This is a genomic window from Sinosporangium siamense, from assembly GCF_016863435.1.
GTDB lineage: Bacteria > Actinomycetota > Actinomycetes > Streptosporangiales > Streptosporangiaceae > Sinosporangium > Sinosporangium siamense.
Genome location: NZ_BOOW01000026.1, coordinates 1 through 57,671 on the forward strand (window position 1 = coordinate 1; position 57,671 = coordinate 57,671).

42 protein-coding genes and 1 pseudogene are annotated in these 57,671 nt (G+C 70.3%); 22 read left to right on the top strand and 21 right to left on the bottom strand.

Going from position 1 to position 57,671, the window contains the following annotated elements; translation table 11 throughout:
* Positions 1–114 precede the first annotated feature (114 nt).
* The 4 genes from Ssi02_RS19160 to Ssi02_RS38790 all read left to right on the top strand — a co-directional run bounded on the left by Ssi02_RS19160 (position 115) and on the right by Ssi02_RS38790 (position 4,267).
* Positions 115–999, top strand: a complete 885-nt coding sequence (locus Ssi02_RS19160; protein ID WP_204027297.1) for an alpha/beta hydrolase — start codon at positions 115–117, stop codon at positions 997–999.
* Between the two features lie 662 nt (positions 1,000–1,661).
* Positions 1,662–2,567: a hypothetical protein gene (locus tag Ssi02_RS19165; protein ID WP_204027299.1), complete on the top strand. Its 906-nt coding sequence runs from the start codon at positions 1,662–1,664 to the stop codon at positions 2,565–2,567.
* On the top strand, positions 2,539–3,087 hold the full coding sequence (locus Ssi02_RS19170; RefSeq protein ID WP_204027302.1) for a hypothetical protein: 549 nt from the start codon (positions 2,539–2,541) through the stop codon (positions 3,085–3,087). Before Ssi02_RS19165 ends, Ssi02_RS19170 begins: the two co-directional genes overlap by 29 nt.
* A 364-nt stretch (positions 3,088–3,451) precedes the next feature.
* Positions 3,452–4,267: a transposase gene (locus tag Ssi02_RS38790; protein WP_239129071.1), complete on the top strand. Its 816-nt coding sequence runs from the start codon at positions 3,452–3,454 to the stop codon at positions 4,265–4,267.
* On the opposite strand, the gene Ssi02_RS19180 is transcribed toward Ssi02_RS38790, so the two are convergent.
* The 4 genes from Ssi02_RS19180 to Ssi02_RS19195 form a co-directional block, all read right to left on the bottom strand.
* A complete protein-coding gene (locus Ssi02_RS19180) occupies positions 4,246–8,610 on the bottom strand; it encodes a non-ribosomal peptide synthetase family protein (protein ID WP_204027304.1) in 4,365 nt (1,454 codons plus the stop codon). The two genes, Ssi02_RS38790 and Ssi02_RS19180, sit on opposite strands and share 22 nt — an antisense overlap.
* Before the next feature lie 298 nt (positions 8,611–8,908).
* The gene (locus tag Ssi02_RS19185; RefSeq protein ID WP_204027306.1) at positions 8,909–9,313 is read right to left on the bottom strand and encodes an RNHCP domain-containing protein; all 405 of its coding nucleotides are present in this window, start codon (positions 9,311–9,313) and stop codon (positions 8,909–8,911) included.
* A gap of 429 nt (positions 9,314–9,742) precedes the next feature.
* On the bottom strand, positions 9,743–10,714 hold the full coding sequence (locus Ssi02_RS19190) for a magnesium transporter CorA family protein (RefSeq protein WP_204027308.1): 972 nt from the start codon (positions 10,712–10,714) through the stop codon (positions 9,743–9,745).
* Between the two features lie 162 nt (positions 10,715–10,876).
* Positions 10,877–11,350, bottom strand: a complete 474-nt coding sequence (locus Ssi02_RS19195) for an adenylyltransferase/cytidyltransferase family protein (RefSeq protein WP_204027309.1) — start codon at positions 11,348–11,350, stop codon at positions 10,877–10,879.
* A 334-nt stretch (positions 11,351–11,684) separates the two neighbouring features.
* Between Ssi02_RS19195 and Ssi02_RS19200 the strand changes: the two genes are divergently transcribed.
* Positions 11,685–12,146 (top strand): ATP-binding protein, encoded by a 462-nt coding sequence (locus tag Ssi02_RS19200; protein WP_239129072.1) that lies wholly within the window; start codon positions 11,685–11,687, stop codon positions 12,144–12,146.
* Between the two features lie 43 nt (positions 12,147–12,189).
* Here the strand turns inward: Ssi02_RS19200 and Ssi02_RS19205 are convergent, their stop codons facing one another.
* Positions 12,190–13,362 carry a DUF5925 domain-containing protein gene (locus Ssi02_RS19205; protein ID WP_239129073.1) on the bottom strand — a complete coding sequence of 391 codons (1,173 nt, stop codon included), beginning with the start codon at positions 13,360–13,362 and terminating at the stop codon, positions 12,190–12,192.
* A gap of 211 nt (positions 13,363–13,573) precedes the next feature.
* Between Ssi02_RS19205 and Ssi02_RS19210 the strand changes: the two genes are divergently transcribed.
* From Ssi02_RS19210 to Ssi02_RS19240, 7 genes are all read left to right on the top strand, one after another.
* Positions 13,574–14,338 (top strand): peptidoglycan recognition protein family protein, encoded by a 765-nt coding sequence (locus tag Ssi02_RS19210; RefSeq protein WP_239129074.1) that lies wholly within the window; start codon positions 13,574–13,576, stop codon positions 14,336–14,338.
* A gap of 496 nt (positions 14,339–14,834) precedes the next feature.
* A complete protein-coding gene (locus tag Ssi02_RS19215; protein WP_204027315.1) occupies positions 14,835–16,649 on the top strand; it encodes a methylmalonyl-CoA mutase subunit beta in 1,815 nt (604 codons plus the stop codon).
* Positions 16,646–18,844, top strand: coding sequence for a methylmalonyl-CoA mutase (gene scpA / locus Ssi02_RS19220; protein WP_239129080.1), 2,199 nt, complete (start codon positions 16,646–16,648; stop codon positions 18,842–18,844). The genes Ssi02_RS19215 and scpA overlap by 4 nt, the downstream gene beginning before the upstream one ends.
* Entirely contained in the window at positions 18,834–19,835 is a 1,002-nt protein-coding gene (gene meaB, locus Ssi02_RS19225; protein WP_204027316.1) for a methylmalonyl Co-A mutase-associated GTPase MeaB, read from the top strand. Before scpA ends, meaB begins: the two co-directional genes overlap by 11 nt.
* Positions 19,836–19,936: 101 nt before the next feature.
* Entirely contained in the window at positions 19,937–21,940 is a 2,004-nt protein-coding gene (locus tag Ssi02_RS19230) for a CehA/McbA family metallohydrolase (protein WP_204027317.1), read from the top strand.
* Positions 21,941–22,292: 352 nt separating this feature from the next.
* On the top strand, positions 22,293–24,032 hold the full coding sequence (locus tag Ssi02_RS19235; RefSeq protein WP_204027318.1) for an ABC-F family ATP-binding cassette domain-containing protein: 1,740 nt from the start codon (positions 22,293–22,295) through the stop codon (positions 24,030–24,032).
* Positions 24,033–24,069: 37 nt separating this feature from the next.
* Positions 24,070–25,053 carry a hypothetical protein gene (locus tag Ssi02_RS19240; protein WP_204027319.1) on the top strand — a complete coding sequence of 328 codons (984 nt, stop codon included), beginning with the start codon at positions 24,070–24,072 and terminating at the stop codon, positions 25,051–25,053.
* Positions 25,054–25,387: 334 nt separating this feature from the next.
* Here the strand turns inward: Ssi02_RS19240 and Ssi02_RS19245 are convergent, their stop codons facing one another.
* Together Ssi02_RS19245 and Ssi02_RS19250 are read right to left on the bottom strand one after the other, a co-directional pair.
* Positions 25,388–25,660 carry a TFIIB-type zinc ribbon-containing protein gene (locus tag Ssi02_RS19245; protein WP_204027320.1) on the bottom strand — a complete coding sequence of 91 codons (273 nt, stop codon included), beginning with the start codon at positions 25,658–25,660 and terminating at the stop codon, positions 25,388–25,390.
* Between the two features lie 59 nt (positions 25,661–25,719).
* Positions 25,720–26,796 carry a phosphotransferase family protein gene (locus Ssi02_RS19250; RefSeq protein ID WP_239129083.1) on the bottom strand — a complete coding sequence of 359 codons (1,077 nt, stop codon included), beginning with the start codon at positions 26,794–26,796 and terminating at the stop codon, positions 25,720–25,722.
* Between the two features lie 97 nt (positions 26,797–26,893).
* Here Ssi02_RS19250 and Ssi02_RS19255 point away from each other — a divergent pair, with 97 nt between their 5' ends.
* Together Ssi02_RS19255 and Ssi02_RS19260 are read left to right on the top strand one after the other, a co-directional pair.
* Positions 26,894–27,802 carry a TIGR03619 family F420-dependent LLM class oxidoreductase gene (locus tag Ssi02_RS19255; RefSeq protein ID WP_204027321.1) on the top strand — a complete coding sequence of 303 codons (909 nt, stop codon included), beginning with the start codon at positions 26,894–26,896 and terminating at the stop codon, positions 27,800–27,802.
* Between the two features lie 310 nt (positions 27,803–28,112).
* A complete protein-coding gene (locus Ssi02_RS19260) occupies positions 28,113–28,649 on the top strand; it encodes a DUF6328 family protein (RefSeq protein WP_204027323.1) in 537 nt (178 codons plus the stop codon).
* A 301-nt stretch (positions 28,650–28,950) separates the two neighbouring features.
* Here the strand turns inward: Ssi02_RS19260 and Ssi02_RS19265 are convergent, their stop codons facing one another.
* Together Ssi02_RS19265 and Ssi02_RS19270 are read right to left on the bottom strand one after the other, a co-directional pair.
* Positions 28,951–29,718, bottom strand: a complete 768-nt coding sequence (locus tag Ssi02_RS19265) for an aminotransferase class IV (RefSeq protein ID WP_204027325.1) — start codon at positions 29,716–29,718, stop codon at positions 28,951–28,953.
* Positions 29,719–29,970: 252 nt separating this feature from the next.
* On the bottom strand, positions 29,971–31,134 hold the full coding sequence (locus Ssi02_RS19270; RefSeq protein ID WP_373870174.1) for a M20 metallopeptidase family protein: 1,164 nt from the start codon (positions 31,132–31,134) through the stop codon (positions 29,971–29,973).
* A gap of 208 nt (positions 31,135–31,342) precedes the next feature.
* On the opposite strand from Ssi02_RS19270, the pseudogene Ssi02_RS19275 reads away from it, so the two are divergent.
* Positions 31,343–32,127: pseudogene (locus Ssi02_RS19275) on the top strand (HAD-IIA family hydrolase).
* Here the strand turns inward: Ssi02_RS19275 and Ssi02_RS19280 are convergent.
* Together Ssi02_RS19280 and arfB are read right to left on the bottom strand one after the other, a co-directional pair.
* Entirely contained in the window at positions 32,117–32,602 is a 486-nt protein-coding gene (locus tag Ssi02_RS19280) for an NUDIX hydrolase (protein ID WP_204027329.1), read from the bottom strand. The pseudogene Ssi02_RS19275 and the gene Ssi02_RS19280 sit on opposite strands and share 11 nt — an antisense overlap.
* 125 nt (positions 32,603–32,727) lie before the next feature.
* The gene (gene arfB / locus Ssi02_RS19285) at positions 32,728–33,150 is read right to left on the bottom strand and encodes an alternative ribosome rescue aminoacyl-tRNA hydrolase ArfB (RefSeq protein ID WP_204027332.1); all 423 of its coding nucleotides are present in this window, start codon (positions 33,148–33,150) and stop codon (positions 32,728–32,730) included.
* Between the two features lie 211 nt (positions 33,151–33,361).
* On the opposite strand from arfB, the gene Ssi02_RS19290 reads away from it, so the two are divergent.
* Together Ssi02_RS19290 and Ssi02_RS19295 are read left to right on the top strand one after the other, a co-directional pair.
* Positions 33,362–34,231, top strand: a complete 870-nt coding sequence (locus Ssi02_RS19290; protein WP_204027334.1) for a hypothetical protein — start codon at positions 33,362–33,364, stop codon at positions 34,229–34,231.
* A 51-nt stretch (positions 34,232–34,282) separates the two neighbouring features.
* A complete protein-coding gene (locus Ssi02_RS19295; RefSeq protein ID WP_204027336.1) occupies positions 34,283–35,530 on the top strand; it encodes a cytochrome P450 in 1,248 nt (415 codons plus the stop codon).
* 28 nt (positions 35,531–35,558) lie between these two features.
* Here Ssi02_RS19295 and Ssi02_RS19300 read toward each other — a convergent pair whose 3' ends face one another.
* From Ssi02_RS19300 to Ssi02_RS19330, 7 genes are all read right to left on the bottom strand, one after another.
* On the bottom strand, positions 35,559–37,127 hold the full coding sequence (locus Ssi02_RS19300) for an MFS transporter (protein WP_204027338.1): 1,569 nt from the start codon (positions 37,125–37,127) through the stop codon (positions 35,559–35,561).
* Positions 37,128–37,182: 55 nt separating this feature from the next.
* Positions 37,183–37,788, bottom strand: a complete 606-nt coding sequence (locus tag Ssi02_RS19305; protein WP_204027340.1) for a TetR/AcrR family transcriptional regulator — start codon at positions 37,786–37,788, stop codon at positions 37,183–37,185.
* A gap of 51 nt (positions 37,789–37,839) precedes the next feature.
* A complete protein-coding gene (locus Ssi02_RS19310; protein WP_204027342.1) occupies positions 37,840–38,490 on the bottom strand; it encodes a biliverdin-producing heme oxygenase in 651 nt (216 codons plus the stop codon).
* 121 nt (positions 38,491–38,611) lie between these two features.
* Positions 38,612–39,841, bottom strand: a complete 1,230-nt coding sequence (locus tag Ssi02_RS19315; RefSeq protein ID WP_204027344.1) for an acyltransferase family protein — start codon at positions 39,839–39,841, stop codon at positions 38,612–38,614.
* Positions 39,831–40,586 carry an alpha/beta hydrolase gene (locus Ssi02_RS19320; protein ID WP_204027346.1) on the bottom strand — a complete coding sequence of 252 codons (756 nt, stop codon included), beginning with the start codon at positions 40,584–40,586 and terminating at the stop codon, positions 39,831–39,833. Before Ssi02_RS19320 ends, Ssi02_RS19315 begins: the two co-directional genes overlap by 11 nt.
* 128 nt (positions 40,587–40,714) lie before the next feature.
* Positions 40,715–41,377: a response regulator gene (locus Ssi02_RS19325; protein ID WP_204027348.1), complete on the bottom strand. Its 663-nt coding sequence runs from the start codon at positions 41,375–41,377 to the stop codon at positions 40,715–40,717.
* Positions 41,374–42,687, bottom strand: a complete 1,314-nt coding sequence (locus tag Ssi02_RS19330) for a sensor histidine kinase (protein WP_204027350.1) — start codon at positions 42,685–42,687, stop codon at positions 41,374–41,376. Before Ssi02_RS19330 ends, Ssi02_RS19325 begins: the two co-directional genes overlap by 4 nt.
* Positions 42,688–42,891: 204 nt before the next feature.
* On the opposite strand from Ssi02_RS19330, the gene Ssi02_RS19335 reads away from it, so the two are divergent.
* Complete coding sequence (locus Ssi02_RS19335) at positions 42,892–45,996, top strand: gamma-glutamyltransferase (RefSeq protein ID WP_204027351.1); 3,105 nt, start codon at positions 42,892–42,894, stop codon at positions 45,994–45,996.
* Between the two features lie 129 nt (positions 45,997–46,125).
* Here Ssi02_RS19335 and Ssi02_RS19340 read toward each other — a convergent pair whose 3' ends face one another.
* Positions 46,126–47,106 (bottom strand): NAD(P)H-dependent amine dehydrogenase family protein, encoded by a 981-nt coding sequence (locus Ssi02_RS19340; RefSeq protein WP_204027352.1) that lies wholly within the window; start codon positions 47,104–47,106, stop codon positions 46,126–46,128.
* A gap of 235 nt (positions 47,107–47,341) precedes the next feature.
* Here Ssi02_RS19340 and lon point away from each other — a divergent pair, with 235 nt between their 5' ends.
* The 4 genes from lon to Ssi02_RS19360 all read left to right on the top strand — a co-directional run bounded on the left by lon (position 47,342) and on the right by Ssi02_RS19360 (position 54,010).
* Positions 47,342–49,714, top strand: coding sequence for an endopeptidase La (gene lon, locus Ssi02_RS19345; protein WP_204027353.1), 2,373 nt, complete (start codon positions 47,342–47,344; stop codon positions 49,712–49,714).
* Between the two features lie 184 nt (positions 49,715–49,898).
* On the top strand, positions 49,899–51,077 hold the full coding sequence (locus Ssi02_RS19350; RefSeq protein WP_204027354.1) for a Fic family protein: 1,179 nt from the start codon (positions 49,899–49,901) through the stop codon (positions 51,075–51,077).
* Between the two features lie 87 nt (positions 51,078–51,164).
* Positions 51,165–52,382, top strand: a complete 1,218-nt coding sequence (locus Ssi02_RS19355; protein ID WP_204027485.1) for a C39 family peptidase — start codon at positions 51,165–51,167, stop codon at positions 52,380–52,382.
* Between the two features lie 200 nt (positions 52,383–52,582).
* The gene (locus Ssi02_RS19360) at positions 52,583–54,010 is read left to right on the top strand and encodes a S1C family serine protease (protein ID WP_204027355.1); all 1,428 of its coding nucleotides are present in this window, start codon (positions 52,583–52,585) and stop codon (positions 54,008–54,010) included.
* Positions 54,011–54,294: 284 nt separating this feature from the next.
* On the opposite strand, the gene cydC is transcribed toward Ssi02_RS19360, so the two are convergent.
* Together cydC and cydD are read right to left on the bottom strand one after the other, a co-directional pair.
* A complete protein-coding gene (gene cydC / locus Ssi02_RS19365; protein WP_239129091.1) occupies positions 54,295–56,013 on the bottom strand; it encodes a thiol reductant ABC exporter subunit CydC in 1,719 nt (572 codons plus the stop codon).
* A complete protein-coding gene (gene cydD, locus Ssi02_RS19370) occupies positions 56,010–57,650 on the bottom strand; it encodes a thiol reductant ABC exporter subunit CydD (protein ID WP_204027356.1) in 1,641 nt (546 codons plus the stop codon). The genes cydC and cydD overlap by 4 nt, the downstream gene beginning before the upstream one ends.
* Positions 57,651–57,671 lie beyond the last annotated feature (21 nt).

The window sequence follows — 57,671 nt, forward strand, 5'->3', positions numbered from 1 at the left end:
ATGCCAAGAGTCTCCTGTGGCACTTACCTTGGGTCAAATACTTGGCTAGTCTACTTACCGGTAGTCAGTTACGAACCGCCCAGGGGTTACCTCAGCATGTTTGAACGCAGGAAAGTGTCTTATCAGTCATCCGGCATCCCGTGCGCGGGATATCTCTACCTGCCGGCCGAACGCCAGGCACGTGTCCCGTGCGTCGTGCTCTGCCACGGGTTCAGCGGCACGATGGACCGCCTGTTCGCCTACGCCGAGCGCTTCGCCGCCGCCGGCCTCGCGGCGCTGGTGTTCGACTACCGCAACTTCGGGGAAAGCGGCGGCACCCCCCGGCAACTCGTCGACATCCCCGGCCAGCAGGACGACCTTCGCGCCGCCGTCGCCTTCGCCCGCGGCCACGAGCAGATCGACCCCGGCCGGATCCTGCTATGGGGCAACTCCCTCGGCGGCGCCCACGTGATCTCCGTGGCGGCGGACGACCCCGCGATCGTGGCCGTGGTCGCGCAGATCCCCTACAACGGCTTCCCCAAACGCGTCGAAGGCCGGACCACCGGCCAGACCCTCCGCCTCCTGGCCGCCATCCTCTGGGACACGGTCCGCGGCAAACTGGGCCTCCGGCCGTACTACATCCCCATGGTGGGCCGCCCCGGCGAACTCGCCGTCACCGCCACCCCCGAGGCCGACCAGCACATCCGCACCCTCACCGGCGAGGACGGGCAGACTTTGTGGCGCAACAGCGTCGCCCCCCGCGCCTTCCTCCCCATGATGCGCTACCGCCCCGCCGACGCCGCCGCCCGCCTGACCCAGCCACTCCTCGTCTGCATCGCGGCCCACGACCGGGAAACCCCCGCAGAAACCACCCGCGCTCTGGCGGACCTCGCCCCCAAAGGCGAGCTGCGCGAGTATCCCGGCACCCACTTCAGCTTCTACACCGACCCGGCCATCAAAGACCAAGTCACCACCGACCAGACAGCCTTCTTCCACCGCCATCTCCCACCCGCGCGGTGAGCCGGCAGCAAGGGGCGGGCACGGGCCGACATGTCAGGCTTGTGCCGTACCGGCCTGAGGCCGTCGGGGAGGCGATTCACAGGTATCGGAGGCAGGCGGGCCAGACGGCTGCGGCCAGGAGGGGCGTGGTAGGCGGATCCACGCCGGTTACCGGCGGCAGGTGCGGGCGCCGGGGCAGGGGTGCTCCGGCGGTGTGCCGGTGGGCGCGGGGAATCCACCGATGCCTCCCAGCCGGTACCGCTGACCGCCTCCGACCAACCGGTGCCAGGCCCGGGGTGGGAGAGGTTCGAGGCAGGCCAGCCGGCGTTCGTCAGATCTCCACAATCCATACATCGATCGTGACCACGCTGATGCCTGACGTCAGCACACCTAAGAAACGGATTTCAATCCTTTCCGTCGGCAATAGTCGAAGGGGTGGGACCTCGATCGGTACTTCACTCAGATTGGAGGGCGGGAGCAGTAAGATCACCCGATTGCTTTACATGCCTTGTGGGTGATTTGTAGAGAGCACGGGAATCGCCTAGCATCTCCGCTTAGAGTCGCATGACCAGGCGCAGGTGAGAATGTCTCGATATGGTTACGTAGTTTACTCGTTTCGTGTTCATCGTCGAGGCGAGAAGGTGGATTCTCTTCCTCTTGGGCAGCTGTCGGATGGTGTGGACGTGCTGCCCCTTTTGTATGGGCTCCTGCGCGGTCTGGAGGATCAATCCTTCACGGTAAAGGATAAATACCTTCGAGTTGATAAAGTCGCACCTTTGGGGCGAACGGTTCAATTCGAGGCTGTGGTGGGGCGAAGTGGTCAGACTTCGGAGATTATAGATCCAGACCACGATGAGGCCGTGGTCTTCACTCGAACCGGACGTCATATCGAAACGGGTCGTCGGCGCGGGATGATTGTCGCGCCTTCTCATTCACGCGTAGGTCTACTTATTCTTGAAGTCTACGGGCGTTCCGGTGCAAAGACACTGCTGTCTCTCGCTCTGAAGAGAGGCTTGCTGAAGCACTCCAACCACGTGTTAGACGTCGAAGCGGTGGTTGACGAGTCGGCCCTAGAAGAGTATATCAAGCAAGCGAACGTTCGCGCAGTCACTCTGCGTCGCGTCGGACTACCTACAGATATCGCCGAGGCGGTAAGTGTGGGGCAGGTAGACGCTGGTAAGGGACAGCTTGAACTCCGGATAACACCGGGCCGTATTAAGCAATTTCAGCGAAATCTGATCTCGCGGTTGCGTGGCGACGATGGTGCTCGACGGAGACTATTGCAAGTGGGAGGGCTTGAGTTCAGTGAGTTGAGCATGAGTATGGACATCGGCGACCGTAAGACGACTCTTATGGTCACAGCAGATCGCATCCCAAGCTTCATCTATGATCTCGGTGGCACACGTCTAAGTGATGAGAAGTTCTTCGGTGAGGTCAAGAGTGGGGCGGTGGAGATCGGTGCAGCCCTCGGCATGATTGTCGGTGCTGGATGGGATGCTGGGGAGTGGTCAGTGGAGAGTCTGTCTGAGCTCCTGCTACTTCCCGTGGAGGTAACTCCGGATGATGATGGAGAACTCGTCGCAGAGTAAGTTCTCGGTAGTCGGCCTTATCGTTGATCACTACGGGACTTTCCGTAACTATCAAAGCGGTAAACTTAGTCCAGTTGACTATATGGTCTATCTGGGGATCCCGGCGGCTATGTCGGTGGGCGCATGGGTTATGAGACTTAAGGCGGGCAATGTACAGGAACTGCTCGCGGCTGTGGCTATTCTAACTGGACTGATTTTTGGCGTTTTCGTTCTGATTTTCGATTTGTCCATGAGGGCCGCCGGTGCGACGGATTCTTTGCAGCGAATCCGGGTGAGTAGGCTCGTGGAAGAGTTGAGGGCGAACGTCTCCTATGCGGTTCTGCTTGGGGTGCTGTTGACTGCTACTCTCTCTGGAATAATTATGTTTGGAGTTGAAGCAGGGCGGCCTGTAAATCGGGAGCTGACCGCATTGGTTATATTTCTGGGCAGTCAGTTACTGCTGACCATTTTGATGATATTGAAGCGTGTGCGTGCTACATTTAGAAGCTTTTATGTGCAATATGAGGAGAAGATTCCATAGATTATGGAATCGCTGTCGCGCGCATATGCAGCAATGTGTGGCAGACATTCGCTGAGGTGAGCTGGTTGCAGGGGATTGCTGGCAACACCTGGGGATGCGCGGGGGAGTCCTTTCTAGTGCTGCACACTGCCCCTAGTTGGGGCAGGTGCTCAACAAGGCCACTTAGGCAAGGAAGTATCTCATCCTCGATGGAGGCCTAGTGTCGCGCGTCTGAAAGTCATCGTCCTGGCGATGCGCTCGAAGATCGTGCTGGGGTGCGCGGACGGCAAGAACAACATCGAGATTGCCGAGGAGTTGCGCATTCATCGGAACACGGTCTCCGAGGGCTGTACCACAACCCGTCCTGAGCGGACGGTGGTGTTGTGTGGACGAGAAGTCCCAGATCCAAACGCTGGACTGCTCGCAACCGGTGCTGCCGATGATTCCGGGCATGCCCGAGCGCCGGACCCACGACTATGTGCGCAACGGCATCACCAGCCTGTTCGCTGCGTTTAACGTCGTCGGTGGGACCGTCATCGGCGACCTGTACTGTCGAGCCGCGGAGATCAGAACGCTCCTGATCGCCATCGACAAGACCGTTCCGGCAGATCTGGACATCCGTCTGATCTGTGACGACTACGGCACCCACAAGACCCCGGCCGCCAAGGCGCGGCTATCGCGCCATCCCCGGTTCCGCGTGCACTTCACCCCGACCCGCTCCTCCTGGATCAACCAGGTCGAGCGCGGTTCGGCTTCCTGTGTTCTTCATAAACACCTCGCCCGCGAGCGGGGCCGGGATTTGAGTGACCCATGTGGACTAGATCATGTTGGGCCGAGGTGGGGTTTGGTGGTTAGCAGCGGAGTGACCGACTGGAACGCGGTCAAGTGGAACATGCCGGTGGCGGCGACGTCTCTTGCCGGAAGTCCCCCGATGGGCGGGACGCTTGAGCAACTGGTCTGCGCCTGGCCGGTGCGGGTGTGCGTCCCGTCCGGCACGAAGCAGCGCGTATCTGCCACCTTCGCCTACCGCAGAACCCGGCTCCAAGTTTGGCGAACGTCTCGCGTCGCGCGGGTGGCTCAGGTCGAGCCATCCCCGGCCTGGGTGAGGGGGCCAGTAGAGCCGTCGAATCCAGCCTGGCCCTGGAGATTGGTTCGGCGAGCAGACGAAGGTGACGGACTTCAGGGCAGGTGTTCCAGATAGAGGGCGAGGAGGTCGCGGCCGGACGGGGGTGGTGTGACGCCGCCGTGGGCGACGGCGGCGTCGGTGGCGGTGCAGTCGAAGTGCGGACGGGTCCACGTGGGGGTTTCGGTGGGCAGGGTTGGGGCGAAGGGGGCGATCGGAAGTTCCTCGCCCGCGTCGAGTCGTCTCATCACCTCGGCGTGCCACACGGGCCAGGGGGCCAGGTCGGTTGAGGTGGCCTCGGCGATGTCGGCGTAAGTAACGGTCGCTCCGTTGAAGTAGTGGAAGTCGCCGTCTGCTGCAGGGCCGGTTACCAGGTAGGCGATGGCGGCGGAGACGTGGTCGACGGGGGAGAGGTCCTCCGCGAAGGGAAGGTCGGGGGTCATGCCGAGCCGTACGACGGTGGCCAGGAGCCGGTTGAAGTAGTCGTCCCGGTTGCCGTGCCCGGTCCGGCTGTCGCCCGCGATGCGGGCGGGGCGGTGGACCGTGGTGGGCAGGCCGCGTTCGCGGGCCGTCCGGACGAGGCGGTCGGCGACCCATTTGCTTTGGTTGTAGCCGTCGGTGAGGCCGGCGGGGTCGTCGGGGCGGTCGGCCTCGGTGATGGGGTCGCCGTACGGTGCGGAGCCGAGGAACACCCCGAGCGTGGAGATCAGGTGCACCGGGATCGGCCGCCCTGCGGTGGCGAGCCGGAGCACCGACAGGGTGCCGCCGACGTTGGCGGGCCGCAGGTGCTCGTACGGCTGAGCGAAGTTGACCAGGCCCCCGTTGTGACAGATGACGTCCACCCGCTCGGCGAGGGCGTCGAACTCCGCGGCGGTCAGGCCGAGGCGGGGGGCGGTCAGGTCGCCGGGCAGCGCGGTGACGCGGTCGCGCGATCCGGTGACGCGGGCGTACACAGGGGAGGACCCGGCGGCGGAAGCGGACGCCCGGACGTCGGTGAGCCGGGTGCATGGCGGATCGGGGGTCACCAATCGGGCCCGCGCGTCGGCCTGGTTGCCGGCCCGGACGAGGCAGATCACCTCCGGCACTCCGCGTGCCAATAGCGCCGCCAGGAGGTGCCTCCCGAGGAATCCGGTGGCCCCGGTCAGCAGGACGCTGCGTGGCGGGTCCGCGGGTGTCCTCAGACGCGTGCGGGGGTGAACAGGGCGCTGCCGTACATCGCCCGGGTGAAGAGGGCGCGTCCGTACATCGTCCGGGTCAAGCGGGCGTTGCCCTACATTGTCAGGGTGAGCGAGGTGTGGCCGTACATCGTCAGGCAGCCTGGCCTCGGCCACGAGATCGGGCCCCTCCAAAGACGAGGTTGCCCCAGCCGTGATAAGCGCCGCCAGTTCGGCGAGGTCGGCCGTCTCGAACAGCGACCGCAGCGGCAAGGTGACGCCGAAGCGCCGGTTGACCCGCGCCAGCACGGGCCCGGCGAGCAGCGAATGCCCGCCCAGCCCGAAGAAGTCGTCGTGCCGCCCCACCCGCCCCGGCGGGAGCCGCAGGGCGTCGGCCCACAACGCGGCCAGCTCGGTCTCGACCGGCCCTGTGGGCGGGGCAGTGGAGGCCGGCTGAGGAGGCTGCACCGGCGCGGGCAGCCGGCGGTAGTCCACCTTGCCGTGCGGGGTGAGCGGCAGCCGGTCCAGCCACACGAACACGCCCGGGATCATGGGATCGGGCAGCCGTTCCCGCAGGAACGCCCGCACCTCCACCTGCTCCCGCCCCACCACGTAGGCCGTGAGCGAGCCGGACCCGGCGACTACGGCTGCCGCCCGCACGTCGGGGTGTGCGACGAGGGCGGCCTCCACTTCGCCTAGTTCGACGCGGTGCCCGCGGATCTTCACCTGGCGGTCGGTGCGTCCGAGGAACTCCAGGGTGCCGCCGGGGCGCCGCCGGGCCAGGTCGCCCGTGCGATACATCCGGGCGCCCGGTTCGGAGCCGAACGGGTCGGGGGTGAACCGCCGCGCGGTGAGCGCCCGGTCGTTGAGATAGCCGCGGGCCAGGCACGAGCCGCCGAGGTAGAGCTCGCCCGGCGTGCCGGCGGGCGCGAGCCGCCCCGCCGCGTCCAGCACATATGCCTTGACGTGCGGCAGCGGCAGCCCGATGGGCAGGTGGGCGGGTGAGCCGCACTCCTCGCCGTTCACCGTGCGGTAGACGGTCGCGCACACGGTGGCCTCGGTCGGGCCGTAATGGTTGTGGAGCGGGATGCGCCCGCCGGTCAGCCGCGCCCACGCGGCCACGGCGGTCATCGGCACGCTCTCCCCGCCGACCATGACCTCCCGCAGCGGTGTCCCGCCGACCTGTTCCAGGCCCGCGGTCCAGTGCAGCCACAGTGCCGCCGGGGCGTCGATCGCGGTGATCCCGAGCCGCGCGCAGAAGGCCAGGGCGCCCGGACCGGTGAGGGAGGCGGGTGAGGGGTGCAGCACGAGCGCGCCGCCGCCGGTGAGGGCGGGGAACACGTCTCCCACGGACGCGTCGAAGGTCAGCGGAGGCAGCATGAACACCCGCTCGCCCGGGGCGAAGCATCCGTGCGCGTCCCGGAACGAGGCGGTGAGCAGCGCGAGCGTGGCGTGCGTGACCATCACCCCCTTGGGCCGCCCGGTCGAGCCGGAGGTGAACACGATGTAGGCGAGGTGGCCGGGCGGGACGTCCACGTCAGGGGGAAGGTCTGCCTCCTCCGTGCCCAACGTCAGCACATGCCCGGCATAACCGGATGGTCCGTCTCCGCCCGCGCTGACGAGGACGGGCGGATCGGCCTCCTTGAGCATGAGGGCGAGCCGTTCGCCGGGATGGGCCGGGTCGAGCGGCACGTAGGCGCAGCCGGCCTTGAGCACACCGAGGATCGCGACGACGGCGTCGGCCCCGGTCGGCAGCAGCACCGCGATCGGCGTCTCCGGCGCGAGCCCGAAGGCCCGCAACCGGTGGGCGAGATGGTTGGCCCGCCGATCCAGCTCCCCGTAGGTGAGGGTCGCCGCCTCGCCGAGTACGGCGGGAGCCGACGGATCGAGCCTGCTCCGCGCGGCCACCAGCTCGTGCACAAGAGGCCCGGGATCGCCGGGCACCGGACCGGTGAGGGCCAGGCGTTCGGTCTCGCTCAGCAGCGGCAGGTCCCACAGCCGGGTGCCAGGGTCGCCGCACAGCGCCGTCAGGATCCGCACGAGCTGCTCGGCGTAGGCGGCCACGGTGGCGGGCTCGTACAACTCGGTGGCGTAGTGGAACAGCAGCGCCGGCGCGGGCCCGGGATCGACCACGACCGTCAGGTCGAACCGCGCCGGGGCCGTCTCGACCAGGATCGGCTCGTGGCCGGGCCCGGCGTCCGGGTCCTCGGCGTTCATGACCAGCATGACCTGGAAGAGCGGGTTGTGGCCGAGGTCCCGTTTGGGGGCGGCCAGCTCCACGATGCGCTCGAAGGGGAACAGCTGATGGCCGAGCCCGTGGGCGACCGTGCGCCTGACCCGGCGCAGCGCCTCCCGCACCGGCGGGTCGCCGGACAGGTCGGTGCGCAGCGCCAGCGTGTTGACGAACATCCCGACGGTGTTCTCGAAGTCGACCCGCCCCCGGTTCGTCACCGGCGAGCCGACCACGATGTCGCTCTCCCCGCTGTGCCGCAGCAGCAGCACCTTGAGCGCCGTGAGATACACCATGAACGGTGTGCACCGCTCACGGCGGCACAACTCCCGGAGCGCGTCCGCGAAACCCGGCGGGAGCCGCAGGCGATGGCTGTCCCCGCGCAGGCTCGGCGCCGGCGGGCGGGGCCGGTCGGTGGGAAGCTCCACCAGTTCGGGCGCGCCGGCGATCTGCGCGGTCCAGTAGGCCTCGTCCGCCGCCAGTGTGTCGCGATCGGCCAGCCAGGTGACATAGTCCGCGAACGGCGCCCCAGGTGCGGGCAACCGCGGCTCGGCCCCCCGGGCGAGCGCCTCATAACAGGTGAGCATGTCGCGTACGGCTATCGCCAGCGAAGGTCCGTCGCACACGATGTGGTGCGCCGCCACGGCCAGCACGTCGCCGCCTTCCCCGCGCCGGATCAGCGCTACGCGCAGCAGCGGCGCACGATCCAGGTCGAAGGGCCGCCCCACGACGTGCTCGATGACCGCGTTCATGGCGGCCTGGCCCCGGTCCGGGCCGAGGTCGTGCACCTCCACGGACACGTCGGCCCGCGCATGCACCACGGCGGCCGGACGCCCGTCGCTTTCGGCGATCGACGTGCGCAGGGCGTCGTGCCGGGCGACGGTCTCGCGCAGCGCCGCCGACAACGCGCCGATGTCGGCGGGCCCCGGGAGCGGCTGCACCTGCCAGACGAGATAGGTGGCTCCGCCGTAGCCCGCGCGTTCCAGGAACCACAGCCGGTGCTGGGCGGAGGTCAGCCCTATGGTGTCACGGTGCATATGAGCCCTCCGGCATCGGTCGCACGTCGTCCGGGGTGGATTCATAGTTAGTAAACTTTATTTCCAAATTTCAGCATTAGTCTCGCATGGGGCGCGATCGATGTCAGCCCCCCTGTTTCCCGCCCATAAAGGGAAATGTGCGGCTTCGCCAACACGCGCCCATCGCGTGAGAGCCCGACCTCGGCGGACGAGCTCCGGACCCCTCCCGGCCCCGGGCCGGCGGGCGGCTGGTGGGCCGCCGGCCGGCCGCGAGGCATCTCCGTCCGAGTGGCAACGCGTGCCTTTTACGCCCTGCCTCCTACAACCTGCCGAACCAGTCCAGCGGGAACGGGGGCTGGGCCAGCGGGGCCACCGCGAGGCGCATCAGGGACAGCGGGTTGTCGTCGCCGGCGATTCGGTTGACGTCCAGCGTGTCGCAGGCGGCGCAGCGGTGCACGATGGACCATTCACCGTTGGGGCGGACGTGGATGGCGATCGGGGACATCGAGGCGCCGCAGTCGGCGGCCCGGTCGCCCGGGGTGTTGTCCAGGTGCCTGCTCCACAGGCAGTTCGGACAGTGGTTGCGGTGCGAGGTGCCCGGCGCGTCGAGTGACACGTCGAGGCGGCAGTGGACGCAGCGGAACGAGTTCGAGGTGCTGCGCGGCGAGGTGCGTTCGTGAGCGCGTTTGGATGAAACGTGTGTGCGCGTGCGGTTGCGCGGCAAGGGAAACCCTCCGGACGAGGCGATCGGATGCACATGTCACCTGTGCCGTCGCCGCGCCGTCGCCGGACGCTCCCGCGACCGGGTCAGCCCAGGGGAGTCTGCCGACTCCGCCGACCGGCGGGGAAGTGCCTCAGACGAGGGCGCACGACGGCGACCTCGGTGGCCACGGGCATCAAAATTCCCCCCTTCACACGGTCTTGGGCCGCCAGGCTGCTTCCGGCGGGATCGCGGCCCATCCAATCCGATCTCGCATACCGGGGGCAACCCATTTATTCGCCCCATTGGTTGTAGAGACCACTCGCCGGTCCAGTCCTATGCGGCTCGGTTGCCGGGCGGAAGAGGATGGAGTGCCGCCGCTGATTCGGCCGTCCGCATATGGACCGGTCCCCTCGTGTTCCGTCTACGGGCAGGAGGGGACCGGGGTGGTGCTCAGATCCAGTCCTTCCTCTTGAAGATCGCGAAGAGGACGAAGGAGGCCACCACGATGACCGACGACGACGTCCAGAACCCGATGGACGCGCCGAAGCCGGGATAAGGCACGTTCTGCCCGTAAAACCCGGTGATCATCGTCGGGACCGCGATGACCGCCGCCCATGCCGTGATCTTTTTCATGATCTCGTTGAGCTTGTAGCCCTGAAGCGTCAGGTGGGTCTCCCGGATGTTGCCCACCAGGTCGCGCAGCGAGTCGGTCCACTCGGCGACCCGCAGGACGTGGTCGTAGACGTCCTGGTAGTAGGGCGTCATCACCGGCTCGATGATGTCGATCTCGCGCCGCAGCAGGCTGCCCACCACCTCGCGCATCGGCAGCACCAGGCGGCGGAACTGCACCATGCTCTTACGCATCTCGAAGGTGCGGCGCTGCATATGCCGGTTGCCGGTGGCGCCGTCGAACAGCTCGTCCTCCAGCCCCTCGATCTGCTCGTCCAGCGACTGGACGACGTCGAAGTGGCCGTCCACCACATGGTCGAGCAGGCCGTGCAGGAGATAGACGACGCCGTGCTTGGCCATCTCCCGCGTCGAGTCCCAGCGCCGCACAAGCTCGTCGATGTCGAAGTGGTCGTTCTCCCTGACGGTGACCAGGGCCGTCTTGGTGATGAAGACGTTGATCTCGGTCGACCGCAGGCGGCCGGACGTCTTGTCGAGGTCGACGTGGTAGACGGTCAGAAACAGATGGCTCTCGTAGGTGTCGAGCTTGGGGCGCTGGTGGTCGTGGAGCACGTCCTCCACCGCCAGTTCGTGCAGGCCTAGCTCCTCACTGATGATCCCAAGGTCGGCCGGCGTGGGGGAGCAGAGGTCGAACCAGACGACACACCCGGCGTCGTCGATGTGATCGGAGACGTCCGCCACCGGGAACCCCTCGGAGATGAGGACGCCGTCGCGGTAGAGCCGTGTGCGGGGCATACCCGCCAACATTAGTGAAGTCCACCGCTCCCGAACATGATCCGCGGCGATCCGGGCGATAGCCGTACCGGACTCAGGGGAGCGGTGTGGTGGAGTGGACTCTTGTGACCGATTTCACCTCGCCTGGCTGCCACATGCGGGCCCCCGGCCGCGACCGGCGGGTCAGAGCTGGAGGCCCGTGACCGACTCCACGATGCGGGTCGTCGATCGGCCGGGCACGGCGTCGAGCTCCCAGGAGGCCGCGCCGAGCACATGGGCCGCCGCCGCCCGGCCCGCGGCGTGCGGGTCGCCCGCGGTGTGGGCGAGTGCCCCGGGTCTCAGGGGGGTCAGCAGCGTGACGTAGTCGTCGGGCAGGTTCAGCTCGGGGGGCCCGGTCACGATGAACACGCCGTCGACGAACCGCAGCGCGGCGAGCACCTCGGCCCGCTCGGCGGCGCTGTGCAGCGGCCGGGTCGGTCCCTTCCAGGCCCGCACCCGCGGGTCGTCCTCGACCCCGACCACGAGTGGCAGCCCGCGGTCGCGCACACCGCGCAGAAACCGCACATGCCCGACGTGCAGAATGTCGAACACTCCTGTGACCACCACCGCACCCGACCGGTCGTAAGGCAGCACCCATCGCGGTTCGAGCCTGTTCACGTCCGCCACCCCCCGGCTACTCAACCCCGGCCAACCCGGCACGTCGCAGATTAGCGTCGCGCGCCCGTCGCGAGAGTACCCGGAGGCGCTCCACCGCTCGGTAACCGGGGAACGGCGAAGCCCGCGCGGCGAACGGCAACGATGTACGGCGACGACCGGCGGTAGTCAAGCGGTCGCCGAACGTGTGCCGTGTTTCCGGGTGATCGGCCGCCGTGGCGACTGCCGTACCAACCAGAATTGCTTTCCTACCTTTTCGCGACATCTTCCGGGCGGGTTCCGGCGTCCTAATCTGTGCGATTCAGACCGGGGAGCAGCCTGCCGGAGGTGCATGCAAATGTCGGAGTACGGCGAAGCGGAGGGACCGCAAGACTGGGTGCTGCGGCTCCCAGGGGCACCTGAGCAGGTTGCCCGCGCCCGGCGCTTGGTCTCGTCGGCGCTGGGCAGGGAACACCCGTTACACGACGACGGCGTGCTTCTCGCCAGTGAACTCGCCACCAACGCCATCGTGCACTCGCAGTCGGGGGAGGGCGGCGCCTTCACCCTGACCGTGTCGACGAGTGGCGACCGCGTGCGCATCTGCGTTCGCGACGACGGGTCGGCCACCCCGCCCTGCGTCTGCCACGCCGGGCTCAACGCGACCGGGGGACGCGGCCTGCCGCTCGTCGACACCCTGGCCGCCAGCTGGGGGCTGATGCGGGAGAACGGCGTCAACACCGTGTGGTTCGAGCTGGCCCTCGACCTCGTGGGCGCGCGGGCGTCCGCCCCCGGTGCGCGCCTCACCTCGTTGTCGACGTGAGGCGCGCCCGCCGAGTCCCGGCCGGTCAAGGCCGGGACGCGGGTCAGAGGTAGAGACCGGTGGTCTCCGCGGTCTCCCGCTGCGGTAGCTCACGCCCCTCACGCAGGGCGAACAACTCCGCCAGTGTGGCCCCCGAGTTGCCGACGCCCTCGGAGGTGCCGAGCCAGCGCGCCGCCTCGTCGGGGCTGAGTGACCCCACCTCCACCTGGGCCAGGCAGCGGCCGGGCCGCACCACGGCGGGATGCAGTCGCGCGAGGTCCTCGTTGGTGGTGATCGCGACCAGGACGTCGCGACCCTGCCCGAGCAGGCCGTCGGTGAGGTTGAGCAACCTCGACAGGCCCTGCCCCGTGGCCTCCTTGGCGCCGGCCCGGATCAACTCGTCGCAGTCCTCGAGGACGAGCAGCCGCCAGCGGCGCTTGTCGTCGTCGCCGCTGCCCGAGTCGTAGCCGACCGCGACCTCCATCAGATAGCCCGGGTCGTTGAACAGGCGCTCGGGGTCGAGCACGCAGTCGACCTGGCACCACTCCTGCCACTCGCGCGCCAGCGTGCGCAGCAGGGTGGTCTTGCCGGTGCCCGGCGGGCCGTGCAGCAGCACCAGCCTTCCGGTGACCTCACCCGGGGTGATCCTCATGAGGCGCGAGGCCTGGGAGTTCACCGTGCGCGAGTAGTTGCGCTCGATGTCGGCCCAGCTCGGCGAGGTGATCGGCCGCACCGAACGGTGCCCGCTGTGCGAGTTGTGCCACCAGAACCCCATGTTGACGTGGTCTGAGGGCGGCATCGGCTCCTCGGCGTCCTTGGCCACCTCGTCGATCACCGACTGGGCGAGCTCCTCGGTCACCGCCGTCACGCTGATCGTCGCCGACCGGCTGCGGTAGCGGATCACGCGGAGTGTCCAGCCCTCGCCGCGCATGAGCCTGGCCTCCCGCCCGTTCTCGACGGCGACGCGAATCAGGCTGCCGGTCTTGGGCATGAGGGGAGCATCGGGGAGAACCCGCTCCAGGCTGGAGGTGCGCGACCATGGCTCGGTGCCCATGGCGAACGGCGAGAGCGCGAGAGCGTCGATCAGATCGATGGCCGAGTCGCCGTCGTCGAGCCAGATGCGCATCGGCACATCGGCGTTGGCCAACTCGGGGGGAGAGGGGACCTCTTGTGGCGAATGTCGCCGGATTGGGCGGGGGAGCTGGGACGAGGGACCTGGCCCGACCAGCTCAGGCATCTGACCTCCTTCTCGGGACGGCGGTCGGCGGCATGGACCGAAGAGTGCTCCAGGGCATGCGGTCTATGATCTCGCCCACCATCCCGTTCGTCGAACGAGTTTGCCACCAGATCCCCGATATGTATGTGGAATGCTCCAAAACCCGGGCACGATCCCGGATCCCGGAGTTACCCTCTGTCGTCCTTTCCTCGTTCTACTGGAGATAGGTCCCGTGGACAATCTCATCACGCGCCGAGCCTGGGGGGCACGCGCTCCCAGGGGCGCCTACAGCCCGGTCTCGTCCACCAAAGGAGTCAAGGTCCACTACACGGGCGGACGCGTGGATCCGGCCGTCGTCGACGACCACGACAAATGCGTGGCCATGGTCAGGTCCATCCAGAAGCACCATATGGACGGCAACGGCTGGACGGACATCGGCTATTCGATGGTGGCATGTCCGCATCGGAAGGTGTTTGAGGGTAGGGGACCCAAAAGGGTGCCTGCGGCCAATGGCGCGGGTCTCAACACGGCGCACTACGCAGTGCTCGGGCTGGTCGGCAACTCCGGGCTCGTCACGCCCAACGACGCGTTGCTCCACGGCGTCCTCGACGCCATCGGCTACCTCAAGCGCGAGGGCGGGGCGGGCAACGAGATCAAGGGGCACCGCGACGGCTACTCCACCGAGTGCCCCGGCGACGCGCTCTACGCGTGGGTGCGCAGGGGCGCCCCACGGCCCGGAGGGCAGGGTCCCGAGGAGCCCGGCCCGAAGACTCCGGCGTTCCCCGGCAGGTTGCTGAAGCAGCCTCCGATCATGCGCGGCGAGGACGTGCGCACCTGGCAGACCCAGGCAAAAAAGCGCGGGTTCGACCTTGACGCCGACGGCGCCTACGGCCCCCGGTCGGACGAGGTGGCCCGGCAGATCCAGCGCGCCCACAACCTCCCCGTGGACGGCGTCGTCGGCCCCCAGACCTGGAAGGCCACCTGGCAGACGCCCTGAGCGTGTGCCTACCGCGCCGGTCGCCCGGCGCGCCCGCCGCCCCCTGTCGACCGGTCTCCCCTCTGACCGGTCCCTCCCGCGCCCGCTCCCTCGCCACCGCCGAGAGCGGCGCGCGGCCCCGGGGCCGCGGTGTCCCCCCGGCCGGCGGGCTTCGAAAGCACTGAAAAATGCCTGGAGGGCGCCTTGAGCCGGCCTAAATGCACGTTCGGCCGATTAGGGAAAACGCGTCGCCTCGAAGAGCCGCCCAGCCCGGTCCCCGCGTGCGGCCGGGGGCGGTGCGGACCCCGCCGCCCCGCGACCATCCCCACCCGGTTTCCCCACGTCGGGAGTGGTGCGCGGCTCGACACCTGCCGGTGTCGCATCCTCCATAGGACCGTGCCAAGATCGCCGCCTTCAGGGCAAAGGTTGTTCCGTTAATCGGAAAGCCTTTCCGTCACAACCGGCGAGTAACCACCCCGGACGATTGTTCTAGTGCTGAGCGGCTTACGATCCCCACATGACGGTGCAGCCTGAGCGACTTCCCCTGGCCGCAGAGTTCCCACCTGCCACCCGAGAGCAGTGGCGGGAGCTCGCCCTGGGAGTGCTTCGCAAATCCGGCGTGGAAGCCGATTCGCCGGAGGACGCCCTGTCGTCTCCCACCTATGACGGCGTGACGGTCTTCCCGCTTTACGATTCCGCCGACGTGCCAAGGGACGGGGGCCTGCCGGGTCTGGCGCCCTTCGTCCGCGGCGCGCGGCCCGAGGGAGCCGCCTCCTCCGGGTGGGACGTGCGACAGCGACACGCGGTTCCAGACCCCGAGGCCGTGCTCGCGGACCTGGAGAACGGCGTCACCTCCCTCTGGCTGGAGGTCGGCGACCACGCCATCCCCGTGTCCGAGCTGGCCCGCGTCCTCAAGGACGTCTACCTCGACCTCGCGCCCGTCGTGCTCGACGCCGGCGACCGGTCGCGCGAGGCCGCCGAGGCGCTGCTGGCCCTGGCCGCCGAGCGCGGGGTGTCCCCGAGCGGCTCGCTGGGGCTCGACCCGCTCGGCCGCCGCGCCCGCACAGGCGCCGAGAGCACGCTCGACGTGGACCTCGTGCGCCGGTGCGTGAAAGACCACCCCGGTCTCCGTGCCGTGGTCGTCGACGCCACGCCCTACCACGACGCGGGGGCGGGGGAGGCGGAGGAACTCGGCCTGTCGATCGCGACCGGCCTCGCCTACCTGAGGGAGCTCACCGAGGCCGGGCTGACGGTGGCCGAGGCCCTCGGGCAGATCGACTTCCGCTACGCGGCCACGGCCGACCAGTTCCTCACGATCGCCAAGCTGCGCGCGGCGCGCCGGCTGTGGGCGCGGGTGGCGCAGGTCTGCGGCGAGCCCGATCTCGGCGGGCAGCGGCAGCACGCGGTGACCTCCTCGGCGATGATGACCGCCCGCGACCCGTGGGTGAACATGCTCCGCACCACGCTGGCCTGCTTCGCGGCCGGGGTGGGCGGCGCGGAGGCCGTCACGGTGCAGCCGTTCGACGCCGTGCTGGGTCTGCCCGACGCCTTCTCCCGGCGCATCGCGCGCAATACGCACACGCTGCTGGTCGAGGAGGCCGGGGTCGCCCGGGTCGTGGATCCCGCCGGCGGGTCGTGGTATGCCGAGCGCCTCACCGCCGATCTGGCCGAGGCCGCCTGGGAGAGGTTCCAGGATGTGGAGCGCTCCGGCGGCATGGCCGAGGCCCTCGCCTCGGGGCAGGTCGCCGGGCGGCTGGCCGCCACCGCGAGCGCCCGCGCGGCCGACGTCGCGCGCAGGAAGCTCCCGATCACCGGGGTCAGCGAGTTCCCCAACCTCGCCGAGCGCCTTCCGGTGCGCACGGCGGGGCCGGGCCTGGCCGGGGCCTCGGCGGGCGGCGGGTTGCCGCGCGTCCGCTACGCGGAGGAATACGAGGCGCTGCGCGACCTGGCCGACGGCCTGGCGGAGCGTCCCTCGGTCTTCCTCGCCACGCTGGGGCCGATCGCGGTGCACACCGCCCGCGCGACCTTCGCCGCCAACCTCTTCCAGGCGGGCGGCGTCGCCACCGTGACGAGCGGCCCGAGTGCGGACCCGGCCGAGCTCGCCGAGGCGTTCCGGGCCAGCGGCTGCCGGGTGGCGTGCCTGTGCTCCAGCGACCGGTTCTACGCCGAGCACGCCGAGGCCGTCGCCGCCGCCTTGAAGGATGCGGGGGCGGTCAAGGTGTGGCTGGCGGGGAAGGGGGAGCATATAGGGGTGGACGCCCGGCTTTATGCAGGATGCGATGCGCTTGAGGTCCTCCGTACGACATTTGATGACTTGGGGGTGGCTCGGTGACCGCAAATCCGCAGATTCCCGACTTCACTGGCGTTGATCTCGGCCCTGGTATCCCCGCGGCCGACGCCGACCTTGGAGCCTGGGCGAAGGCGGTGGCCGAGCGCACCGGCAAGGGGCCCGACGACCTCGTGTGGGAGACCCCCGAGGGCATCGGCGTGCACCCGCTCTACACCGCGGCCGACCTCGACGGCCTGGACTTCCTGGCCACCTATCCGGGTGTCGCGCCCTATCTGCGCGGGCCCTACCCGACGATGTACGTCAACCAGCCGTGGACCATCCGGCAATATGCCGGTTTCTCCACTGCGGAGGAGTCCAACGCCTTCTACCGGCGCAACCTCGCCGCCGGCCAGAAAGGCCTGTCGGTGGCCTTCGACCTCGCGACGCACCGGGGCTACGACTCCGATCACCCGCGTGTGGCGGGCGACGTGGGCATGGCCGGGGTGGCGATCGACTCGATCTACGACATGCGGCAGCTGTTCGACGGCATCCCGCTCGACCGCATGAGTGTGTCGATGACCATGAACGGCGCGGTGCTGCCCGTGCTGGCGCTCTACATCGTGGCCGCCGAGGAGCAGGGGGTGGCGCCGGAGCAGCTCGCGGGGACCATCCAGAACGACATCCTCAAAGAGTTCATGGTCCGCAATACCTACATTTATCCGCCTGAACCGTCCATGCGGATCATCTCCGACATCTTCTCCTACACCTCGGAGAAGATGCCGAAGTTCAACTCCATCTCGATCTCCGGCTACCACATCCAGGAGGCCGGGGCCACCTGCGACCTCGAGCTCGCCTACACGCTGGCCGACGGGGTCGAATACCTCCGCGCCGGTGTGAACGCCGGGCTCGACATCGACAGGTTCGCGCCGCGGTTGTCGTTCTTCTGGTGCATCGGCATGAACTTCTTCATGGAGGTCGCCAAGCTGCGCGCCGCGCGGCTGCTGTGGGCCAAGCTCGTGAAGGGCTTTGGCGCAAAGAACCCCAAGTCGTTGTCGCTGCGCACCCACTCCCAGACCTCTGGCTGGTCGCTGACCGCGCAGGACGTGTTCAACAACGTGGTGCGCACCTGCGTCGAGGCGATGGCCGCCACCCAGGGCCACACCCAGTCGCTGCACACCAACGCCCTCGACGAGGCCCTAGCCCTCCCGACCGACTTCTCCGCCCGCATCGCGCGCAACACCCAGCTCCTGCTCCAGCAGGAGTCGGGCACCTGCCGCGTGATCGACCCGTGGGGCGGCAGCGCCTACGTCGAACGGCTCACGCACGAGCTGGCCATGCGCGCCTGGGAGCACATCTCCGAGGTCGAGGCGGCGGGCGGCATGGCCAAGGCCATCGACGCCGGCCTTCCCAAGCTGCGCATCGAGGAGGCCGCGGCCCGCACCCAGGCCCGCATCGACTCCGGGCGGCAGCCGGTGATCGGCGTCAACAAATACCGCGCCGAGGCCGACGAGCCCATCGAGGTCCTCAAGGTCGACAACTCCGCGGTGCGGGAACGCCAGCTCGACAAGCTGCGGCGCCTGCGCGAAGAGCGCGACGCCGGGGTCGTGGCCGCCGCGCTCGACGCCCTCACCAAGGGCGCGGCCGGCTCGGGCAACCTGCTCGCCCTCGCGGTCGAGGCGGCCAGGGCCAAGGCGACCGTGGGCGAGATCTCCGACGCCCTGGAGAAGGTCTTCGGCCGGCACGCGAGCCAGATCCGTACCATCTCGGGTGTGTATCGCGACGAGGCCGGCCCGGGCGCCGGGATCGAACGGGTCAGGGCCGCCTGCGCCGAGTTCGAGGAGCAGGAGGGCCGCCGCCCCCGCATCCTGGTGGCCAAAATGGGGCAGGACGGCCACGACCGGGGGCAGAAGGTGATCGCCACCGGCTTCGCCGACCTCGGCTTCGACGTCGACGTGGGCCCGCTGTTCCAGACCCCCGAGGAGGTCGCCCGCCAGGCGGCCGAGGCCGACGTGCACATCGTCGGCGTGTCGTCGCTGGCCGCCGGGCACCTGACCCTGGTTCCGGCGCTGCGCGCAGCCCTCACCTCCATCGGCCGCGAGGACATCATGATCGTGGTGGGCGGCGTGATCCCGCCGGGCGACTTCGACGAGCTGCGGGAGGCCGGGGCCTCGGCCATCTTCCCGCCCGGCACCGTGATCTCCGACGCCGCGCTCGGTCTGCTGCGTGAGCTGGCCACCCGGTTGGGCCATGCGGGTTAAGCCCACGCTCGACGACTACCTCGACGGGGTCAAGGGCGGCTCGGTCGCGTGGATCGCCCGGGCCATCACCCTCGTCGAGTCCGGCAGGGCCGACCACAGGGAGACGGCCCAGCGGCTCCTCGTCGAGCTGACCCCGCTCGCCGGCAAGGCGCGGCGGGTCGGCATCACCGGGGTGCCCGGGGTCGGCAAGTCGACGTTCATCGACGGCCTCGGCACACACCTCACCGGTGAGGGCCTGCGCGTGGCGGTGCTCGCGGTCGACCCGTCCTCCACCCGGACGGGCGGGTCCATCATGGGCGACAAGACGCGCATGGCCCGGCTGTCGGTCGACCCCGCCGCCTACATCCGGCCGTCCCCGACCTCGGGCACGCTGGGCGGGGTCACCAAGGCCACCCGCGAGGCCATGGTGGTCGTCGAGGCCGCGGGTTACGACGTGGTGCTGGTGGAGACCGTCGGCGTCGGCCAGTCCGAGACCGCGGTCGCCGACATGGTCGACACCTTCCTGCTGCTCACCCTGGCCCGTACCGGCGACCAGCTCCAGGGCATCAAGAAGGGTGTGCTGGAGCTGGCCGACGTCATCGCCGTCAACAAGGCCGACGGGCCCTACGAGGCCGACGCGCGCAAGGCCGCCCGCGAGCTCGCGGGCGCCCTGCGCCTGCTGCGCACCCACGACCAGACCTGGCACACCCCCGTGCTCACCTGCAGCGGCAAGGAGGGCACGGGCATCCCCGAGCTGTGGCGGCAGATCGTCCACCACCAGGACACCCTGTCCGCCTCGGGGGAGCTTGCGGCGCGCCGCCGCCACCAGCAGGTCGACTGGACGTGGACGCTCGTCCGCGACCGCCTGGTGCACGACCTGCGCCACCACCCGCAGGTCGCCGTCCTCGCCCCCGAGGTCGAGCGCCAGGTGCTCGACGGCACGCTCACCCCCGCACTCGCCGCCGAACGCCTCCTCTCGGCGTTCCGAGGCAGGGATATCACAACCGAATAACAAAAAGATCTGTCGGGGAGGGAATCCACCCACTCCATCCGCAATTCGGGTCGCAGGGCCTATGTCACGATGACGGCGATCACCACGCCGGAGGAGTGCACATGGGCATGGACCCGCTGCTGCCGGAACCCGTCGCCGACATGCTCGGCGACTACCGCGCACTGCTGGCCGGGCACGGCATGACCTGGGGGGAACCTCTCCTGGCCTATGTCGCGTTCATGCCCTACCAGCGTTTCCTCCCCGACACCGGCCCCCTGTGGCAGCGGGTCATGGCGGTGCTTCCGGCGGGCGCCGCCGACGACCTCGACGAGGCCGTCGCGGCGCTGCCGCTCGACGCGTTGTTCCGGGACGTCCTCGACGGGGCTCTGCCGTACGGCTTGCACGCGCTGCGCCTCACCCCGCAGGGAGCGCGTGCCGAGGGAGCGCCGCGGGCCGTCCTCGACACGCGGCCACTCCCGCTGACGCTGCTCGTGGACTCCTCGCTCGACACCGCCGCCGTCGTCGAGGTCGGCGGCGCGCGGCACGAGATCCCGCCGCGCGGCGCCAGACTTCTCGACACCGACACCTCGGCGCGCCTCACCGTCGACGGCGCTGAGGTCGCCGCCGGGTTCACCCGGCGGGCCGCACGCGCCAGCCTGCGGCTGCGGGCGGGCTTCCCGTGCCGGTGGACGGTGGTCGGCGCCGGCGGACAGGGCTACCGGCCGGACGGCGTCCGCGAGCGCCGCGACGCACACGGCCTGCCGTACTTCCACGGCGACGACCTCGTGCTCCCCGTCCCCGCCGAACCGCTGACCGTGCGAGTCGCCCGCGGCATGGAGTACGGCACAGCCGAGGTCGCCGTGCACCCCGAGCCCGGCCGCGAGACCCTCGTGGAATTGCGGCCCGAGCGGCTCTACGACGCCCCCGCCCGCGGGTGGTACGGCGGGGACCTGCACGTCCACCTCAACTGGGCGGGTGACCTGGTCGCCCTCCCGGCCGAGGCGGGCGCGCAGCAACTCGGCGAGGACTTGCACGTGCTCAACCTCGTGGCGGGCAACGTGAGCGGGCCGCGCGTCTACGACCGGGAGGCGCTGGAGCACTGGGCCGGTCGCGACCTGCCGTGGTCCGACGCGACGCACGTGGCGCGCATGGGCGTCGAACACCGGAGCGACCTGCTCGGCCACGTGCACGCCTTCGGCCTCACCGCCCCGCCGGCCCTCTACCACTCCGGCTTCGCCGGCGACCACGACTGGCCGCCGCCGAGCACCGCCTGCCGCGAACTCCGCGCCCTCGGCGCGACCCTCGGATATGCCCACTCCTTCCACACCCCGATCGGCGACGACGCCCCGGCCGTCGCCGTCATGGGGACGCGGAGCAGGGAGTGCTCCGCGCGGGCCATCGTGATCGACGCCGCGCTCGGGCTGGTGGACGGCATCGAGATCCTGCACTTCTCCTCGGCGCTCGGCACCGCCGCCGTCTACCGGCGGCTGCTCGGCGCGGGCAACCGGCTCGCCGCCCTCGCCGGCAGCGACACCAAGATCTCCTTCTCCCGGCAGCAACTCTGTTCGAGCCCGCCCGGGTGGGTGCGGGTCTACGCCCAGGTCGAGGGCGCGCTGGACGCCGAGAGCTACAAGGACGCGCTGCGCGCCGGGCGCACGTTCGTCACGACCGGCCCGTGGCTCGAACTCTCGGTCGACGGCGCGGGCCCCGGCGAGACCCTCGACGTGCGCCCCGGCACGGTCGTGCGCGCCCGCGCCCGCGTGGTGGGGCCGGAGGTCGAGACGCTGGAGATCCGCACCGCCGACGGCGTCGTCGCCACTGGCGCGTCCGACGAGTTGTCGGTCGAACTGGCCGTCGAGGAACCCACCTATGTCGTCGCCGTCGCCCTGGGCGGGCCCCACCCGCGCAGCCTCTACCGGCATGTTTACGCCCATACGAGCCCGGTCCACCTCGACGTCGAGAGCCGCCGCACCGCCCGCCCGCAGGACGTGCGGTGGTGCCTGGCGTGGCTGGACCACCTGGAGGAGCTGATCAGGAAGCGCGGCAGGTTCAGCGCCGACGGCCAGCTCCACGACCACCTCGACCTGCTCGACCAGGCGAGAGCGGTCTACCGCGCCCGCCTGTGAGCGTCAGAGGTGATCTTGCCTTGACAGGGTGCCGGGGTTTTCGTAACGTGTGAAACGTCTTATTGCCGTCCACTGGAGGCTTAGAGTGAGGATCTGAGGTTCGCGGACACCGCGTTTCGGCACCCGTGTCAGGGTGCGTGCGCATCCGGCCTCAGCGAGCTCGCCTCTCAGGTGGACTTTCTTTATGTCCACGTCCCACGCGATGCAGAAGTCTCGTCGCGTGTGAGCAATGGCCTTTTCCGCCGAATCCCCTCCACGCGGGGCTGATCCCCGCTGGTGTGGGTGGCCGGTGCGCGCGGTGTCCTCCCGCAGTGTCCAGAAATTTCATGACACGTAGTGGAGGAGCGGCCTTATGGCTTTTTCGATTGTCATTGATGGGGTGTCCTACGCCTGGGCCGACGGCACCCCGGTCCTGAAGGACCTCGACGCGGCCTTCGGCGCGGGTCGCACCGGGCTCGTCGGCGTGAACGGCGCGGGCAAGTCCACCCTGCTCCGGCTGATCGCCGGCGAACTGCGCCCGGAGAAGGGCTCGATCGCCGTGGACGGCGACATCGGCTACCTGCCGCAGAACCTGCCGCTGGGCGGCAGCCGTACCGTCGCCGACCTGCTCGGCATCGGCGCCGCGCGGGCCGCGCTGCACGCAATCGAGCGCGGCGAGGTCACCGAGGAGAACTTCGCGGCGGTCGGCGACGACTGGGACGTGGAGGAACGCGCCCTCGCCGAGCTGGACCGGCTCGGTCTCGGCGGCATCGGGCTCGACCGTACGGTGAACACCCTCTCGGGCGGTGAGACCATCATGACCGGGCTCGCCGCCCTGTTCCTGCGTCGGCCCGGCGTGCTGCTGCTGGACGAGCCGACCAACAACCTCGACCTCGACGCGCGCACCCGCCTCTACCAGGCGGTCGAGGCGTGGCAGGGCGTCATGGTGGTGGTGAGCCACGATAGGGCGCTGCTTGAGCGTGTCGACCAGATCGCCGACATGACCGACGGCGGCGTGCGGATGTACGGCGGCAATTTCCCGGCCTACCAGGAGGCCCTCGACATCGAGCGCGAGGCGGCCGAGCGCGGGATCAGGAGCGCCGCCGCCGATTTGAAACGCCAGGAGCGCGAGCTGATCGAGACCAGGATGAAGCTCGACCGGCGGGTGAAGTTCGCCAAGAAGGCGGGCGCCGAACGCGGGCTGCCGAAGATCGTGCGCGGCGCCCTCAAACGCCGGGCGCAGGTGTCGTCCGGCAAACTACGCAACCAGCACCTCGACAAGGTCGCCGGCGCCCGCGACCGCCTGGCCGACGCTGAACGCGCGATGCGCGACGAGGCACAGATCCGCATCACGCTCCCGGAGACCGAGGTCCCGGCGGGCCGCACGGTGCTCACCGTGACCGGTCTGGGGCCGGTGCCGCACCGTGCCGGTGGAAAGCCGGAGAACGCACCCAGCACAGACGGTGCCGGAGAGCGGGCCGCGGTGAATGCCGCGGTGAACACGGGGGACCGGGTGGACGCCGAGGAGGCAGACGGCGAGCGGCGGCTGGTGCTGGAGACGCTGATCGTGCGCGGGCCCGAGCGCATCGCGTTGCTCGGCAGCAACGGCGCCGGCAAGTCCACCTTGCTGCGAGCGCTCGTCGGCGAGTCCGGGCTTTTCCCGGGGGAGGTCACCGTGGGCGTCGACGGTGTCGGATATCTGCCGCAGCGGCTGGACGCGCTCGACGACTCGCTCAGTGTGCTCGACAACGTGCGGCGGGCGGCGCCTTCGGCCACGCCTGCGGACATCCGGGCGCGGCTGGCGCGGTTCCTCTTCCGGGGCAACCGGGTGGACCAGGTGGTCGGCACGTTGTCGGGCGGCGAGCGGTTCCGTGCCGTGCTGGCGGCGCTGCTGTCGGCCGATCCGCCTCCGCGCCTGCTCCTGCTGGACGAGCCGACCAACAATCTCGATCTGGCGAGCGTGGACCAGTTGACCCAGGCTCTGGCGGCCTACCGAGGGGCGCTGATCGTGGCTTCGCATGACTTGTCCTTTCTGTCCATGTTGGCAATCACGAGGTGGCTGCACATCGACCGGGAAGCCGGTCTGACCGAGATCACGGGGGATGCGGATTAATTGACGACAGTGGATCAATCAGGAAATAGTTGGGTAGATGACTGCCTCCCGTGCGATCCCCTGCGTGCTTGCCGCCGCGGCTGTCGCTCTGACCGCCTGTACGGCCGAAACGGGGCAACGCGTCCAGGGTGAATCCACCGCCAGCGGCCAGGTCGGCGGTGGTGTGCCCGGGCCTTCGGGGGCGCCCGCCAGCACGGCCCCCGCCGTACCCGCACTCGACGCGGTCAGTTACCGCAGAGAGCTCGCCTCCTCCACGGAACCGGTGCGAGACGCGCTCAAGTCGCTCGCCGAAGCCAAGTCGCGCAAGAGCCTGCGCACGCGGCTTGCGAAGACACGTGACTCGCTCCTCACGGCGGAGCAACGCCTGCGGGGCATCCTGCCGCCCGTGGAGGCCCAGGCCGCCCACACGGACTACGTCAACCAGCTGAACGCGCTCGCCAGCGGCATGCGCATCGTCCAGGGCGACCTGTCGTCGCGCACCCTGTGCACCGCGCCGAGCGTCATGGCCGCCCTGGGCAGCAGGGGGCAGATCAAAACCCTCGACCGCGCAGGGGAGGCGCTGGCCGGCACCGGCGACTATCCCGCCGACGTGGTGACGGTGAAGATCCCCAAACGCGAGAGCCGCCGGCTGCCCCACGGGAGGTTCATCCGCTCGGAGAGCCGCACCGGGCGCAGCTCGCTGCGGATCCACAACGGCTCGAAATACGACGCCGTCGTGACGGCCTTCCGCGGCAAGACCAAGGCGTTCACGGTCTATGTGCGCAAGAAGAAGAAGCTCACCGTGTCCGGGGTGCGGGACGGGAAGTACAAGATCTACTACACCCGGGGCGTGGACTGGCAGTCCAAGGTGCGCGCCTTCGGACGCTCGTGCTCCTTCGAGCTCTTCGGCAACTCGCTGAAGTTCAAGACGAGGTACACCTCGACGCACGTGCGGTGGAACAACTGGACCATCACCCTGCACGCGGTGAAGGGCGGCACGGTCTCCACCAAGAGCGTCGACCCCGAGGACTACCCGGACTGACCGCTCACCTCCGGCGGCCCGCCGATCGGCGGGCCGCCGGCCGGACACGCGACGTACGGCGCAGCCGGGGCGGCGGGAAGCTCCCCGACATTCGGTGACCGGCGGCTGCGCGAGCGGCGCCGAGTCAGACAGCGTTGCATCAGACAGCGTTGAATCAGGCAGCGTTGAATCAGGCAGCGTTGAGTCGGGTGGCGCCAGGTTCGGCAGCGCCGGTCCGGCAGCGCCGAGCCGTACACCCCCGGACCGAACGGGCGCCGGGAGAAACGGCAAGGCCGCGACCCTGCAAGAGTGGATCGCGGCCTTCGGCGTCGCCCGTCCGGGCGGGCCGGTGTGGTCAGGAGGAGAAGAGCATGCCCGCCCAGCCGCGCTTGCGGCCGTGGTGGCCTCCGTAGTGGCCGCCGCCGTGCGGCGCGCCCCACGAGGGAGCGCCGTGCGCGGGCGGCGGAGGAGGGGCGGCGTGGCCCTGAGACCACTGCGCCTCCAGCCGGGTCAGCGCCTCGAGCTCTCCGTAGTCCAGGAAGATCCCCCGGCAGTTCTCACACTGCTCGATGTGGACCCCGTTGCGGTCAAAGGTGCGCATCGTGCCGCGACACTTCGGGCATTGCATTTAAGCCGTCTCCTTGCGCTTGGCTCATGTGCTTAACGACAACCTACTGCGTGGGGACCCTATGGCGGCGTTCCTCCCGCACTCACAATCCTGGCGCATGTGTCCACCAGCAGCGCGTCCACCTCGTCGAGCGGCCGGAACTGCTCGCGCGCCTTGGCCACCGCCGCCGCCGCGAGCTGCGCCGATAGCGCCCGCGCCGGTATGTCGAGCCGGGCCCACGGGTCCGCTCCGTCGCCCAGTGCGGGGCTGCCGGCCGCCAGATAGGAACCGAGGAAACGCTCCCACTGGGAGCGTTCCAGCAGCCCTATGGCGAACCACGCGGCGGGCCGGGCGAGGTCCCACGCCTGGTCGCCCAGGCCGAGGTCGTCGACGTCGATGAGGATCCAGTCGCCGCGCCGCACCAGCTGGCCCATGTGCCAGTCGCCGTGCGTCACCGCGGGACGTGGGTGCGGCCGCTCGCCGCGCGCCTCAGGCGGCAGCGTGGCGAAGGCGCGGCGGATCACCCGCTCCTCGGGGCCGTCGCCGGTGAGTGCGGCGACGAGGCCCGCGGCCCTGCGGGGGCCGTGCGCGGGCGGCAGCGGGGGCAGGGCCTCGGCGGGGACGGAGTGCAGGGCGGCCAGCAGCCGCGCCGCCTCCTCCCAGGGGGCGGCGTCGGGGTCGCTCTGGTCGACGGGTTCGCCGGCGGGCCAGACCGTCACCAGCCGGTCGTGGGTCTCGGTCACCTCGACGCTGAGCGGGGGGAGCAGGACACCGCTCATCGCGGGTGCGGCGGTCGCCCGCATGCGCATCCGCAGAGGGCCGGGCTCCATGCCCGGTGCGTGTGCCTTCACCACCACGTCACCCGCGCGCACGATGACGACATCGGGCCTGGTCGGCACGACCACCGCGTCGTGGCCGCCGTGCTCGGCGGCGAGGCGTGCCATCCGCCGGACCAGCGCGTCGTGCTGCCCCGTGTTGTGCGCCGCTGTGTTGACCTGTGCTGCGCCGTGCTGCCCTGTGCCGTGCGGCGCCGTGGTGTCCTGCGCCGTGCTGTCTTGCGCTGTGTTGTCCTGCGCCGCGTCGTGCCGTTCTGTGTCGTGCGGCGTCGCCGCGGAGGGGGCGGCGGGGGTCTGCGCGAGGTGGGGGGCTTGGGGCATGGCAGACAGTGAACCACCAGCCGAACGAGTCAGGATAGCCAGGCCGCCATCTTCACAACGAGTGGTTTGTTATATTGGATCGATTTAAAGTAGCAGTGTGAAGATCAGCTTCGGCCTGCCCGTCTCCGGCTCGTGGGCTACACCAGCCAATATGGCCCGCATCGCGATTCGTGCAGAGCATCTCAAATATCACGGTGTGTGGAGTTTTCAGCGGTTGCTTGCGCCGGTGGGACGTACGCTTGCTCCGTTCTACCGGAGTGTCCACGATCCCGTGACGACACTTGCCTACGTGGCCGGTGTGACCGACAGAGTGCGACTCGGCGTCGCGGTGCTGAACATGCCGTTCGCTTCTCCGGCATATCTCGCCAAGCAGCTCACGACGCTCCAAGCCGTATCGGGCGGGCGTCTGACGGCGGGATTCGGGCTGGGATGGATGCCTGAGGAGCTCGCGGTCTCCGGCGTGTCGAGCAAAGGGCGAGGGCGCAGGGCCGAGGAATTCGTCGAGGTGCTGAGAAGACTGTGGACCGAGGAGGTGGCGGAGTATGACGGTGAGTTCTACTCCCTGCCCGCCTCGCGGCAGGAGCCGCGGCCGGATCCGGTGCCACCCGTTCTGCTGGGCGGCAGCGCGGAGCCGGCGCTGCGGCGCGCGGGCCGGATCGCCGACGGCTGGATCAGCGCCAGTAGCGCCGATCTGCGCGACATCGGCACCCAGATCGCAGTGGTCAAGGAGTCCGCCCGGGAGGCGGGGCGCGACCCCTCGATGTTGTCCTTCGTCGTCCGCGGGGTGACAAGGGTGCGGCCCGGCGGCGATCCCGCCCGCCGCCCGCTCACCGGGTCTTATGAGGAAATCCGGGCCGATGTGGCGGAGCTCTCCGCCAAAGGCGTCACAGAGGTGTTCCACGACCTCAATTTCGACGAGGAGATCGGTGCCCCTGAGGCCGACCCTCGCGAGTCGATGCGCCGTGCCGAGGAAGCGCTTGAAGCGCTCGCCTCGATAAATGTTTAAGCTGGGGTTGTCGTGGTCGTTTCGCGACGGCGGAGCGATCTGGGTCGGAATAGAAGAGCAGCCTTTCTTCTCCGGGAAATTATGTCAAAGTTTCCAGATCCGGAAATTTGAGGCAGACATTCCGGATTGTGGGAGTTCCCTCATGAAGCGGGCGAGGGATACAAGTAAGTACGGGTCGCTTTCCTGCGATGCCGATCGGAATTCCCCGAAGTAAGGGAGAACCATGGCACAGTCCTCTCGTATCCGATTACCAACGTATGACGCTGTCTCCGTCCAGGCGGGGGCAGCCTCGGCAGTGGAGCCCGCTCCCGTGTCGGCGGCGGTTCAGCGGCTGCGTCCGCTTCCGGCCGAGGGGGCCGCTCAGCCGGCTCAGGCAGCGCACGAGCCGGAATCGCCCCTTCAGAGACTGAACCGCGGCTACGCCGAGCTGCTCCAGGAAGTGCGGATCGGTCAGACGTGCGTGCAGGCTCTCGCGGGTTTCCTGATGGCTCTCGCGTTCATGCCGCGATTCGCCACCATAACCGCAGGGCAGCGTGGGCTCTATGTGGCGGCGCTGGTGACCACCATGCTCGCCGCGGCACTTCTCACCGCACCGGCCCCCTTCCACCGCATCGTCTCCGGACGGCGGTTGAAGCAGAGGCTGATCTCGTTGTCGAGCAGGCTGACGCTCATCGGCCTGAGCCTGCTCATGCTGGCCATGGGATTCGCCTTCGTGCTCGTCCTGGATGTCATGGGCCTGGTGGCCGCGCCGTACATGGGCGCTGTCATGCTGTTCGGGTTCGTGTTCATCTGGTTCGTCATACCGGTGTGGTACCGGGTGCGACATGGGATCAAGGACGAAAGTTGACCTGATCCCGGGGTGCCGCCGCCGACGGTGGCACCCGTCGCACTGAAAGCCGGTCCGGCCGCCCGAGAACGCGCATCGGCCGAACGCGGTGAATGCAAGTCCGTTCCATCTCGTCCCACGACGGCCGGCCGGAGTCCTCGCCGGGCATCGGCGCCGCTCGGGCGGATGAGACCCGCCTCACTTGTCAGCGATCGCAGTGGCGACACTTCGATCAGCGGCCACGACCGCCTCTCGGCTATCCCATATCGAGAGGCGGTCGGCTCGTTGAAGCGGCCCTTTCCCGAACACCCCGTGCGTGCGGTCAGACGCGGTCCCACGGATTCTCGTCGTGGCATTCGGTCACGGTTTTCAGAATGTCGGCCGCGGAGTCGAACACTACGTCGCCGACGCGCTCCACCGCGGCGATCCCCCGCGAATTGGCGGTGAAAGCCGCGGCGTACTCGGAAAGGTGGGAAAGGCGCACCCTGCGAGAGACCCAGGGCACGCCGCGCCTCCGCAGTCCCGCCTCGACGAGTCCCATCGCGGTGCCACGCAACATCGGGGCGTCCGGCCAGACGACCGACGTGCCGTCGAAGAGGCCGAAGTTGCTGATCGCCCCCTCCGACACCGTGCCGTCCGGCGCGACCAGCAGCACTTCGTCGAAACCGGCGCGGGCCGCCACCGCGCGCAGGTGTGCCTGGGGGAACCCGGCCGCGTGCTTGATGTGGGGGAGATAGCGCTGGTAGACGGCCGAGGTGAGAACCCAGGGGCGCGCGTCCGCCGCGCCGGGCTCCGCCACGGTCACCACGATGTCGGGCCGTCCCTCCGGTGCCCCGACCACGTAGACGCGCACCGACGCGTCCTCCTCCGCGGTGAGGGCGTGGCGGATATGGGAGCGCACCTGCCCGGTGTCGAGCTCCCCGCCGAACAACTCGCGCGTCGCCGCCGAGAGCCGGTCCAGATGCAGATCGAGCCCGCGCACCCTCCCGCCTCTGACCTGCATGGCGGTGAAATGCCCGTAGTTGAAGACGGCAGGGGCGAGAGGTCTGGCCGGCGGGACGGGGTGACCGTTGATCTCAGTTCGCGTCATCGGTCCATTGAAGCGCTCCCACAGGTCCTGGCGCGGGCTGGCTGAGGTCTTCCTGGTCGGCGACGAACCCGGGGGACGGACACGAGCCGCCCGGCCCCGTGGACCGGTCCCGCGGCCGGCCCGGCTCCCGCCGTACGACGCGCCGGGAGACCGCCGTACGGCGGAAGCCGGCCGCGCCACCCCCGTAGATGACGGGAGAGCGGCGCGGGTGGCCTCACGGCGCGCTGAGCGGCGTGTGGAGCGGTCCTGGGGTCAGCGGGCCAGGCGGGTCATGGCGAGGTGGGCGAGCAGCGCGGCGCCGTCGGGGAGCACGGCGTCGTCGAACTCGGCCTCGGGCGAGTGGTTGTAGGCGGCGGTCGCCGGGTCGCGCTCCGGCGGGCAGGCGCCGAGGAAGACGAACGCGCCCGGGACGTCCTCCAGCACCAGGGAGAAGTCCTCCGCGCCCGTGACCGGCTGGGGAGCGACGAAGAAACGGCTGGGACCGAACAGTTCGACGATCTCGTCGCCGGTGAACGCCGCCTCGGTGTCGTCGTTGACCGTGACCGGGTAGCCCATGCCGAACTCGGCCCGGACCTCCAGCCCGTGCGCCTCGGCGAGGCCGGTCACCAGGCGGACGGCACGCTCCTTGACCGCGGCGCGGTTCGCCTTGCTGAAGGTGCGGATGGTGGCCTCGAACCTGGCCTCGTCGGGGATGATGTTGTCGGCGGTGCCCGCGTGGAAGCTGCCCACGGTGACGACCACGGGGTCGAACACGTCGAAGCCACGCGTCACCATCGTCTGCAGCGCCGTCACCATCTCACACGCCGCCGGGATCGGGTCGAGCGCCCGGTGCGGGGACGAGCCGTGGCCGCCCCGGCCGCGCACCGTCACGACCAGGGTGTCGGCGGCGGCCAGGAGCGGTCCGGGGCGCGACGAGTAGACACCCGGCGGCAGCATCGCCGACACCACGTGCAGCGCGTAGGCCGCCACCACCCGCTCCCCGGCCGCGTCCAGCACCCCCTCCTCGATCATGTACTTCGCGCCCTCGAAGCCCTCCTCGCCCGGCTGGAACATGAAGACCACGTCCCCCGCCAGCTCCTCCCGCCGCCCCGCCAGCAGGTGGGCGGCCCCGGCGAGCATCGTGGTGTGCAGGTCGTGACCGCAGGCGTGCATGCTGCCGTCCAGCTTGGAGATGTACGGCAGAGCGTTGCGCTCCTGGACCGGAAGCGCGTCCATGTCCCCGCGCAGCAGCACGGCGGGACCGGGTTTGCCGCCCCGCAGCACCGCGGTGACCGAGGAGAGCGAGCGGCCGGTGTGGATCTCCAGCGGCAGCCCGTCGAGGGCCTGCAGCACCTTCTCCTGTGTGCGCGGGAGGTCGAGACCGATCTCGGGTTCGGCGTGGAGAGCGTGGCGGATCCTGCGGAGCTCGTCACTCATGTCCTGGGCTGATTGAAGAAGCGACATGCGAGCATTCTTCATGGTTTTCGCTGCCCGTGGCTTGTCGAGTTCTCCACACTCCTGACGTGGGCCTTCGGTGATTCGCACACGTGCCCACCGCACTGCCCCGAAGAGGGGACGTTCGGGGAGAAAGCTCTAAGATGTGCGACACCGGATCAAGGTCGGTCCGGTCTGCTCGACGGAGGACATGGTGAGTGAGCGCAGGCCGATCACGTGCTGGCTGTCGGACATGGATGGCGTCCTGGTCAGGGAGGGCCATCCGGTGCCCGGGGCCGACGAGTTCGTCCGCCGGCTCCGCGACTCGGGCAAACGTTTCCTGGTGCTGACCAACAACTCCATCTACACCCCGCGCGACCTCGCCGTGCGGCTGCGCGCCACCGGTCTCGACGTGCCCGAGGAGTCCATCTGGACCTCGGCGATGGCCACCGCGAGGTTCCTCGACGACCAGCGCCCCGGCGGCTCCGCCTATGTGATCGGCGAGGCGGGCCTCACCACGGCCCTGCACGCGACGGGTTACGTGCTGACCGAGATCGACCCGGACTATGTCGTGCTGGGGGAGACCCGCACCTACAGCTTCACCGCGATCACCAAGGCCATCCGGCTGATCGAGAACGGCGCCCGCTTCATCGCCACCAACCCCGACGCCGTCGGTCCCTCCCACGAGGGCTCCCTGCCGGCCTGCGGGGCGGTGGCCGCGATGATCACCAAGGCCACCGGGTCGATCCGTACTTCGTGGGCAAGCCCAATCCCATGATGATGCGCAGCGCGCTCAACGCCATCGACGGGCACAGCGAGACGACCGCGATGATCGGCGACCGCATGGACACCGACATCGTGTCCGGCATGGAGGCCGGGCTCTACACGATCCTGGTGCTCAGCGGGGTGACGGCGAGGGGCTCGATCGACCGCTTCCCCTTCCGCCCGTCCATGGTGGCCGACTCGGTGGCCGACCTCATCCCGCTCATCGACTGACAGCGCTCCGGCCGATCAGGTCCGGGAGAGTGGCGATGTGCCGGGCCAGATAGTCCGAGAGCTCGGGCGGCACCAGGTCGAGGGCGGCGACCTCGCCGCTCTCCAGGGGCAGCCGCACGAGTTCGTAGAGGCCGCGTGAGGGGTCGGTGAACTCGGGGCCGCAGCGCAGGCCGGGGTCGAGGGTGACCAGGCGGCAGCCGTACACGTGCTGGATCTTGACGCCGTCGGGCCGGGGGCAGCTCAGCACGGCGAGCGGGGTGGCGTCCTCGACGGTGGCGCCGAGCTCTTCTAACACCTCGCGGTGCAGGGTGTGCTCAAGGGTGGCGTCCTCCGGCTCGACGTGTCCTCCCGGGATCGACCAGTAGACGGGTTTGCCCGGCACGGTGCGGCGGAAGAGCAGCAGCCGGTCGCCGTCGAGCACGAGGGCGCGGACGCTGGGGACGAGCGTGGGGACGGCGGGGGGCTGCGGGCTCATCGTCGGCTCCTCGTCGCGGGCTCGTGGGCGGCCCGGGGATGGGCGGAGGGCGGGCACGGCGTGATCGTCTGCCCGCGTCCCCAGGTTCGCACGGGGCCCGGAGCGAGCTTTCCGCGGGGTGCCGGTCAGTGAACGTCGCGGCGGAGGCGCTTCACCTCGGAGCGGTGCTTCTTGTTGGCGATCCTGCGCTGGACGGCCCCACGGCTGGGCTTGGTCGCGCGGCGGCTTTTCGGCGGGGGAGCGACGGCCTCGGTGAGCAGCTCGGCGAGGCGGAGTTCGGCTGCGGCGCGGTTGCGGAGCTGGGAGCGGTGCTCGGAGGCGACGACCGTGATCACGCCGTCGACCAGGCGGGAGGCGAGGCGCTCCAGCGCCCGGGCCTTGAGGGCCGGCCCGAGTGCGGTCGTGGCGCCGAGGTCGAAGATCAGCTCGACCCGGCTGTCGGTGGTGTTGACCCCCTGGCCGCCAGGTCCGGAGGCGCGCGAGAACCGCCATCCCAGCTCGGTGTCCGGGATGACGATGGTGCCGCGCACGACGAGCGGGCCGGGCATGGCGGTGCTCCTTCGGGGTGGTCGGGAGGGCTGGAGGACCGTGAGAACGGCGCGCTACCAGCGGCGTTTCGGGCCGATAGCCAGGATATCTACGGGGTCTGCCGGTGAAGCAAGTGAATTGTGCCCGTTGTCTTTCGAAAGTGAGTTGTGGTGCCTTGTCGGGTCCGGCAGAGTGTGCCAGGGGCCCGGGGGATGTAAGAGGAGAGACGCGGTGGCGGCCATCGTCGGCGTGCATGGGATCGGTAAACACAACTACTACGAAGATGCAGGTCACTGCTCCAGCGGCGCCGCCGAGGCGATGCGCCGCAAATGGGACCGTTATCTGCACACGGGGCTCACCGGTGGTCGTGCTTATTCGGGGGAGTCCTACATCAAGAGCGTTGCGTACTACGCGCATCTGCTCAAGGAAAACAGGGTAGTCCAAAAGCTCGGGAACGCTCCAAAGAAGGCCGCCGCCGTGCGTGCCATGGCGGTCGAGGAGCAGCGGGTCTTCATCGAATGGGCCAGACAACTCGACGCGGTCAAAAGCAAGGCGGGTGAGGCGCTCACCCAGGCGCTGCGCAGACTCATGGAATGGCTGCTCGACACCCTGGACGAGCGGGCCATCTCGTTCGCCGGGCTGTTCTGCCCCGAGGTGACGGCCTACCTCGACGGCAGGCCCGGAGCACGCGCGGCCTGCGTCCAGGAGGTCGCAGAGACGATCAGGCGCGAGGAGGCCAGGGTGGTCATCGCCCACTCCCTCGGCAGCGTCGTCACCTACGAGGCTCTCTGGGCCAATCCGGACATCGAGGTGGACCTGCTCATCACGCTGGGCAGCCCGCTCGGTTTACGGGACGTGATCTTCGAACGGCTGGTGCCTTCGCCGATCAAAGACCGGGGCGAACGCCCCAAGGGCGTGGGGCGCTGGATCAACATCGCTGACAAGGACGACATCGCGGCCATTCCACCCGGACTCGCGGGGCAGTTCGGAGGCGTGGACCTGGACGTCGTGGTCAACCTCGACTGGATCGACTTTCACACGGTGGGCAAGTACCTCGGCTCGGGAGCACTGAACAGGCACCTTGCGCCGTACCTGAATTAGGTGCGGATCAAGTCGTCACGACCCCGAAGCGCGACATGCCAGGATGTGAGCGTGACGACTGTGGTTGCCCCTGAATTGGACCTGGCGGACCTCTCCTTCTGGCGCCGCCCGCCGAAGGAGAGGCACGAGGCCTTCGCCAGGTTGCGGCAACTGGAGCACCCGGTGTTCTTCGAGGAGCGCCGGGTGCCTCTCCTGCGGTCCGGCAGGGGCTTCTACGCGCTGGTGCGCCACGCCGACGTCGTCGAGGCCGGCAGGAACGCCGCGGTCTTCTCCAGCGAGCCCGCCGTGACCAGTCCCGAACCCCCCGGCTGGGTCAAGCACGTCTTCGGCGAGTCCATGGTCAACATGGACGACCCCCGCCACGCGCGGCTGCGGCGCATCGTGTCGCGTGCCTTCAGCCCCCGTATGCTGTCCAACCTCCAGGGGGACATCGAGCGGGCCTGCGCGCGCATCGTCGACGACGCCGTCGCCGAAGGTCCTCAGGACTTCGTCCGCCAGGTGGCCGCCAAACTCCCCATCCACGTCATCTGCGACATGATGGGCATCCCCGCGGAACATCGCGCACGGGTCCACGCCCACGTGGACGTCTCGACCGCCTACACCGGAGTACGGCCGAGCCTGTTTCGCTCGCTCCGCATGGCGGGCGCCAACGTCCTCGCGCTGCTGGCCCTCCAGCGTCTCGTCGTCCGGCTCGGCCGCGAACGCGCCCGCGCACCCCAGGGCGACCTCGTCTCCGCGCTCGTCACCGCGAACGTCGACGGCGAACGCCTCACCTGGCGCGAACTCGGCTCCTTCTTCTCCCTGCTCCTCGTCGCCGGCAACGAGACCGCCCGCAACACCATGGCGCACGGCATCAAGCTCCTCACCGACCACCCCGATCAGCGTGAGCTGCTCCTGTCGGACTTCGACGCGCACATCAACGGCACCATCGAGGAGATGGTCCGCCACGTGTCCCCCATCATGCAGTTCCGCCGCACCGTGACCCAGGACTACGACCTGCGCGGCCTCCACCTGCGCCCCGGCGACAAGGTCGTGCTGTTCTACGGCTCGGCCAACCGGGACGAGGAGGTCTTCCCCGAGGCCGGGCGGTTCGACATCACCCGCAAACCCAATCCCCACGTGGGCTTCGGCGGTCCCGGCCCGCACTTCTGCCTCGGCGCCAACCTCGCCCGGCAGGAAATGCGCACGATGTTCCGCGAGCTGTTCACCCGGCTGCCCGGCATCGCCGCGGTGGGTGAGCCGGAGCTGCTGCTGTCCAACTTCGACAACAGCGTGCGCTCCCAGCGCTTCACCTTCTGACCGGGCTCCTGCTTCCCGCGCCCTCGCCTCAGCGGGAGGGCAGGGGCTTGCAGTGGTCCGGCTCCAGGGGAGGCGCGGTGACCGCGCAGTGGACGTGGCACTCCGGCTCGCGGGCCTCCGGCTCGGCCAGCACGTTGCGGCGGACCGAGGTGAACGCGATGACCGCGGACGCCCCCATCAGCACGGCGCTCGCGACCATCGCCGTGCCGAACCCCGCGGTGAAGGCGGCAGGGTCGCGGTAGGCGTCCCCGGTGAGGCCCACGAGCGGCGGCACGGCGGCCACGGCCAGCAGGCCGCCGGTCCTCGCCACCGCGTTGTTGATCCCGCTGGCCACCCCTGCGTAGCGCTCGTCGGCGGTCGCGAGCACGGTCGCCGTCAGCGGCGCCACGGCGGCCGACAGGCCGAGACCGAACACGATCACCGGGGGCAGCACATCGGTCAGGTAGTGCGATCCCGGGCCGATCCCGCTCATCCACAGCATCCCCGCCGCGCACAACAGGATGCCGGCGGTCAGCGGCAGCCGCGGGCCGATCCTGCGGGCGACCTCACCCGCCCGCGCGGAAAGCAGGAGCATCAGCAGGGTGACGGGCAGCATGGCCGACCCCGCCGCCACGGGTGAGAACCCCGCCGCCACCTGCAACTCCACGACGAGCAGGAAGAACACGACCCCCATCGCGGCGTACATCACCAGGGTGACCAGATTGATCGCGCTGAACACCCGGTCGCGGAACAACCCGACAGGCACAAGTGCACTCACACCGTCGCCGCCGGGACGACCGGGATTCGGCCGCCCGGCCAGGACGCCGTGCCCGCCGGGGGCGCCCGCCAGGGGCCGCGACCGCCTGATCTCCACCACCACGAAGGCCGCCCCGCACGCGACCCCGGCCAGGATCATGAGCAGCCCCGCCCCCTCCTCGATCAGCCCGTAGGTGATCCCGGTCAGCGCCAGAGCGGCCAGCAGCGTCCCGAGCACGTCGAACCGGCCGGCCGCCTGGGTGTCACGGCTTTCCGGCACGTGCCGTACGGCGATGGCCATGACGACGGCGGCGACCGGCAGGTTGAGCAGGAACACCCACCGCCACCCCACGGTCTCGACAAGCCATCCGCCGAGCAGCGGCCCCACGGCGGCGGCCACGCCCCCGAGCCCCGACCACGCGCCCACCGCCCGGGGGCGGTCGGCCCGGACGAAGGTCGCCTGGATGATCGCCAGCGAGCCGGGGGTGAGGAGCGCGCCGCCGATCCCCTGGAGGGCCCGCGCCGCGATCAGGGTCTCGATGGTGGGCGCGAACCCGCACAATGCGGACGCCAGCGCGAACCAGGCGACGCCGATCAGGAAGATCTTGCGCCTGCCGTATCGGTCGCCGAGGGATCCCCCTAGCAGGATCAGGCCGGCGAGGGTGAGCGTGTAGGCGTTGACCGTCCACTGGAGCCCCGCCATGCCGGCGTCGAGCTGCTCGCCGAGCGCCGGGAGCGCCACGTTGACCACGGTGCCGTCGAGCAGCGCCATGCCCGAGGCGAGGATGGTGGTGGCGAGGATCCAGCGCCCCTGCGGGGAGCTGAGGTGTATATGACCGTTGTCCGGAGCACCAGTGCTCATTGGCCTATTCTGCACGTTTTGCCATGTTCCGTCCCCTGCTGGGGAGGGGGCCTGGTCAGCCGGGGGACGGGCGGCCGAGCGCGCGGAGGATGAAGCCGGTGAGGCGGGTCTCGGCGTCGGGGAGGGTGCTGGAGCCCGCGAGGAGGGGGATGCGCTCGGAGCCGATGATCGCCAGGATGACGCGGGCGGTGGCGGGCACGTCGTCGGCCTGGAAGTCGCCCGAGGCGACCCCGCTCTCGATGATCTCGCACAGGACCCGCTGCATCGGGGCCACGTGGTCGGCGAGGCGCTGGTAGGCGTCGGGCCCGAGGGTGGCGCCCAGATCGGCCGCGCCGGGATGGGGGTGGGCGAGGAGGCCCGCGAGCTGAAGGCGGACAAAGGCCCGCAGCCGCTCCCCCGGGGAGGCCCCCGCGGGCAGCTCGCGCTCGTAGCTCTCGATGAAGTAGCTGGTGACGCGCTCGGTGAAGGCCAGCAGCAGCGCGGCCTTGTCCGGATAGTAGTTGTAGAGCGCGGTGCGGGTGATGCCGGCCTCGCCCGCCACGTCGGTCAGCGAGATGGTGTCGATGCCCTGCTCACGCGAGAGCCGCGCGACCGCTTCGAGGATGCGGTCGCGGGTCTGCACACGGTGTTCGCCGATCGTGGCGGCGGAGATCCGGGGCATGCTCCCATCGTCGCACAGGTAGTCGCGGTTCGTGTTGTCCGCGAAGGGCGGTCAGGCCGCGGTTTCTGTGCGGAGTGCGCGGCCGAGGTCGGTCAGCACCTCGGTGTTGAGCTGGTAGGCGAGCCGGGTTTCGCGGATGATGCGCTGCTTCTCGTCGTCGCCGATCGGCATGGCGTCGAGTTTGCCGCGGTATTCCTGCTTGAAGCGGGGGAGGCTGCCGATGTCGAAGTAGTAGAAGTCAACACCCCCGCCGCGCTGGTAGCCGTAGATCTTCTGGAGCTCCATGCGAATGAACTGCCCGCCCGACATGTCGCCGAGGTAGCGCGTGTAGTGGTGGGCCACATAACCGCCCGGCCAGTCCGCCATCTGGTTCAGCCGCGCCACCAGGGTGAGGGTGGACTTGCTCGGTGTGATCCTGTCCCGCCAGGACGGCCCGTAGACGGTGGTGAGGTCCCGCACGAGGGCCTCCTCCCGGAAGATCTCCGGGAGCACGAACGGCGCCGCCACCGGATCGTCCGCCAGCGCCCGCCCCGCGCCGTCCAGCGCGACATAGGCGAAGTAGTGCTGGGCGATCATCTCCCCGTAGACCTCCGGGCTGAGCCGCCCGGCCATCAGTTCCTTGAGGTAGATCCCGGCCTCGGCCTCCGAGTGGTCGCCCCAGGTGGCGTTCCTGAGGGTTTCGGAGAAGGGCGAATCGGTCATATAAGGCTCACTCTGATCGCGCTGAGAGGCGTCGTACTGTGACCAGCCGTCACGTATGCTTTCACGACGAAGTGTCGCAATCTTTGGAGAAGCCCGTCAAGTAGATAACGACACCCTGTCATTAAAACCGCTTCAGCCGCCGCATGAGCACCGGTCCCACCCCCGCGGCCAGCACCAGGCCGAACGCCAGCCCCCACACGACGCGGAGCGCGATCCACCCCGCATCGGCCGGAGGCCCCAGCAGCCCCGGCACCACCGTGAACGGCGCCGCCGCCAGCACCGCCGCACTGAGCACCGTCTGATGCCACAGGAACAACGTCATCGCCGCCAGATTGACCAGCGCCACCACCGCCCACACCCCCGGGCGGCGCATGGCCCGCGCCAGCGGCCCGCGCACGAGCAGCGCCAGCCCCACCTGTGCCAGCCCGAAGCAGACCGCGGCCAGCGTGGGCGGAGACAGGTTGGACGCCCTCGCGCCCGTCACCCCCACCATGCTCGCCGGGTAGCCGAACCCCGCCAGCAGCACCGCCATTCCCGCCGCCCCGCCCAGCAGCAGCCCCCACGCGGTCCACCGCCCGCCGAGCCCGCCGCGCGCCCAGGCGATGCCCAGCGTGTACGGCACGAGCCACGCGGCGGCCACGTTCACCCAGCCGAGGCCGGCCGGCCCGCCGGGCGTCAGCCGTACCACGTCGACGACCACGACCACGGCGACCATCGCCCCCGCGGTGGCCGCGGGGTTGAGCCGCATCAGGGGCCGGGTCAGCGCCGTCACGGCGGTGAACACCGCGAGGAACCACAGCGGCCCCAGCGCGGGCATCGCCACCGCCCGGATCGAACGCGGGTGCATGCCGAGCCCCCACAGGACGAGGATCAGCACCGCCCAGCATGCCAGCAGCGGCACCACGGGCCCGAGCAGCCTCCGGAGGCGCGCCGTCACCCACGCGCCGCCGGCGCCGGGCGCGCGGCCGCTCAGGCTGCGGGCCGCGGCGTAACCGCCCACGAAGAAGAACACCGCGAGCGTTTGCAACACCCACGACAGGGGCGCGAGCGCGGGCTGGAAGGCCAGCGGGCTGGAGGTCGCCAGCCTGCCGGACTCGGTCGTGACCCAGCCTGTGACCAGCCAGTGGCCGAGCACCACCCCGCCGATCGCCAGGGCGCGCAACGCGTCGGCGGCCCGATCCCGCTCCGGCGGCGTCTCCGCGTCGAGCCGCACGGCCAGCTCCGCCCACCGCGCCCGGAGCCCGCCGCCCGCGCGGGCGGCGGGGGAGGGCTGCCGCGCCGGCACGGTGACCTCCGCCGGTTGGGAGGAAGCCGGCTGGGAGCAAGCCGTGGAGGAGTTCTCAGCGGACACGGCTCACCTCCGAGACGCGGCCGAGCGCGATCAGGGTCAGGTTGCGCAGCGACTCCGATCCCGGTCGCAGGTAGTCACTGTGACCGGCGCCCCCGGTCACGAACCGGTGCGCTCCGAACGAGGGCTCCGTGGGATCCTTCCCGAATCCAAACGGCCCGATCCTGACGTTCGGGACATTGCGGATCCCGTCCGCGCTCCCGAGCCCCGCCCACAGCCGCACCCCGCCGAGCTCCCGCGCGTGATCCACGGTGAGCCCCGGGCTGCCGTAGACCGCCATGTCGGCCACCGCCGTACCGCGGACCGCCTTGGCGCACACGACCGATCCGTAGCTGTGGCAGAGCAGCGTCACCCGCTTGCCCGCGAGCCCCGCGATCGTCTCCCGCAGCGCCGCGGCGCCGTCCTCTGCCGCGTCGTCCATGGCGACGGCGAGGCTGCGGGTCGCAGGGACGTCGTAGCCGAGCCAGGCCACCACGGCGAGGCCCGGATCCTCCCCGAGCCTGCGCGCCTCGGCCAGCAGCGCCTTCGCGCCGCCTCCGGGGGTGCTGTACGGCTTGGCGCCCCGCCGTTCGAAGGTCGCGACCGTGGTGTCCGAGCCTGGCACGACGATCGCCACGCCGCGCGCGGCGGCGAGGTCGCCGTAGACGCGGATCAGCCGCTCCCCGGGCCCGTCACGTCCGCCCGCGGCGGTCATCGTGAGTATGGTCGTGGCGGCCAGGGCGACCGCCGTGAGCACCTTCCAGCGCATGTGAGCCCCCATCCCGAATCCCAACTTTCGGGGCAAGAGGCTAGAAATCACCGCAGGTGGCGCGCGTCACCGCAGTGAGTGATCTTTCTTGTCACACCCAGGTGGGACCGGCGGTGCACGACAGTCCTTCAGGAGGGCCGGACCAGCCCGCTCTCGTAGGCGTAGACGATGGCCTGGGCGCGGTCGCGCAGGCCCAGTTTGGTCAGCATGCGGCCGACGTGGGTCTTGACGGTCTGCTCCGAGATGTAGAGCCGCTCGGCGATCTCCAGGTTGGCCAGCCCCTGGGCCACGAGGGTGAGCACCTCGGTCTCGCGTTCGGTGAGATGCCCGACCTTGCGCGGCGACGGCGAGCGCGGCCCGCCCAGGCGGACGAACTCCGCGATCAGCCGCCTGGTCACCGAGGGGGCGAGCAGCGCGTCGCCCGCCGCGACCACCCGCACCGCCTCGACGAGCTCCTGAGCGGAGGCGTCCTTGAGCAGGAAGCCGCTGGCCCCGGCGCGCAGCGCCTCGAACACATAGTCGTCCAGGTCGAATGTCGTGAGGATGAGCACCTTGAACGGGCTGCCGGGCTCCCCGCCGAGGAGCTTTCTCGTGGCGGTCAGCCCGTCCATCACGGGCATGCGCACGTCCATCAGGATCACGTCGGGCGACAATTCGGCCGCCAGCTCGACGGCCTGCGCCCCGTCGGCGGCCTCGCCCACCACCTCGATGTCGGGCTGGGTGCCGAGGAACACGCGGAACCCCGTGCGCACCATGCCCTGGTCGTCGGCGATCAGCACTCTGACGGTCACCGCACCCCCTCATCCGCGATCGGCAGCCTAGCGGTCACGGCGAACCCCCCGCCCGGGGTAGGCCGCGCCATCAGGGTGCCGCCCAGCATCGTCGCCCGCTCCACCATGCCGATCAGCCCGTGGCCCGGCCCCGCCCTGTCCTTGGCGGCCTCGGGCGGGGTGGCCGGGGGGCCGTTCTCGATCCGCAGCAGCAGGTCGGCGGACCCGCGTTCGATCGTGAGGGTGACGGCGGACCCGGGGGCGTGGCGCATGGCGTTGCTCAGCGACTCCTGCACGATGCGATAGGCCGACAGCCCGACGGAGGCGGGGAGATCGCCGATGTCGCCCGCCGAGGAGGCCGTGACGGACAACCCCGCCGCGCGCGCGTTGACTACCAGCTCGGGAAGCCGCCGCAGGTCGGGCTGCGGGGCCGTGTCGCGCCTGCCCTCCTCGTCGCGCAGCACGCCGAGCACACGCCGCATCTCGGCCAGCGCCTCCAGGGACATGCTCCGGATCTCCTTCAGCCCGGCTTCCAGTTCGCGCGGATCCCCCGCCGCGCGCAGCGGCGCCGCCTCGGCCTGGATGGCGATCACCGACATGTGGTGGGCCACGACGTCGTGCAGTTCCCTGGCGATGCGCGATCGCTCCTCGAGTACGGCACGAGCCGCCTCGGCCTCCTCGGCACGCTCGGCCTCGCCTTCGAGGCTCCGCCGTACCCGGACGGTGTGGCCGAACACTCCGATCAGGGAGAAGAGGAATATGCCCGGCAGGAGCGCGGCGGAGTTCCACGTCAGCGTGGTCAGGGTCGTGAGCACGCAGACGACGGCGGTGATCTCGCCCTTGCAGCGCACCGCCACGGAGTAGACGCAGAGCGAGATGACGATATAGATCGGGTAGTAGATCTGGCTGGTGGGGTGCGAGTTCCAGAAGAGCACCATCGCGATCACGGAGAGCCGCCAGGCGCCCAGCGGCCAGCGGGTCCGCAGGATCAGCGGCAGCACGCCGAAGAGCAGCGGCAGGAGCCACCGTTCGAGGTCGAAAGGGGCGATCACCAGTCCGCTTCCGGGGTTACGCCCATTGAGGAGGAGTGGCGTCCGGCTCATCAGCTCGTCCGCGCTCACAACGGTGAGCACGAGGGCCGCCAGCACGTCGGCCGCGAAGACCAGGTCGATCCTCCTGCCGGCGAACAGGCGGCCGGGCAGGGTGATGAGCAAGCCGGGCCGGCGGGGGACGGGCGGGTCGACCCGCCCGCCGACCAGCGCGGCCGGCACTGCCGACACCAGCCGCACCAGCCTGCTGCTCTTGACGGGGGACGCGGTGCGGGCGGTCACCGGACGAGTCTAGGTTCGCTGCTTCCGGGGCGTCGTCGCCCCTGAGGGTGACCTCGCGCGTGCCACCTGAGAGTGACGGCGATGACTTGAGTACGGTGATCCAGAGACGGCGTCCAGTGATGATCGACGTTTGTTCACTGTCACCGTAATTCTCGGGTGGCGGCGCCGCTGTTCATTCGCTCTCCAGCGCGAGGACAACGACCGATGCGTAAACTGCGCTGTCTTCTCATCGCCGCCGCGCTGTGTTATCCGGCTCTCGCCGTATCCCTCGTCCCCGCCGCACAGGCGGGCCGGCTCTCCTATCCGCGTCAGCCCGTCGCCACCGGGCACGGCGGGGCCGTCGCCACCGAGCACCCGCTCGCCTCGCGGGCGGCCATCGACGTGCTGAACGCCGGCGGCAACGCGGTGGACGCCGCGGTCGCCGCCTCGGCGGTGCAAAGCGTGGTGCGGCCCTTCTCCGGCGGCATCGGCGGGGGCGGCTTTATGCAGGTCTACCGCAAGGCCACCAACACGTTCACCGTCCTGGACCACCGCAGCGCCGCCGCCGCGTCCTTCAACGCGCGGAGCTTCGTCGACCCGGTCACCGGCAGGCCGCACCACGAGGACACCGTCGTGAACAGCGGCCCGGCCGCCGGCGTGCCCGGGGTGGTGAAGGCGTGGGAGCATGCGGTGAGGCAATACGGCTCCGGCATGTCGCTGGCCACCCTTCTCCGGCCCGCCGTCCAGATCGCCGAGCGGGGTTTCCTGTCGGACGCCAACCTGGTGCGGGAGATCACCGAGAACGCCGCGCGGTTCTGCGCGTTCCCCGGCACCAAGGCCCTCTACCTCAACGCGGACTGCTCGGTGCCGCCGGCCGGGACGCTGATCCGGAACCCCGGCCTGGCGGCGACCTATCAGGCTATCGGCACCCAGGGGAGCAGCGCGTTCTACCAGGGCGCGATCGCCCGGTCGATCGCCGGCACCGTCAACACGCCGCCGGCCGCGCCAAACCCGCCGTTCCCGATCCTCGCGGGCTCGATGACCGCGGCCGACCTCAGCGGCTATCGGGTGCACGAATATCCGGCACAGACCGTGGACTACCGCGGCTACAAGGTGCACCTGGCCCCGCCGCCCGCGAGCGGGGTGACCGTCGGACAGGCGCTGAATATCCTTGAGGGCTACGACCTGGCCAATATGCCACGGGCACAGGCACTGCACTATTACCTGGAGGCGTCCCGGCGGGCCTTCGCCGACCAGCAGACCTATCTCGGCGACCCGGCGACCCACCGGCCGGCGATGCCCCTCACGGGTCTGCTGTCGGACCGCTACGCCGAGCAGGTGCGGCAGCGCATCGCCGACACCAGCCCGCAGCGCGTCGTACCGCCGGGCGATCCCTGGCCATATGACGCCGACCCCGCGAAAACCGTCGCACCGGCCCCCGCCGCCGGCAAGCGGACGGTCTCGGCCGGCTTCACCGGACTCGCCGACGCGAGCACCTGGGAGAGCGGGCCCGGCTTCACCACCACGGCCAAGGGCGGCACCGGCACGACCATCGACGTCAGAGGCGAGGCCGGGGTCATGCGGCTGGGCGCCGCGGCCGGCTCCTACGCACGCGCCGAGACGGACATGGCGCCGGTCGCCGACTCCGAGCTGCTGACCCGCTTCAAGATCGACGATCTGGGCGGTGACCGCCGGCTGCGCTTCTGGCTGCGCGCCGGTACCTGGAAGCACGCCACCTCGCCCGCCGGCGGTTATGCGGTCGAGATCAACGCGGCGGCCGACACCGTCAGGCTGATCCGCGCCCGCGACGGCCAGGCGGTGCGCGGGCTCGCCACCTTCCCCTACCGGCGCACGACAGGCTGGCAGTGGCTGCGCTTCAGCGTGGAGGGGGACAAGCTCAAGCTGCGCATCTGGGCGGACGGCAGGAGCGAGCCGCGCCAGACCTGGACCGGCACGCTGACCGACACCTCGGTGCCCGGCAAGGGCAAGGCCCTGGTGTCGGCGATCGAGCTGACCGGCGGAGCGAGCGGCGGCGCCTTCAGCGTCGACGACCTCAAGGTCACCGACCAACGCCCGGTCGCCTTCGAGGCCGCGTTCACCGGCATGCGGAACGGCGTGAACCGGAACACCGGCGGCCGGTTCACCACCGCCTCCGGCAACGGCGTGAGCAGCCCCGGCGCCGCCGCCGACGTCCGCGGCGAGACCGGCCGCCTGCACCTGGACGGCCCCAAGTTCTCCTACGCCAGGGCCGAGGCCGTCGCGCCGCAGCTCACCGACGGCGAACTGCTCGTGCGCTTCCGGGTGCCCGATCCAGGCGGCGACCGCCGCCTGCGGTTCTGGCTGCGCGCCGGCGACTGGAACACCCTCGTCACCCCGAGCCACGGCTACGGCCTGGAGATCAAGTCCACGACGGACCAGAACGAGCAGAACATCAGGCTCCTGCGAATCAAGCAGGGCAGCTCGCCGTTCACGCTCACCGGGATCCACCACGCCATGCCGCCCGGCCGGCAGTGGCTGCGTTTCCGGGCCGACGGCGAGGGCCTGCGCGCCAAGATCTGGGCCGACGGGGCGCAGGAGCCGCACGACTGGCAGATCCAGCGCGCCGACACCGAGATCACCGGACCGGGCAGACTGCTGATCGGCGCCACGGAGCCGGCGGGCGGCGACTTCCACGTGGACGATGTGACCCTCTACGACCGCGACGCCCTGGACAGCGGCGGGGCCGCCGCCGCCCAGGACAACGGCTCGACCATCCACCTCACCGTGGCCGACTCCGCCGGCAACATCGTCGCCTACACCCACACGCTCGGCGCGATCGGCGGCAACGGCATGGTCGTGCCCGGCCGCGGCTTCCTGCTGAACAACGAGCTCAGCGGGCGCCCGGGCGCGCTCACCCCGCCCGGGCACCCGAACGCGCCGCGCGGCGGCATGCGCCCGCTCAGCACCCAGTCACCCACCATCGTCACCAAGAACGGCGACCCCGTGCTCGCCCTCGGCACGCCCGGCGGCGGCACCATCGTCACCACGGTGCTGCAAATCCTGATCAACCACATCGACTTCGGCATGACGCTGCCGGACGCCGTGGCCGCGCCCCGGCTGAGCCAGCGCAACGACAACCCGCAGGGCAACACGCAGATCGAGCAGGCGTTCGCGGGCACCCCGGAACACAAGGCACTGGGCACCGACCACGATCAGCTCTTCGACATCAGCACACTCACGTACGGCATAGGCGCGGTCAACGCCATCACCTATCTGCCGGCCGGTCAGATCCAGGCGGTCTCGGAACCGGTGCGGCGAGGAGGCGGCAGCGCGATGACACAGCTCCCGTAACCGCTCCCCTGGGAACGGCGCGGGCCGGCCCTCGACGGCGGGGCGGCAACCGTCGCCGAGCGCGCGTGTGCGGTGCGGGAGCCGGCGGCGACGAGCACGTCACGGATGATCACGGTGTGCATCCGCGGCCTACCGGTATTGCGGGGAGGCGGGGAGCTCGTCCACCGTCCGCAGCCCTGGGGCCGCCCGGCCGACCCGGCCGAGCGTGTTGACGACCACGGCGGCGGTGGCGCTGTCGCCGTGCAGCCCGCGCACGACCGACGTCAGGCCGGGCTCGCCGTCCAGAGTGATCACGTCCCTCGGGTCGGGGAGGCCGACCGCCATCTGCAGGTGCAACCTGATCAGCGCCTCGCCGTCGCGCGAGGCGACCACGAGCTGGTCGACGCCGAGCACGTGACCGGCCTCGACCAGGCCTTCGCCGTACGCCACGGGCTTTTCGGCCACGATCGGATCGATGGTCTCGGTGAAGCCGGTGCAGCCGAGGCCGAGCGCCCGGTTCACGAGCCTGGCGGACTCGGGCAGGCCGACGTGCCTGATCGTGCCGCCGCGCACCCGCTCGCCGAACTCCTCGACGCTCAGCCCCGCGCCGACCTTGCGCTGCAGCGGCAGCCTGCGCAGGCCGGCGTCCTGGACCCGGTGCACGTCCACCGCGCGCACCGATCGTTGCGAGGCGGACAACACGATGGGCAGGTAGTCCATGGCGTATCCGGGATTGACGCCGGTGCCGAGCAGGACCACGCCGTGCTCCCTGGCGACGGCGTCGAGGCGGGCGGCGACCTCCGGCTGCGCCTGCCAGGGGTCGGCGAGCTCCTCGCAGGTGGAGACCACGTGGTGGCCCGAGCTGAGCAGCGCGGTCAGCGTGGGCTCGGCGCCCGCGAGGGAGGAGCCGGCGCAGTGGATCGCGACGCCGCCGCGCCGGCCGAGCTCCGTGACGTCGCGGACGACGCGCAGGCCGCCCCGCTCCAGGGTCTGGCCGGCGAGCGCGGGGTCGACGGCGGCGACGCTCCTGAAGGCGTCCCTGCCGTCGAGGTAGGACATCACGTGCAGCCCGATGGGGCCGAGGCCGACGTGCACCAACTCGATGCCGGCCGGGGACGCGGATGAGGACATGAAGGAGCCTCCGAGCGGGGCGCATGGGCGTTCACGTGCGCCTATGGACCACGTGACAGCGACGGTACGACGGCACCGGACAAGAGATCAAGTATTCGTGAACGCCTGTCCAGGGTGTCCTTCCAGGCCTCAGGAAAGCGGGCCGTTGATCGCTTACGGCGAACACGCTCAGCTTCGGGAACATATAGAGGCTCCTGATACTTGAGTCGGTATAACTCAAGCCTTTGGAGCGTAGATGAGCGAGACCCTGACTCTTCCGGTTCTTCCCCTGGACGACGCGGTCGTGCTGCCCGGCATGGTGGTTCCGCTCGACCTGTCGGACGCCGAGGTGCGCGCCGCCATCGACGCCGCCCAGGCCGCGGGGCGCAAGAAGCCGGAAGTGCTGCTGGTGCCGCGGGTCGACGGCCGCTACGGCGCAGTCGGCGTCATAGCCGTCGTCGAGCAGGTGGGCCGGCTGCCCGGCGGCGAACCCGCCGCCGTGGTGCGCGGCGTCGACCGTGTGCGGGTCGGCACCGGCACGACCGGGCCCGGAGCCGCGCTGTGGGTCGAGGCGACCCGCGTCGAACGCGAGCCCGCCGGTGAGGCGGCGGCCGAGTATGCCCGGCAGTACAAGGCTCTGGCCACCACCATCTTGCAGAAGCGCGGCGCCTGGCAGATCGTCGACGGCGTCAACCAGATCGAGGACGCCTCCGTCCTCGCCGACAGCGGCGGCTACGCCCCCTGGCTGACCACCGCGCAGAAGATCGAGCTGCTGGAGACCCCCGACCCCGCCGTACGGCTGGAGCGCCTCGTCGACTGGGCCCGCGAACACCTGGCCGAGCTCGACGTCGCCGAGACCATCCGCAAGGACGTCCAGGAAGGGGTGGAGCGGCAGCAGAAGGAGTTCCTGCTCCGCCAGCAGCTCGCCGCCGTGCGCAAGGAGCTAGCCGAGCTCCAGGGCGACCCCGCCAGCGAGGAGGACGACTACCGCGCCCGCGTCGAGGCCGCCGACCTGCCGGAGAAGGTGCGTGAGGCCGCACTCAAGGAGGTCGGCAAGCTGGAGCGGGCCTCCGACCAGTCGCCCGAGGGCGGCTGGATCCGCACCTGGCTCGACACCGTGCTCGACCTGCCGTGGAACGACCGCACCGACGACGCCTACGACATCGGCGGCGCCCGCGCCGTGCTCGACGCCGACCACACCGGCCTCGACGACGTCAAGGACCGCATCGTCGAATACCTCGCCGTGCGCAAGCGGCGAAAGGACCGGGGGCTCGGCGTCGTCGGCGGGCGGCGAGGAGGCGCGGTGCTGGCCCTGGCCGGGCCGCCCGGAGTCGGCAAGACCTCCCTCGGCGAGTCGGTCGCGCGGGCCATGGGCCGCAAGTTCGTGCGCGTCGCCCTCGGCGGCGTGCGGGACGAGGCCGAGATCCGAGGCCACCGCCGCACCTATGTCGGGGCGCTCCCCGGGCGCATCGTGCGGGCCATCCGCGAGGCCGGCTCCATGAACCCCGTGGTGCTGCTCGACGAGATCGACAAGGTCGGCGCGGACTACCGCGGCGACCCCACCGCGGCGCTCCTCGAAGTGCTCGACCCCGCGCAGAACCACACCTTCCGCGACCACTACCTGGAGGTCGAGCTCGACCTGTCCGACGTGCTGTTCCTGGCCACCGCCAACGTCCTTGAGGCCATTCCGGGGCCGCTGCTCGACCGCATGGAGGTGGTGACCCTCGACGGCTACACAGAGGACGAGAAGGTCGCCATCGCCCGCGACCACCTCCTCCCGCGCCAGCTTGAGCGGGCCGGGCTGACCGCCGACGACGTCGCGGTCGAGGAGGGGGCGCTGCGCCGCCTCGCCGCCGAATACACCCGGGAGGCCGGCGTGCGCTCCCTGGAGCGCTTGGTCGCGCGGGTGCTGCGCAAGGTCACGGCGAGGGTCGCCCTCGACGAGACCGAGCTCCCGGTGACCGTCGGCGGCGACGACCTGGTCGGCTACATCGGCCGCCCGAGGTTCGTGCCCGAGTCGTCCCTCCCGGAGTCCCGGCAGCGTACGGCGGTGCCAGGCGTGGCCACCGGCCTCGCGGTGACCGGCGCCGGCGGCGACGTGCTCTACGTCGAGGCGTCCCTGGCCGACCCCGAGACCGGCTCGACCGGCGTGACCCTCACCGGTCAGCTCGGCGACGTCATGAAGGAGTCGGCGCAGATCGCGCTCTCCTACCTGCGCTCGCGCGGGGCCGAACTCGAACTGCCCGTCGGCGACCTCAAGGAGCGTGGCGTGCACGTCCACGTGCCCGCCGGCGCCATCCCGAAGGACGGCCCCTCGGCCGGTGTCACCATGACCACCGCCCTGGCCTCCCTCCTGTCGGGCCGCCCCGTCCGCTCGGATGTGGCCATGACCGGCGAGGTCTCCCTCACCGGCCGCGTCCTGCCCATCGGCGGCGTCAAGCAGAAGCTGCTGGCGGCCCACCGGGCGGGCATCACCACCGTCCTGATCCCCGCCCGCAACGAGCCCGACCTCGACGACGTGCCGGAGCAGGTGCGCGCCGAACTGACCGTCCACGCGGTGAGCGACGTCCGCGAGGTCCTCGACCTCGCCCTGACCCCGGCCTCCGCGGAGGTGCACGCGGCGGCCTGACCCCACCCCCCGTCCACGCGGGCGGATCCCCGGCTTCACGGCAGGGGATCCGCCCGTCCGGCGTTGGGGGGCGGGTCACGTGTCTATTGGCCCCCATATCCCTTCATCCCCGACAACTCATGGTCGATATGGATAAATCATTCATCCGCTTGACCGAATGATTTGGTCATGGTGTTCTGGGCGCATGTTGTACGGCACGCCGGCGCTTGAGCCGGTCGACCAGGCCGTCCTGGGTGAGATCGAAGAGATGCGGCGACAGCTGAAATACCGCCTGGCCGAGCCGCATCGCTGGGATCGTCAGCTCAGGCGGCAGATCCAGGCGCGCGCCATTCAGGGCTCCAACTCGATCGAGGGCTACAACGCGAGTGTCGAGGACATCGAGTCGATCATGTCGGGCGAGGAGCCCCTCGACACGCCTGAGCCGGTCGCGAGGGAGATCGCGGGCTACCGGCAGGCCATGACCTACATCCGGGCGTTGTCGCGGGCTCCCGGCTTCCGGTTCGACCTCGGGGTGCTCAACTCCCTCAACTTCATGATGATCGGCCACCATCACGGCAAGGACCCCGGAGTCCTGCGCCCCGGCGGCATCTACGTCCGGGACTCGTCGACCCGGCAGGTGGTCTACGAGGGGCCGGAGGCCGGCGAGGTGCCCGCACTGATGGGCGCCCTGGTCGAGTGGCTCAACCAGGGCGACCTGAGCGTCTCCGGCTATGTGCGAGGGGCCATGGCCCACCTCAATCTCGTCAAGATCCACCCATGGCGCGACGGCAACGGCCGCATGTCCCGCGCGCTGCAGTCGCTCGTGCTGGGCAGAGATCAGATCACCGCTCCCGAGTTCGCCTCCATCGAGGAATGGCTGGGCAAGCCGGAGGTCACCTCCGCGTACTACCGCATGCTCGGCACCGTAGGGCGAGCACGCTGGAGCCCGCACGACGACACCATGCTCTGGGTGCGCTTCTGTCTGCGCGCCCACCACATGCAGGCGCAGAGCGTGCTCGGCCGCCTGCAGGACGCGGCGGAGGTGTGGGCGCTGTTCGAGTCCCTGACGGGTGAGGAGGGCCTCGACCCGCGCTGTGTGTCCGCGCTCTACCAGGTCTTCGTCAGCCGCAGGTTGCGCCGCGGCACCTACCAGGCCGACGAGGGGCTCAGCCAGGGGCAGGCGGCCCGCGATCTGAGGGATCTGTCGGCCAAGGGCTGGCTCAAGCCGTATGGCGCGACCAAGGGGCGCTTCTACGCCCCCGGCCCGAAGGTGGAGGCCGTTAAAGCGGACTTCGCCAGGAAGGCGGACCCCCTTCTCGACCCCTACCTCGGTTCGCTTGAGCTGGAGCTCATCACGCACAGCCTGCTTCAGCGCTCGTCCTGACCGGTTGATTGATCGACATTTTTCTCGACACGGGGATGCATCCCGGGCGTGAGAGCCCTCGTGTTGCGAAAGATGCTCGATGTGGTGATGTTTGCACTGGTGCTGCTGTTGTCCACCTCGCTCGTCACGACCGCGCCCGCCTCGCCGGACGCGGTCCTCTACACGCGTGAGGACTTCTCGCGGGGCGTGGGGGAGGGAGTGCGCGCCGATCCCCACCTGCGGCTCGACATACCGGCGGGCAGCGGGGAGCACGCGGATGCGCTCGGGCGGGGCACCTGGGAATGGGCACGCTGGACCGGGCCGGAGCGCGCCGTGGGGTTCCCGGCGACCGAGCTGATCGTGTCCTGGACGGCCGACACGCCGCCCGGCACGTGGCTGGAGGCCGAGGTGCGCGGGCGCAACGCCACGGGGCTCACGCGGTGGTTCTCGATGGGCCGATGGGCGTACGGCGACGCCGACATTCTGCGCGCCTCTGTGCCCGGCCAGCGTGACCGGGACGGCCGGGTGAAGACCGACACCTTCGTGGCGGCCGGCGATCGGCCGGTGACGGCCTACCAGGTGCGGCTGACGCTCCACCGATCACCCGGGACCGGGGCGACGCCCGCGGTGCGGTCGCTCGGTGTGATGGCCTCCGCCGTACCCCGCAGGCGCGAGGTCGCGGTGAGCGCGGGCGGGCAGGCATGGGGGAGGGAGCTCAAGGTGCCCCGGCGGTCGCAGAACGCCCACAGGGGGCACTATCCGCAGTGGAACGGCGGCGGCGAGGCGTGGTGCAGCCCGACGTCGGTGGCGATGGTCCTGGCCTACTGGGGGAGGGGGCCGGCCCGGTGGGAGACGGCGTGGGTGGACCCGTCGGATCCGGCGCCGGAGGTGGATCACGCGGCCCGGCATGTCTACGACTACGTCTACGCGGGGGCGGGCAACTGGCCCTTCAACACCGCATACGCCGGGCATTACGGGCTTGAGGCGTTTGTCACGCGGTTGCGGTCCCTGGCGGAGCTGGAGGGTTTCATCGCGGCCGGGGTCCCGGTGGTGACCTCCCAGTCCTTCACGCGGGCCGAGCTCCCCGGCGCGGGATACGGCACGGACGGCCATCTGATGGTCGTGGTCGGCTTCACCCGCGCGGGCGACGTGATCGCCAACGACCCCAACGCCGGTGCCGGCCGCCCGGTGCGGCGGGTCTATCCCCGCGCCGCCTTCGAGAACGTCTGGTTGCGCGGCTCCGGCAGCCGGGGTGTCGCCTACATCATGCATCCGCCCGGTCACGCTCTGCCGCCGAAGCCGCCCGGTGTCCCCGCCGCCTGGTGATCCTTCCGGGTCCTATTTCAAGATCTTTAAGAAGCTTCACAGCACCCCTGAGCATGGGGGATAAGGAAGGTGTCAGAAGCCGCTGACCTGCGGGTTCGTTCCCTTAGTCGGCTCTTATCGGCCGTTTGTCATCCTCTAAATCACCGGGCGAAACAACCGGAGTCACCGTGAGAATCACGGGGCGGCACAGGGAGGACGGCATGAGCGACAACGAGCCACGTGAGCGGGGATCGGCTTCGGATGACCCGGTGACCGGAGCCACCGAGCAGCCGAAGGCCCAGAACGCCGAGTCAGATGGGGAGAGCACGCCCCGAGAGTCCTCGGCGGGCTGGAGCCAGTTCGGTGCGGTGCCGCCCCAGGCCGGCCGATACGGCAAGGCCGGGGACGACACCGACGTTCTGGTGGCGGGCGCACACAAGGCGGAAGCGGGCGATGCCTCCAGCCGTACGGCGGAGCATCCCACCCCGGTCGGACTCACAGACACCCCTTTCCCGGGGCAGGAGTCGTCCGCTCCGCCGCGCCGGCGAGCGAGGCTCAGCGCGGGCCAGAAGGCCGTCGCGGGCCTCGCCCTGGCGGCTATGGCCGTCGGTGGAGGAGTCGCGGGGGCGTTCATCGCCACCGCGTCGTCGGGGGACCGGGTGGCGCTGTCCAGCCAGGTCGTCAACCCCGTCTCGGCCGGTGGCACCGTCGCCGACGTGGCCGGCAACATCCGGCCCTCCGTGGTCTCGATCGCGGTGGGCTCGGGCGAGGGGTCGGGGGTCATCCTGTCCGAGGACGGGCTGATCCTCACCAACAACCATGTCGTCGCCGGAGGGGGCCCAGGCGCCGACATGCAAGTGAAGTTCAGCGACGGCAAGACGGCGCCCGCCACGATCGTCGGCACGGATCCCACCACGGATCTCGCCGTGATCAAGGCCACTGGAGTCTCCGGCCTGACCAAGGCGTCGCTGGGGGACAGCGACAAGGTCCGCGTGGGTGACTCGGTGCTCGCCATCGGCAGCCCGCTGGGCTTGGAGGGCTCCGTCACCTCGGGCATCGTCAGCGCGCTCAACCGCACGCTGACGGTCGGGGGCCAGAACGATCGCATGCCGCCGCCCGGGTGGGGAGGGCGGCGCGGCGAGTCCGGGGCGGAGGGCGGCTCGGCGACCACGATCACCGGTGCCATCCAGACCGACGCGGCGATCAACGCCGGCAACTCGGGCGGGGCGCTGGTCAACGCGGCCGGGCAGGTGATCGGCATCAACACGGCGATCGCCACCAACGGCGGTGAGGGCAACATCGGGGTCGGCTTCGCCGTCCCCATCAACACCGCCAAGCGGATCTCGGACCAGTTGGTCAACGGGGGCAAGGCGAGCCACGCCTACCTCGGCGTCAACTTGACCGATGCCACCAACGAGACCCGTGGAGCGATGGTCGCCTCGGTCCAGCAGGGCAGCCCGGCGGAGAAGGCGGGCCTGCGCCAGGGTGACGTGGTGACGAAGATTAACGACACGAATGTTGACGAAGCGGATGATGTAGTCGGAGCGGTCAGAGGTTTCAAACCTGGCGATCAGGTGACGATCAGCTATGTACGTGGTGGTCAGTCACAGACCGCCACGGTCTCACTCGCGGAGAAGCCCGCGGAGTGAGATGCTGGGGAGGAGGGTGTGTCGCCTAGGTCGCTGCGGACTCGGCGGCACACCTTCCTTTTTGTGCTTCTTCAGTCGGCAACCGGCCCTTCCTGGAAGGGCCGGTTGCCGTCTTCTGGGCCTCTTGAAGAGGTCGCTCCCGGAAAACCTCAGGGTCTCCCCAAGTGCCGCCCCCGCCAGGATGCGCAGGTCGGCCCCCTGTGGAGCGGTCCCAGGCCCGAATAGGTTCCGTCTCCGGAGGAACGGGAAGGGGGTTGGTGAAACCTTTGCCGGACGTTGGGAGGTTAGCGAGTGAGGGCCTCGGACTGCCACAGGTCGCGGTAGTAGCCAGGGGCGGCTACGAGGTCGGTGTGGTGCCCGCGCTGGGTGATGCGGCCGTCTTCGAGCACGAGGATCTCGTCGACCCGGTCGAGCCCGCGAAGCCGGTGGGTGACGAGAAGCGTGGTGTGACCGTGAGTAATGTCCAGCAGGTCGGCCATCAGATGGTCGGCCGTCGCCTCGTCGAGGGATTCGGCGGGCTCATCGAGAAGGAGAACAGGTGGGGCGTAAAGAAGTGCTCTTGCGAGTGCTAGACGCTGTAGTTGGCCACCGGACACAGTGCGGCCGTCCTCACCCAGGAAGGTGTTCCAGCCGGTGTCTTCCGCCCAGGCGTCCAGTTTCACGCGGCGCAAAGCTTCGGCAAGTGTTGTTTCGTCTGATCCGGGACAGGCGAAGGTGAGGTTGTCGCGGAGCGTCGTCTGGAAGATGTAGGGGTCCTGGGTCAGCCCGGTGACACGTTCGCGCACGTCCTCCGGTGACAGGTCGCGGATGTCGATCCCGTTGATCCGGATGTTTCCCGACTCCGGCTCCACCAGGCGCATCAGCGCGCCGAGCAGTGTGCTCTTGCCGGCCCCGCTTGGGCCGACGAGGGCGACCCGGCGGCCGGGGGCGAGGGTGAGGCTGACGCCGTCGAGAGCGGCGGGCCGGTCGGGCGTGTGCCGTACGACGAGGTCGTCGATCTCGATGGTGAGCGGCGCCTCGGGCGGGGGCGCCGGCAGTGCGGGGGCCCGCACGGCGGGCGGGGTGTGGGCGATCTCACGGAGGCGGCGCAGGGAGCCGAGGATGCCGGTGAGGCGTTCGCCGGCGGCGGCGAGGGGGAGCACGGGTTCGAAGGCGACGAGGGTGGTGAGCGCGAGCACGGCGGTGGCGATCCGGTCGGCCCCCGAGCTCTGCGCGACGAGCACGACGAGGGCGACGGTGACGCCCTGCACGAGGACGCCGGCCGCCGTGGTCAGGGCGTGGGCGCGTGCCTGGCGGCGTTCGAGCCGGGCGAGGCCGGCGTCGGCCTCGGCGGCAGAGCGCAGCGCGGCCGGCCCGGCGCCGTAGGCGGCGAGGTCGGCCGAGCCGTGCACGAGGTCGGCGACCCGTTCGGCGAGGTCGGCCCGGGCGGGCGCGATCCGCGCCGACCAGCGCCGGCCGGCGGAGGCGGAGAGGGCGGGCAGCAGCACCCCGGCGACGGCGAGCCCGGCGAGGGTGACGAGCGCGGCGGCGGGCAGCAGGACGAAACCGACGCCGACCACGGCCAGGCCGGTGATGAACGCCGCCGCCGCGGGCAGCAGGCAGCGCACGAGGAGGTCCTGGGTGGCGTCGGTGTCGTCGACCATGCGGCTGAGCAGGTCGGCGCCGCGCTGGCGCAGCACCCCCGCGGGGATCAGCGCCTCGTAGAGCCGCCGCCGGGTGGTGGCCTGCGCCCGGAGGGCGACGTCGTGGCCGGTGAGGCGTTCGCCATATCTGAAGACGCCGCGGCTCGTGGCGAACCCCCGCACCGCCACGATCGCGACGCTGAGGGCGGCAAGCGGCGGCTGCTCGGCGGCGCGGGTGATCAGCCAGGCGGCGGAGGCGATGAGCGCGACCGCGGCGAGTTCGGCCGCCGCCCCGGCGGCCACCGCGAGGGCCAGCCTGGCGTGCATCCCCTTGATCAGCCACGCGCCGGGAAGGCGGCTCGCGGCCCGGGTCGTGGTCATGAGACCTCCGAAAGGACGGTGGCGCCGGACATCCGCACCACCCGGCCGGCCAGGTCGATCATGGCCGGGCGGTGGGCGACGATCAGGGAGGTGCGGCCCTCGGTGAGGGTGCGGGTGGCCTCGACGACGGCGGCCTCGCTGCGGCCGTCGAGGCGGGCGGTGGGCTCGTCCAGCAGCAGCACACCGGCCTGCGGCCGGCAGAACGCGCGGGCCAGGGCGACCCGCTGGCGCTGTCCGGCCGACAGGTTCGCGCCGCGCTCGCCGAGCACCGAGTCATATCCCTCGGGCAGGCCGGCCACGAACTCCGCGGCGTGAGCCTGCTCGGCGGCCCGGCGCACCAGCGCGGGGTCGGCGTCGCCGAGGGCGATGTTGCCGGCGATGGTGCCGGCGAACAGGTGGGGCCGCTGCGGCACGAACGCCAGATGCGCGCGCCAGGCGTCGAGGTCGAGCTCGGCGAGGTCGACCCCGTCGATCAGCACCCGCCCGGACTCGGGCGTGACGAAGCCCAGCAGGACGTGGAGCAGCGTGCTCTTGCCCGCGCCGCTCTCGCCCACGAGGGCGACCCGCTCGCCGGGCGCGATCACCAGGGACACGTCGTCGAGCGCCGGCCGGTCGCGGCCGGGGTAGCGCACGGTCACGTGCTCGAACCTGATCTCGGGCGCCCTGCCCTCCGCGACCCGCGCGCCGCCGCGGGGGCCGGTGCCGGCCTCGCCGTCGAGTACGGCGAAAGCGGCGTCGGCCGCGGCCACACCCTCCATGGAGGCGTGGAAACGGGTGCCCATCATCCGCAGCGGCAGATATGCCTCGGGCGCCAGCAGCAGGACCAGCAGCGCCGTGTCGAGATCGAGCGTCCCCGACAGCAGCCGCAGCCCGATGGGCACCGCCACCAGCGCGAGGGACAGGGACGCGGCGAGTTCGAGCACCAGCGAGGACAGGAACGCCACCCGCAAAGTGCGCATGGTGGCGGACCGGTGCGCGTCCGCCACCTCCGCGATCACCGTGGCCTGGTGCCTCGCCCGGCCGAACGCCCGCAGCGTCGGCAGCCCGCGCACCACGTCGAGGAAGTGGCCGCCGAGCCGGGAGAGGGCCTTCCACTGGCGCTCGGTGACGGCCTTGGTGTGCCAGCCGACGAGCGCCCCGAAGATCGGGATCAGCGGAAGGGTCAGCATCACGATGATCGCGCTGGCGAGATCGGCCGCGAACAGCCGCACGAGCACGGCGATCGGAACGATCCCGGCGACGGCCGCGGCGGGCAGATAGCCGGTCAGGTAGGGGTCGAGCGCGTCGAGGCCGCGCCCGCTCAGCGTGATCAGCTCGCCGGAGCGGTGCGCGCCGAGCCGGGTGGGGCCGAGGTCGCGCAGCCGGGCGAACAGACGCTCGCGCAGCGCCGACTTGATCCCGGTCGCGCCCCGGCCCGCCCACGTGCCCTGCGTCCAGTGGAGCAGCGCCCGCACCGCCACGACCAGCGCGAGCAGCGCCAGCGCGCCGGTTTCGAACCGGCCGGACAGCACACCGGCCAGCAACTCGGCCGTGACCAGGACCAGCAGGCCGCCGGCGACGGCGGCCGCGAGGCAGATCAGCAGGTGCATCCGCACCGCGCGATCGGTGCGGGCCAGGAGGAGCAGGTCTTTGTGCATGGCCTCGAATGATGTGAAGGG

Bases quoted from the DNA above. Each gene is read 5' to 3' on its own strand.
- Ssi02_RS19170 (WP_204027302.1), top strand. From the start codon at position 2,539: ATGATGATGGAGAACTCGTCGCAGAGTAAGTTCTCGGTAGTCGGCCTT.
- Ssi02_RS19180 (WP_204027304.1), bottom strand. From the start codon at position 8,610: ATGCACCGTGACACCATAGGGCTGACCTCCGCCCAGCACCGGCTGTGG.
- Ssi02_RS19190 (WP_204027308.1), bottom strand. From the start codon at position 10,714: ATGCCCCGCACACGGCTCTACCGCGACGGCGTCCTCATCTCCGAGGGG.
- Ssi02_RS19200 (WP_239129072.1), top strand. From the start codon at position 11,685: ATGTCGGAGTACGGCGAAGCGGAGGGACCGCAAGACTGGGTGCTGCGG.
- Ssi02_RS19205 (WP_239129073.1), bottom strand. From the start codon at position 13,362: ATGCCTGAGCTGGTCGGGCCAGGTCCCTCGTCCCAGCTCCCCCGCCCA.
- Ssi02_RS19215 (WP_204027315.1), top strand. From the start codon at position 14,835: ATGACGGTGCAGCCTGAGCGACTTCCCCTGGCCGCAGAGTTCCCACCT.
- meaB (WP_204027316.1), top strand. From the start codon at position 18,834: ATGCGGGTTAAGCCCACGCTCGACGACTACCTCGACGGGGTCAAGGGC.
- Ssi02_RS19230 (WP_204027317.1), top strand. From the start codon at position 19,937: ATGGGCATGGACCCGCTGCTGCCGGAACCCGTCGCCGACATGCTCGGC.
- Ssi02_RS19235 (WP_204027318.1), top strand. From the start codon at position 22,293: ATGGCTTTTTCGATTGTCATTGATGGGGTGTCCTACGCCTGGGCCGAC.
- Ssi02_RS19240 (WP_204027319.1), top strand. From the start codon at position 24,070: ATGACTGCCTCCCGTGCGATCCCCTGCGTGCTTGCCGCCGCGGCTGTC.
- Ssi02_RS19245 (WP_204027320.1), bottom strand. From the start codon at position 25,660: ATGCAATGCCCGAAGTGTCGCGGCACGATGCGCACCTTTGACCGCAAC.
- Ssi02_RS19250 (WP_239129083.1), bottom strand. From the start codon at position 26,796: ATGCCCCAAGCCCCCCACCTCGCGCAGACCCCCGCCGCCCCCTCCGCG.
- Ssi02_RS19265 (WP_204027325.1), bottom strand. From the start codon at position 29,718: ATGACGCGAACTGAGATCAACGGTCACCCCGTCCCGCCGGCCAGACCT.
- Ssi02_RS19270 (WP_373870174.1), bottom strand. From the start codon at position 31,134: ATGAGTGACGAGCTCCGCAGGATCCGCCACGCTCTCCACGCCGAACCC.
- Ssi02_RS19280 (WP_204027329.1), bottom strand. From the start codon at position 32,602: ATGAGCCCGCAGCCCCCCGCCGTCCCCACGCTCGTCCCCAGCGTCCGC.
- arfB (WP_204027332.1), bottom strand. From the start codon at position 33,150: ATGCCCGGCCCGCTCGTCGTGCGCGGCACCATCGTCATCCCGGACACC.
- Ssi02_RS19300 (WP_204027338.1), bottom strand. From the start codon at position 37,127: ATGAGCACTGGTGCTCCGGACAACGGTCATATACACCTCAGCTCCCCG.
- Ssi02_RS19305 (WP_204027340.1), bottom strand. From the start codon at position 37,788: ATGCCCCGGATCTCCGCCGCCACGATCGGCGAACACCGTGTGCAGACC.
- Ssi02_RS19310 (WP_204027342.1), bottom strand. From the start codon at position 38,490: ATGACCGATTCGCCCTTCTCCGAAACCCTCAGGAACGCCACCTGGGGC.
- Ssi02_RS19320 (WP_204027346.1), bottom strand. From the start codon at position 40,586: ATGCGCTGGAAGGTGCTCACGGCGGTCGCCCTGGCCGCCACGACCATA.
- Ssi02_RS19335 (WP_204027351.1), top strand. From the start codon at position 42,892: ATGCGTAAACTGCGCTGTCTTCTCATCGCCGCCGCGCTGTGTTATCCG.
- Ssi02_RS19340 (WP_204027352.1), bottom strand. From the start codon at position 47,106: ATGTCCTCATCCGCGTCCCCGGCCGGCATCGAGTTGGTGCACGTCGGC.
- lon (WP_204027353.1), top strand. From the start codon at position 47,342: ATGAGCGAGACCCTGACTCTTCCGGTTCTTCCCCTGGACGACGCGGTC.
- Ssi02_RS19350 (WP_204027354.1), top strand. From the start codon at position 49,899: ATGTTGTACGGCACGCCGGCGCTTGAGCCGGTCGACCAGGCCGTCCTG.
- Ssi02_RS19355 (WP_204027485.1), top strand. From the start codon at position 51,165: ATGTTTGCACTGGTGCTGCTGTTGTCCACCTCGCTCGTCACGACCGCG.
- Ssi02_RS19360 (WP_204027355.1), top strand. From the start codon at position 52,583: ATGAGCGACAACGAGCCACGTGAGCGGGGATCGGCTTCGGATGACCCG.
- cydC (WP_239129091.1), bottom strand. From the start codon at position 56,013: ATGACCACGACCCGGGCCGCGAGCCGCCTTCCCGGCGCGTGGCTGATC.
- cydD (WP_204027356.1), bottom strand. From the start codon at position 57,650: ATGCACAAAGACCTGCTCCTCCTGGCCCGCACCGATCGCGCGGTGCGG.